Genomic DNA, 57,671 nt, shown 5'->3' on the forward strand with positions numbered 1-57,671 from the left:
TCCCTCCACTTGCCCTCCCGGGTCAACTCCCGCCGGGGGGGGCGCCGCCCCCCCATGCCGCCCCGCGCCCCCCCCCCCACCGGGGGGCGCCGCGGGGGGGCGCCCCCCCCCCCCCCCCGCCGTCGTTGTCGGCCCGAACGAGGACACCACCCAGCCGTGAAACGGTAAGGGCCGCACCTCGATTTACGAGGTGCGGCCCTTACTGCGTTCGTTCCGACTACAGCTTGACGAGCGTCTTCATCGCCCGGTCGACCTCCCAGAATGCCCGAATCGACTGCAGCTTGCCCTCGTCGTTCACCCGGTAGACGAACACGCCCTCGGCATCGATCTGGTTGCCTGCCACGACGGACCGGATGCTGCCGATGTAGACCATCTCGTCACCGCACTGCAGGGTGTCCCTGATGGTGAAGACGAGCGACTCGGTGTTCGCGATGGTCATGTCGTAGAAGCGGGCAATGGCCTCCCGGCCGTGGTGCCCCTTGCCTTCGGGATCGAAACCCGAAGGGCCGACCGGGTCCTCGACCCAACCGTCCTCCGCGAACAGCGCCAGCCACTCCTCCTTGCGCTTGCCGCTCGCGGCGGACTGGGACGCGCGCGACGCGATCCGGACGGGGTGCTCGGTCGCGGTGTCGGTCATGACGCACCTCCCGCGATGTTGTCGGCCGCGAACTTGCGCAACGAGTCCTGTTTCGCCTCGAGCGGGCCGTCGAACGGAACACCGTCGAAGATCCACGGCACCACGATGGCGTCGGTGACGCCTGCGCCGTCGAGTTCGGCGTAGCCGTCCTTGCCGAAGCGGTCGATGCACACGGCCTGAATCTCGAAAGGCTCGTCCGCACGGTCGTATTCGGCGCGCAGGTCATCGAGCTTGCGCTTGGTCTCGACCAGATCCTTGAACTTCATCATCGCCGAGGTCCAGCCGTCGCCCACCCGGGCCGCCCGGCGCAGTGCCACGTCGGTGTGTCCGCCGACGTAGAACGGCACCGGCTTGCTCGGTGCGGGACTGATCTGCAGCCGGTCGAAATCGTAGAACTCCCCGTGGAACTCGACCATGCCTCCGGCGAGGGTCAACTTGATGATCTCGATCATCTCGTCCACGCGCGCGCCGCGCTTCTTGAACGGCACGCCGCACCACTCGAACTCCTCAGGAGCCCAACCGATCCCGACGCCGAAACCGAACCGGTTCCCGGTCAGGTTCGCCACCGACCCGACCTGCCGGGCGAGCAGCAGCGGGTTCCTCGACCCCAGCTTGAGCACGTTCGTGTAGAAGCCGATCGTGGACGTCGCCGCGCCCAGTGCCGCCGCGGCGATCAGTGGATCCACCCACGGCGTCTCGGCGTTCCACATCCGGGAGCCGTCGGGGGTGTACGGGTAGTCGGCCGCCGCCGTCTCCATGTAGAAAAGCGAGTCCGGCAGGGCGATGTTCGCGAACCCGCACTCCTCGGCGGTCTGCGCGAGCGGGATGAGCTGGTCGAGCGGGCTCATCGCGATTCCGACGGTGAACTTCACGGCGTGTCCCTCCTAGTTGGTCGGGCGGTCGGTGCCGACCACCCACATCGCGAAGTACTGCGAGCCGCCGCCGTACGCATGACCGAAGGCCTTGCGCGCGCCGTCGACCTGGTGGTCACCGGCCCGCTCCATCACCTGCATCGCCGACTCGGCGTAGCGGATCATGCCGGACGCGCCGATCGGATTGGACGAGAGCACGCCGCCCGACGCGTTGACCGGCAACTGCCCGCCGATCGCGGTCTCGCCGGCCTCGGTGAACTTCCAGCCCTGGCCCTCCGGCACGAAGCCGAGGTTCTCCAGCCACATCGGCTCGAACCACGAGAACGGCACGTAGATCTCGGCCTCGTCGATCTCGGTGAGCGGGTCGGTGATGCCCGCGGCCTTCCACAGCGCGGCCGAGGCGTCGCGGCCGGCCTGCGGGTTGGCTACGTTGCGGCCGGCGTACGACAGCGGCTCGGTGCGCATCGCGGTGGCGTGGATCCACGCGACCTTGCGGCCGTCGGCCTCGACAGCCTTCGCTGCGTCCTCGTTGCCGATGACGATCGCGCAGGCGCCGTCCGAGGACGGGCACGTCTCGTCGAAACGGATGGGGTCCCACAACATCTGGGAGGACATCACGGATTCGACGGTGATGTCCGGCTGCTTGAGGTGCGCGTACGGGTTCATCGCGCCGTTGCGACGGTCCTTGACGGCCACCATCGCACCGATGTGGTCGGGGGCGCCCGAGCGGCGAATGTACGAGCGCACGTGCGGCGCGAAGAATCCGCCCGCACCCGCGCCGACCGGCATCGTGAACGGCACCGGCGTGGACAGTGCCCACATCGCGTTGGACTCGGACTGCTTCTCCCACGACACCGCGAGCACCCGCTTGTGGACGCCGGACTGCACCAGGCTGGCCGCGACATTGCCCGTCGAGGCGCCGACCGACCCGGCGGTGTGCACGCGCAGCAGCGGCTTGCCGTTGGCGCCCAACGCATCCGACATCGCGAGCTCCGGCATCATCGACCCCTCGAACAGGTCGGGTGCCTTGCCGATCACGATGGCGTCGATGTCGTCCCAGCCGACGTGGGCGTCGGCCATCGCGCGGTCGACCGCCTCGCGGATCATGCCGGCCATCGTGACGTCGTGGCGCTTGGCGACGTAGTAGGTCTGGCCGGTGCCGAGGACGGCTGCCAATTGCTTCGCCATCAGTTGTTGCGTCCTTCCATGACTGCGACCAGGTTCTGCTGCAGCACAGGGCCACTGGTGGCGTGGGCGAGGGTGCGCTGCGCGTCACCGCTCATGATCTTCTGTGCCGCGTAGCCGATGCGCTCGAGGCCACCGGAGAACATCGGATTGCCGGTCAGCGGACCGCCCGACGGGTTGATCGTGGTGGCGTCGGTCAGCCCGATCGCCTCGCGCAGGATGATCTCCTGATGCGTGAACGGGGCGTGCAGCTCGGCGACGTCGATGTTCGAGACGTCACCTCCGGTCGCGGCGCGGGCCGCGGCCGCGGTCGACGGCGACGTCGTCAGGTCGCGCGACCCGATGACGGGGGAGTCGATCCGATGCTCGATCCCGGTGATCCACGCGGGCCGCTCGCACAGCTCACGGGCACGGTCGCCGCGGGCCAGGATGATCGCGGCCGCACCGTCGGTGATCGGCGCGCAGTCGTGCGCACGCAGCGGGTCCGCGACGTACTCGGACGCCAGCAGCGTCTCGACGTCGACGTCGCCGGAGAACTGCGCGTTCGGGTTGTCCTTGGCGGCGGCGCGGCTGCGCTGGGCGATCTGCGCCATGTCCTCGGCCGTCCACTTGCCTGCCTCGAGCCCGAGCCGGGCCTGCAGGCCTGCCATCGAGACGGAGTCCGGCCACAGCGGGGCAACCAGGTACGGGTCGGTCTGCATCGCGAGGATCTGCCGGAGGTTGCCCGCGGACGACTTGCCGAAGCCGTACACGAGCGCGGTGTCGACCTCGCCGGTCATGATCTTGACCCAGGCCTCGTACAGCGCCCAGGCGGCGTCCATCTCGACGTGCGACTCGTTGATCGGCGGCACGGCCCCGATCGAGTCGATCGCGGAGATGAACGAGAACGAGCGGCCGGCCAGGTAGTCGGAGGATCCCGAGCACCAGAAACCGATGTCGGACTTGGTGATTCCCAGCTCCGCGTACAACTGTTGGAAGCAGGGGACGAGCATCTCGACACCGTTGGTGGTGCCGGTGGTCTCGCGCACATGGGGGGCCTGTGCGAAGCCGACGACTGCAATGTCTGTCATGGTCTCGAGGCTCCTAGAGATGGTGCTTGTAGGTGTCGTAGTCCGCGTCCGGCTCGCCGCTGGGACGGAAATGGGAGATGTTCCGGAGTGAGTACACCCACTCCTCCTTCGGCCGCCAGACGGCCTCGACACGCATGCCCATCCGGACCTCGGCGGGGTCGACATCGAGGATCAGATGCAGGAACGGGATGTCCGCACCGTCGAGCAGGACGTAGGCCGCGACGTAGGGCGGCTTGATCTGCTGGCCCAGGAACGGCACGTTGACGATGCAGAACGTGGTGATGGTGCCCTTGTCGGACACCTCGACCTGCTCCTTGGTGGGCATGCCGTCGGTGGGGTTGGCTCCGCGCGGCGGCACGTACACCTTGCCGTTCGCGTCGGTGCGCCCGCCGATGACCTTGCCCTCCATGAGCCCGCGGAGGTAGTAGGTCTCCTCGAACGAGGCGGTGTGCGTGTAGTGCAGGTCGATCGGGGTGACGATGTCGGTGACGGGCTCGCCGCCGGACGGCCCCGGGGTCGACTCGCTCTCGCCGGGTTCGAAGCAGGCGATGTCGCGGATGTGCCCGGTGCGCTCGTCGGCCCAGCGGACCCGCACCCGCATCCCGGTGCTCATCGCGTCCGCCGATCCGGCGTCGACGGCGTGCAGGATCGACGTGTCGGCGCCGTCGAGCTTGACCAGCGCCCACGCGAACGGGTGGGTCAGCGGCTGGCCCTCGATGGGATCGGGCATCCACGTCCAGGTGACGACCGTGCCGGTGTCGGAGACGTCGACGAAGTCGGTCATCGGCTCGTGGGTGGCGGGATCGAACTCCGGCGGCGGCACGTGGACGCGGCCGTCGGAGCCGCGGGCGCCCACGACCTTCCGGTCGCGTAGGCCGGTGACGAATGCGCCGATGGTCGGTCCAACGGACCGCGTGTAGTCGAATTTGAGATTAAGTGGTGCCCTCAGGGGCTGCTCGGCCACTTGGGTCTTTTCAGGGGTCACAAAGTCGAGTAGAACAGGTTCTTATTCCACTGGCAATAGTCACTGTTGAACTGGAGGATTTTCGTGAAGCTTGGGTTGCAACTTGGATACTGGGGCGCGCAGCCGCCGGCCAATGCGCAGGAACTTGTTACAGAGGCCGATCGGGCGGGCTTCGATGCGGTGTTCTCCGCGGAGTCCTGGGGCAACGACGCCTTCACGCCCCTCGCCTGGTGGGGATCGAGCACCGACCGCGTCCGGCTCGGCACCTCGGTCGCACAGTTGTCCGCGCGCACCCCGACCAACGCCGCGATGCATGCGCTCACCCTCGACCACCTGTCGGGTGGCCGGGCGATCCTCGGACTCGGCGTGTCCGGGCCCCAGGTGGTCGAGGGCTGGTACGGCCAGCCCTTCCCGAAGCCGCTCGCCCGCACGCGTGAGTACGTCTCGATCGTGCGGCAGGTGCTCGCGCGGGAGGCCCCCGTGACCAACGACGGTCCGCACTACCCGCTGCCGTACCGCGGCGAGGACGGCATGGGATTGGGCAAGCCGCTCAAGCCGATCACCCACCCGCTGCGCGCCGACCTGCCGATCTGGCTCGGGGCGGAGGGGCCGAAGAACGTCGCCCTCACGGCGGAGATCGCGGACGGCTGGCTGGCGATCTACTACACCCCGCGGCTCGCGCCGATGTACAACGAGTGGCTCGACGAGGGATTCGCCCGGCCGGGTGCCCGTCGGACCAGGGAGAACTTCGAGGTCGCCGCGACCTGCCAGGTCATCGTCACCGACGACCGGGCCGCCGCGATCGAGCGCCTGCGGCCGATCACCGCGCTGTACGTGGGCGGCATGGGCGCGGCCGAGCTGAACTTCCACGCCCAGGTGTACACCCGGATGGGCTACGGCGAGCAGGTCAAGGAGATCCAGAACCTCTTCCTGTCCGGCCGGAAGGACGAGGCGGCCGCGATCGTGCCCGACGAGATGGTCACCGACACGATGATCATCGGCAACCTCCAGGAGGTCCGCGATCAGGTCAAGGTCTGGGAGGACTCCGGCGTCACGATGCTCCTGGTGACCTGCCGCGACGTCGCGCACATGCACCAGCTGTCCGAGGCGATCAACCCCGCCTGACCCGCCTGCGCCTCCCGTCTGGTTCGGTCTGATCGAGTGAACGGAAGCGTTCACTCGATCAGACCGAACGAACGGTACGTTCACTCACCTCGCTACCGGGCGGTCGGTGCCATCCACAGCCCGGAAATCCATCCACATCGACCGTCGCGACGCGCGGCCGCGTCAGCGTCCCGGTTCATCATCGACACCATGCGCAGGGGACAGTGGGCAGAGGATGCGGAGCGGCTGGCGGCGGTCAGCGACGGCGGGATCGTACGGGTGGCGACACTCGAGTCGTTCGGGGTAGCCCGTTCGACGATCGCCGCCCGCTGTCGACCCGGCGGGCCCTGGAGCCGGCTGTTGCCGGGCATCGTGCAGCTCTCGAACGGTCGACCGACCGAACGCCAGCGTGTGGTGGCAGCGCTGATGTACTGCGGCGAGCGGGCGGTCCTCACCGGGCATGCGGCGTTGCGCGAGCACGGATTTGGGCGGCACGACGGCGAAGTCCACGTGCTGTTGCCGGACCGGCGCCGCGTGCAGTCGAGGGCGTTCGTCCGCGTGGAGCGGACCACTCGCCTGCCGGAGCCCGCCGTGCGCAACGGGCTGCCCTGTGCGCCGCTGGTTCGCGCACTGCTCGACGCTGCACGCCTGTGCATCACCCTCGATCGGGCGCGGGCCGTGATCGCCGAGGTCGTCCAACGCGGCGGCGTCACCGCAGGTGAGCTGGCCGAGGAGCTCGCAAGCGGGAGCGTGCGTGGGTCCGCCTTCCCGCGAATTGTCGTCGAGGAGATGGCGGCGAACGTCCAGTCGGTGCCCGAGGCGCTCGCACGCGAACTCTGGTCGAAGAGTGGTCTGCCGGAGATGAAGTTCAATCGCGACATCGTCCGGTCGGACGGCACCTTCCTCGCGCGCCCCGACGGCTGGATCGACTCGGTAGGCCTGGCTTGGGAGATCGACTCACTCGACTGGCACCTGTCGCCAGAGGAATACGGGCGGACGCTGGAACGCCGTACCCGGATGCAGGACGAGGGCGTCGTGGTGTTGGCGAGCCGGCCTCGGACCGTGCGGCACGATCCTGGCGGTGTGATCCGTTCGCTTCGTGCGCATTACGCCCAGGCAGTGGCGCGGCCGCGTCCGAACGTGCGGATGTTGGAGCCGCCCGACGACCCCGCATGACCGGGGTGAGTGAACGGTACGTTCGTTCGATCTGATCGAGTGAACGCTTCCGTTCACTCGGGTGAGGTCAGCGGGTCACGGTAGCTGGGCCATGCCGTAGACGCGGGTGGCGCGGACCCGCAACACCTGTCGCCGTTCGTCGACCATCGCGCGGCGGAACTCTTCCCAGTCGGGATGCTCGCGACCGGAAGCCGCCCGGAACACCTCGACCAGTTCGTCCGCTGCGGCGTCGTGCGGATCGGCCGCGACCGCGCTCAGCTCGGCGTCCCCCTCGAGTACCGCGTACGACCAGAAGTCGGCGGCGCTGACGTGCAGCGAGACTCGGGGGTCGCGGGCGGCGTTGCGGGTCTTCGCGCGATCGGCCGTCACGGACACCCGGGCCGTGCGGGTGTCCGGATCCCAGGCGTAGACGACATTGGAGAGCTGGGGCCGGCCGTCGCGTTTGACGGTGGCCAGGACGCCCCTGCTGTTGGCGGCGAGCAGGTCGAGGAGTGGGTCTTGCGTGTCGGTGCTCATATCGCGGACAACGGAACCTCGGCACTCGTTGTTCCGGGTCGGCGGAACAGGGAACGGCCCGTCTCCCCGGTCGGGGCGACGGGCCGTTGCCGTGGTGCGGGCTACTTGCCCTGGAACTTCGGGGCGCGCTTCTCGGCGAACGAGCGCGGCCCCTCCTTGGCGTCGTCGCTCTTGAACACCTCGGCACCGATCTCGGCCTCGAGCTTGAAGGCCTCCTCCTCGTGCATGCCCTCGGTGACGCGGATGGTCTTGAGGATGGCCTGGACGGCGATCGGGCCGTTGGCGGCGATGGCGTCGGCGATCTCGAGTGCCTTGGTCAGCGCCTCTCCGTCGGGCACGACGTGGCCGATCAGGCCGAGTTCCTTGGCCTCGGGCGCCGGTACGTTGCGGCCGGTGAGCAGGATCTCGGCGGCGACGGTGTAGGGGATCTGGCGGACCAGGCGGACCGCGGAGCCGCCGAGCGGGAACAGCCCCAACCGGGCCTCGGAGACGCCGAACTTGGCGCTCTCGCCGGCCACGCGGATGTCGGTGCCCTGCAGGATCTCGGTCCCGCCGGCGATGGCAGCGCCCTCGACCGCCGCGATCAGCGGCTTGGTCAGGCGCCGGCCCTTGAGCAGCGCCGGCAGCTTGGTCAGATCCATGCCGCCCTTGGAGAACGTGTCGCCGGGGGCGTTCTTGTTCATCGCCTTGAGGTCCATGCCGGCGCAGAAGGTGCCCCCGGCGCCGGTGAGGATCGCGACCCGGATGTCGGGATCGTTGTCGACCTGGTCCCAGGCCTCGGTCATGATCGCCATCATCTCGCCGGACAGGGCGTTGCGTGCATCCGGACGGTTCATGGTGACGACGAGGACGTGGCCACGCTTCTCGACGAGGCAGTGCGGGGACCGCTCCGAGGTGTCGGCGATCTCGGCTGTGGTGGAGGACACTTATTCGCTCCCGATATCGTGTGAGGTGGGTCTCAACCTGACTCTTGCAAGAAACGGTAACACGTTCTACTTTGTTGGGCGTGGCCCTTAATATCGCAGACTTCGTCGAGCACTCCATCGACTTGAATCCCGAGCGCGTGGCGCTGCTCGACAGTGACCGTGAGATGACCTACGCGCAGCTGGAGGAGCGGACCAACCGTCTCGCCCACTACCTGCTCGATCACGGTGTCAAGCCGGGCGACAAGGTCGGTATCTACAGCCGTAACACCATCGAGGCCATCGAGGCCATGGTCGCCGTGTTCAAGGCCCGGGCGGTCATGGTCAACGTGAACTACCGGTACGTCGAGAACGAGTTGCAGTACATCTTCGAGAATTCGGACATGGCTGCGCTGATCGTCGAGCGTCGTTACGCCGACAAGGTCGCCAACGTGCTGCCGAACACGCCACTGGTCAAGGCTGTGGTCGTCGTCGAGGACGGCACCGACCTGGACTACTCGTCCTTCGGCGGCGTCGAGTACGAGCAGGCGCTGTCCGAGGGTTCGCCGGAACGTGACTTCGGCGAGCGCAGCCCCGACGACATCTTCATGCTCTACACCGGCGGCACCACCGGCATGCCGAAGGGCGTCATGTGGCGTCACGAGGACTGGTGGCGCGTGCTCGGCGGCGGCACCAACTTCGTCACCGGCGAGCGCGTCGAAGACGAGTGGGAACTCGCGAAGGTCGGCGCCGCCAACCCCGCGATGGTGCGCTTCCCGATCCCCCCGATGATCCACGGCGGCTCGCAGTCCGCGGTGTTCCACAGCCTCTTCGGCGGCGGCACCCTGGTGATGCACCCCGAGTTCGACGGCCACCAGGTGTGGCAGGTCATCGACCGCCACAAGGTCAACCTCATCTTCATCACCGGTGACGCGATGGCCAGGCCGATGCTCGACGCGCTGAAGGCCGGAAACCCGGAAACCGGTGAGCCGTACGACCTGTCGAGCCTGTACGTGATGGCTTCCAGCGCCGCGCTGTTCTCGCCTGCGCTCAAGGACGAGTTCCTCGACCTGCTGCCGAACCGGTACATCACCGACTCCATCGGCTCCTCCGAGACCGGCTTCGGCGGCCTGGCCGCCGTGACCAAGGGCGCCACCCACACCGGCGGTCCCCGAGTGAAGATCGACGCCGCGACCGTCGTGCTCGACGACGAGGGCAACGTGGTCGAGGCCGGCTCGGGCAAGGTCGGTGTGCTCGCGCGGCACGGTCACATCCCGCTCGGTTACTACAAGGACGAGAAGAAGACCGCCGAGACCTTCAAGGTCTTCAACGGTATTCGCTACTCGATCCCCGGTGACTACGCCACCGTCGAGGAGGACGGCACCGTCACCATGCTGGGCCGCGGCTCGGTCTCGATCAACAGCGGCGGCGAGAAGATCTACCCGGAGGAGGTCGAGGGCGCGATCAAGACGCATCCCGACGTCTTCGACACCCTCGTCGTCGGTGTTCCGGACGAGCGCTTCGGTCAGCGGGTCGCCGCGGTCGTCGCCACCCGCGACGGTGCCCGCCCGAGCATGAACGACATCGTGGCCGCTGCCCGCAAGGAGATTGCCGGCTACAAGGTCCCGCGCAGCGTGTGGTTCGTCGACGAGATCAAGCGTTCGCCGGCAGGCAAGCCCGACTACAAGTGGGCCAAGGCGCAGACCGAAGAGCGCGAGGCCGACGACCACCTCTCAAACGGAAACTCCTGATGCACAACGCTCTCGCCGACAAGTTCGGAATCCAGTACCCGATCTTCGCGTTCACCCCGTCCGAGCACGTGGCGGCGGCGGTGTCGCGGGCGGGTGGACTCGGCGTGCTCGGCTGCGTGCGGTTCAACGACCCCGAGGAGCTCGAGGCCACCCTCGCCTGGATGGACGAGAACACCGACGGCAAGCCGTACGGCGTCGACATCGTCATGCCGGCGAAGGTGCCGACCGAGGGCGCGGCCGTCGACCTCGACAAGCTCATCCCTGCCGAGCACCGTGCCTTCGTCAACCGCACGCTCGACGAGCTCGGCGTGCCGCCGCTGTCCGACGACGTCGAGCACGCCACCGGCGTGCTCGGCTGGCTGCACTCCGTGGCGCGGGCCCAGGTGGACGTGGCGCTTCGGCACCGTCCGGCGTTGATCGCGAACGCACTCGGGTCGCCGCCGAAGGACATCATCGACGAGGCACACGCGCACGGGGTTCCGGTCGCCGCCCTCGCCGGCGCTGTCGGTCACGCGCTGAGTCACGTGGCCAACGGAGTCGACATCGTCATCGCCCAGGGCTACGAGGCCGGTGGCCACACCGGTGAGATCGCCTCGATGGTCCTGGTTCCCGAGATCGTCGACGCGGTGGGCGATTCCGCCACCGTGCTGGCCGCCGGCGGCATCGGCAGCGGTCGGCAGATCGCCGCGGCCATGAGCCTCGGCGCCTCCGGCGTGTGGATGGGTTCGTACTGGCTCACCGCCGAGGAGTACAAGCTGGGCAGTGCGTCGGGCGAGGGTCCGTCGGCGATCCAGCGTGCCCTGCTCGGTGCGACGTCCGCGGACACCGTGCGCTCGCGCATCTACTCGGGCAAGCCGGCGCGGCTGCTCAAGACCAAGTGGACCGACGCGTGGTCGAAGCCGGGTGCCCCGGAGGCGCTGCCGATGCCGCTGCAGAACCTGCTGGTCAGCGAGGCGCATCAGCGGATCGTCGCGTCGGAGGACCCGGAGGTTGTGGCGATGCCGGCGGGCCAGATCGTGGGCCGGATGAACGAGATCCGGCCGGTCGCGGAGTCGATGGCCGAGCTCGTCGCCGAGTTCGAGGCAACCGTGGAGCGGCTGAACAAGCTGGGCGGCTGACCACATCGAAGCGAGGCCACAGCGAAGGGTCGGGCACGTAATCCGTGCCCGACCCTTCGCTGTGTCGGGTGAGTGAACGTACCGTTCGTTCGATCTGATCGAGTGAACGCTTCCGTTCACTCGATGGGGGAGGGGGCCGCCGCGGTCAGCGAGAAAGCTCGGCGTCGAGCTCGGCCTGCAGTTCGGGGGTGACCGGCTCGAACGACGTGGCGCCCGGGGCGCGGTACCACGTCGGATCGGCGGCGTTCCAGCGCTCGGCGCTGAGCGAGCGACCGAGGACCTTGAACGTGGCGGTCTTCGGCAGGTCGGTCGTGACTCGGACGAAGCTGGGCATCTGCTTCGGTCCGAGATCGGGCTGGGCGGTGAGGAACTCGGCGAACTCGTCGATGTCGAAGGTGTCGGTGGGCACCACGGCGACGGCGACCCGGTCGCCGACCTGGGGATCGGGGACGGCGTAGGCGGCGACCTCGCTGACGCGCGTGTGCCTGCCGACGATGTGTTCGATGGGGGCGGTGCCGAGATTCTCCCCGTCGACCCGCATCCAACCGGAACTGCGACCGGCGAAGTAGACGAAACCGTCGCTGTCGCGGTAGCCGAGGTCGCCGCTCCAGTACTGGCCGTTGCGCACCCGTTCGGCCTCGGCCTCGGGGTTCTTGTAGTAGCCGGCGAAACTGCCGGTGCCCGCGGTGTTCACCAGCTCGCCGGTGGCCAGGTCGGCGTTGAGGATGTGCCCGTTCTCGTCGAACTCGGCAGTTGGGCACGGGATTCCGGTCTCGGGGTCGAGCACCTCGATGCCGGCGGGCAGCTGTCCGAGGGCGCCGGTCGGGGTGCCGGGGGTGCGCGAGATCAGCACACCGCCCTCGGTGGAACCGAAGCCGTCCACCACGCGCGCGCCGAACCGACGTCCGAACTCCTCGATGGCGGAGGGTGACCCCTCGTTGCCGTAGAGCACCTTCAGCGGGTTGTCGGCGTCGTCTTGGTGCTCGGGGGTGGACAGGACGTACGACAGCGGCTTGCCGACGTAGTGCGCGTAGGTGGCATGGAAGCGTCTGACGTCCGGAATGAACTGGGAGGCAGAGAACTTACGCCGCATGGCGAAGTTCGCGCCGGCGGCAATCGCCACCGCCCAGCACGCCATGACGGCACCGGAGTGGAACATCGGCATGGCGGCGTACGCGGTGTCGTCGCCGGAGAGGCCGAACCGGTCCGCGAGCATGACGCCCGGACCCGCGACCATTCGTTGCGTGACCCGGACGGCCTTCGGATCGCCGCTGGTGCCGGAGGTGAAGATCAGCATGAACAGGTCGTCGCCTGCGGCCCGGTGCGCCGGTGCGGGACTGTTCCGATGCGTGGCAAGCAGTTCCGACCACTCCGTGCTGTCGACGGCAAGGACTCGGGTCGTGCCGAGGTCGAGTCCGTCGAGCAGCGCGACCTTCGAGGAGTCGGTGACGACCACCTGGCAATCGGCGCGCGCGATGTCGCCCGCGAGCGCCTGGCCGCGCCGGGTGGGGTTGAGGCCGACCAGGACGGAGCCGCCGAGTGCGGTGGCGCCCAGCAGCAGTGAGAACTCCGGCACGTTGTCCAGCAGCACCCCGACGTGTCGGGGTGCTGCTGGGTCGAGCAACGAGTCCAGCGCGGCTGCGATGTCCGTGCTGAGGGTGATGTGCTCCGACCACGGAATCCTGCTGTCTTCGAAGAGGATTCCGTGGTCGTTGTCGTCGCGTAGACCCAGGAGCAGGTCGGCGACGGTGTTTGTGGCGGTCGTCATGGTGCGGAGTGTAGGGATCAGGCCGGGATGTCGGCCAGCGCCTGTCCCAGTCGCCGCAACTGCTCGGTGGCCGAGCCGAGCGCGAACTCGTTGTGCTTGGCCGCCAGGAAGTAGCGGTGCACCGGATGGTCACGGTCGAGTCCGACGCCGCCGTGGACGTGGATCACCGTGTGCGCGACGCGGTGACCGGCGTCGGCGGCCCAGAACTTGGCGGTGCGGACCTCCTCCTCGGCGGGCAGGTTCTCGCCCAGCCGCCAGGCCGCCTGCCACAGCGTCGATCGAACGCCCTTGACGTCGATGAAGGCGTCGGCGAGGCGCTGGGCGACGGCCTGGAAGCTGCCGATCGGGCGGTCGAACTGCACCCGCTCGCGGGCGTACTCGGCCACCAGCTCGAGGGCCCGTTCGAGGGTGCCGAGCTGCAGGGCGCTGAGTCCGACCGCGGCACGCGCGAGGATCGAGTCCAGCACCTCGGCGCCGCGGTCGGTGCCGCCGAGGATCTGGTCGGCGCCGACGACGGCCCCGGACAGCTCCACGAGCGACTCGGCGCTGTAGTCGGTGGTGATCTGGCGCTCGACGCGCACGCCCGGGTTGGACCGCTCCACCTGGAAGACCGCGACGCCCTCCGGGGTGGTCGCCGGGACCAGGATCACGTCGGCGAAGGCGGCGGCGGGCACGGTGATCTTGGTGCCGGTGATCGACCAGCCGTCGGCGGTCCGCTCGGCGCGGGTGACCGGCTGCGCGGGATCGAGGTTGAGTTCCTCGGCGAGTGCGACGGTGAGGACGACCTCGCCCGCGCCGGCCCGGCCCGCGAGGGCGCGCTGGGCGTCGTCGCCGAACTCGGCCAGGGCGGCGGCCGCCAGCGCGATCGAGCTCAGGTAGGGCACGGGGGAGAGCGTCCGGCCGAGTTCCTGCAGCACGCTGCACTGCTCGAGGATGCCGAATCCGCCGCCGCCGGCCGATTCCGGCAGTGCCGCGGCGAGCACGCCCGCGTCGGCGAGCGCCTGCCAGAGCTTGTCGTCGAAGCGGTCCTCGGCGGCGTCCAGCTCGCGCAGGCGGTCGTTGGTGGTCAGCTTCTCGGCGATGCTCCGGGTGAGCTGTTCGAGGTCCTGCTGGGCCTCGGTGTGTGTGAAGTCCATCGGAAGTCCTTGGGTACGTGGAGGGTCGGTCGGCGGCTGCGGTCGACTACCGCTTCGCGGGCGGCTGACCCAGCGCGGTCATGGCGAGGATGTCGCGCTGCACCTCGTTGGTGCCGCCACCGAACGTGAGGATCAGCGAGGAGCGGTGCATCCGCTCGACGCGGCCGCGCAGCACCGCACCGGCGGAGTCCTGGCGGAGGTAGGCCAGCGGTCCGAGGACCTCCATGAGCAGCCGGTACGCCTCGGTCGCGAACTCTGTGCCGAAGACCTTGCAGGCGGACGCGTCGCCCTTGCTGGGGGCGTGCGCGGACGCGACCTCCCAGTTCAGCAGCTTGAGGTACTCGGTCTTGGCGTGCACCCGAGCGAGGTTGATCTGCACCCACTCCTGGTCGATGACCCGGCTGCCGTCCGCCATCTTGGTGTTCTGCGCCCACTCGATCGTCTGGCGCAGCGCGCCCTGGATCGGTGCGGCGGAGACCAGCGCGACGCGCTCGTGGTTGAGCTGGTTGGTCATCAGGGACCAGCCGCCGTTCTCCTCGCCGACGCGGGCGGACGACGGGACGCGGACGTCCTGGTAGTAGGTGGCGCTGGTGTCCGGACCGGCCATCGTGTGGACGGGCGTGTACGAGAAGCCCTCCGTCGCGGTCGGGACGATCAGCATCGTGATGCCCTTGTGCTTCTTGGCCGCCGGGTCGGTCCGGACGGCGAGCCACACGTAGTCGGCGTAGGCGATGAGGCTGGTCCACATCTTCTGGCCGTTGACGATGTAGTCGTCGCCGTCCTTGACCGCGGTGGTGCGCAGGCTCGCCAGGTCGGTGCCGGCGCCGGGCTCGGAGTAGCCGATCGAGAAGTGCAGTTCGCCGGCCGCGATCTTGGGCAGGAAGAACTTCTTCTGCTCCTCGGAGCCGTAGTGCATGATCGTCGGCGCGACCGAGTTGATGGTGAGGAACGGCACCGGAGCACCGGCGATCGCAGCCTCGTCGGTGAAGATCAGCTGGTCGAGAGCCGACCGTTCCTGTCCGCCGTACTCCTTCGGCCAGCCGAGTGCCAGCCATCCGTCCCGGCCCATCTCGCGCACGACGTCGCGGTAGACGGTGCCGGATCCGTACTCCCCGGTCTGGGCCGAGAGCGCCTCGCGTCGCTCGGGTGTGATGAGCTTGGCGAAGTACGCGCGGAGCTCCTCCCGCAGGGCCTGCTGCTCCGCGGTGTAGGTGATTTGCATCGATCCCTCTCCGGTCTCTGACACAGGTTCTAGCCTGTATCCGGTAAGGCGTGTTTGTTGCGGTACGACGCTCGGTCGAGACCCGCTTTGTGCCCGTCAGTGCGGGTTTTTCGCATCATTGCACAGGAGTGAAACGGGTTCTAGTCTAATGGTGGATCTGCCCGCGGATCCAGCCCGTAGACCGCGCGCGCAGGCAACGATTCCAAGTGAGAAAAGGGGTTCATCAATGGAGGTCAAGGTCGATTTTGATCGATGTGAGGCCAACGGCGTGTGTGTCGGTATCGCGCCCGACGTCTTCGATCTCGACGACGACGACAACCTGCTCGTGACGCAGCCCGAGGACACCCCGGCTGCCGTTGCGCTGATGGAGGAGGCCGTCGCGCAGTGCCCGCGCGCTGCGCTGCGCCTGGAGCGCTGACCCCTGCGGCCGTCCTTGCCGCAAACGAGAACACGTTCTAAAGTGACTGGCGTCACGAACGCGGCGGGTGCTCCCCGGAGCGGAGCTGGCGGAGCGACCGCATGCTCCCGGGGCACCCGCCGCAACCGCATCAAGTTCACGAAGGCAGTGGTGATATTGGCTAGTCGCGAGGTAAGTCTGGACGGCAAGGTTGCGATCGTCACCGGTGGCGCGTCCGGCCTCGGTAAGGCGGAGGCGCTCGGCCTCGTCGCTGCCGGTGCGAACGTGGTGATCAACGACCTCGTCGCCGGCGAGCAGGCGGACGCGGTGCTCGACGAGGTCCAGGCTCTCGGCGGCAAGGCCGTGTACGTGGCCGGCGACATCGGCGAGCGCTCCACCGCGGACGCCCTGATGGCGGCCGCCCAGCAGCTCGGCGGCGTCGACATCGTGGTCAACAACGCGGGCATCGTGCGGGACAAGATGCTGTTCAGCATGTCCGACGAGGAGTGGGACCTGGTGCTCAAGGTGCACCTGCGCGGCCACTTCCTGCTCTGCCGCAACGCCGCAGTCCACTGGCGGGCCGAGTCGAAGGCCGCGGGCGCGCCCGTCTACGGCCGTCTCATCAACACTTCCTCCGAGGCCGGGCTGCTCGGCCCCGCGGGTCAGCCGAACTACGGAGCCGCGAAGGCGGGTATCACCGCGCTGACGCTCTCCGCCGCGCGCGGCCTCGAGCGCTATGGTGTCCGCGCCAACGCGATCTGCCCGCGGGCGCGCACCGCCATGACGGAGAACGTCTTCGGTGACGCTCCCGAGGACGGCACCGATCCGCTCTCGCCCGAGCACGTCGTGAACCTGGTGTCCTTCCTGGCCTCGCCCGCCGCGGACGCGATCAACGGTCAGGTCTTCATCGTCTACGGACCGATGGTCGCGCTGATGGCGGCGCCCGTCGTCGAGCAGCGCTTCGACGCCCCGGATGCGGCGTGGAGCCCGGCTGGTCTCGCCGACGCGCTCGGTGGGTACTTCGACGGCCGCGATCCGGCGCAGATGTTTGCCGCGACGGCAGCGGTGAAGTCGCTGGGCTGACCGCAAACTTTGTTGCGGTAAGAAAACCCTGAATTCGGCACGCGGGGCAGATTGGCTGGGCCAAGATGGTGGCCGGAGTGGGCACTACCTGGGGTCATTCCGTAGATACGTGTTCTAGAAATACCCGGCGCAACGGGGCGTGGGGAGCGTGTCCAGTGGGTTGCCGGGCGGGAGCGCGGCCGGTGCGAGAGCGGTTGTCACGACGTTCTCGCACCGGCCGGTTCCCCGCGTCGGTCCGCGTCGCGACGATGCGCACCCCTGTCGTTCAGGGCCGGCGAAAGGTGTAGGCAGGCAACGTGAACAGTCGATCCAAGGTTCGGCGAACCATGTCCAACCTGGCGGCGGTGCTCGGGCTCTCGAGTCTCGAGGACCGGCCCGCCGCGACAGTCACGGAACCGATGAACGCACGCGAACCGGGCAGCGGGACTCTGTCACCAGTTATTGCCTTGACGCGCGCGAATGGCTCGGATGGGAAGCGGCTTTGACACGTGAACACGTTCTAGTTAGTATGACCTGCATCACAGATGCCGGGGGGGATATCGGCCTGCCTTCCCGAGCTGTGCGCGCGAAATTTGACGAGGAGGGACAGTGAACGACCTCCTTGCCGTGCCGTTGCGCGCGGTCGGTGGCTTCTTCTCGATGACGGGGGAGACCTTCCGCGCGATGGTGCGGCCTCCCTTCCAGCACCGGGAATTCGTCGACCAGTCGTGGTTCGTGGCGCGGGTGTCGATTCTGCCGACGATTCTGGTCGCGGTGCCCTTCACCGTGTTGGTGAGCTTCACGCTCAACATCCTGCTGCGCGAGATCGGCGCGGCCGACCTCAGTGGCGCTGGCGCGGCGCTCGGCGCGGTCACCCAGATCGGGCCGATGGTCACCGTGCTGATCGTCGCCGGTGCGGGCGCGACCGCCATCTGCGCCGACCTCTCCGCGCGCACCATTCGCGAGGAGATCGATGCGATGAGGGTGCTCGGCATCGACCCCATCCAACGCCTCGTCGTGCCCCGGGTGCTCGCGTCGACGGTGGTCGCGCTGCTGCTCAACGGTCTGGTGTGCACGATCGGCATCGCCGGCGGGTTCGTGTTCTCGGTGTTCCTGCAGGGCGTCAACCCGGGAGCCTTCGTCAACGGCATCACGCTGCTGACCGGCTTCGGGGAGCTGATGATCTCGCAGCTCAAGGCCGGCCTGTTCGGCATGATCGCGGGCCTGGTGGCCTGCTACCTCGGTCTCAACGTGAAGGGTGGAGCCAAGAGCGTGGGTGACGCCGTCAATCAGACAGTCGTGTTCGCCTTCATGGCACTGTTCGTGGTCAATGTCCTGGTCACCGCCGTCGGCATCAAACTGACGGCGGGGTGACCGGATGGCACTCGCACTGACCGGACGATTCCGTGGCACCCGACGCAGCGTCGGCAAGATCTCCCAGTCCATCGACAAGATCGGTGACCACGCGCTGTTCTACGGGCGCGCCCTCGCGGCGGCGCCCAGGGCCGTCGTCCACTACCGCAAGGAAACGATCCGGCTGATCGCCGAGATCAGCATGGGCACGGGGGCGCTCGCCGTCATCGGCGGTACCGTCGTGATCGTCGGCTTCCTCACGCTGTTCGCCGGCGGCACCATCGCCGTCCAGGGCTACAGCTCGCTCGGCAACATCGGCGTCGAGGCTCTCACCGGCTTCTTCGCCGCGTTCATCAACGTGCGCATCGCCGCCCCGGTCATCGCGGGCATCGGCCTCGCCGCGACGATCGGCGCCGGCTCGACGGCACAGCTCGGCGCGATGCGCGTCTCCGAGGAGATCGACGCCCTCGAGGTGATGGCGATCCCGTCGATCCCGTACCTGGTCAGCACCCGTGTCATGGCCGGCATGATCGCGATCGTCCCGCTGTACTCGCTGGCCGTCGTCGCGTCGTTCGTCGCGAGCCGCTTCGCCACCGTCGTCATCTACGGACAGTCGTCGGGCGTCTACGACCACTACTTCTCGACCTTCCTGATGCCGACCGACATCCTGTGGTCGTTCGGTCAGGCAATCCTGATGGCTCTGGCCGTCATGCTCATCCACACCTACTACGGGTTCAACGCCAGCGGCGGCCCGGTCGGCGTGGGCGTGGCCGTTGGTAACGCGGTGCGCGCCTCGCTGATCGCCGTCGTGACGGTGACCCTGCTCCTCTCACTCGCCATCTACGGCGGGTCCGGCAACTTCAACCTCTCGGGATAGCGCGCATGACCGAATCCACGTGGAAGAAGAAGATCGCGGCGCTGGTGCTCGTGGGAAGCCTGGTTGCCGTTGTGGTTGTCGCGCTGACCATGTTCGCGGGCGGCTTCACCGACACCGAACCGGTCACCGTGACCGCGCAGCGGTCCGGCCTTGTGATGGATCGCGACGCGAAGGTCAAGCTGCGCGGCGTTCAGGTGGGCAAGGTCGCCTCGATCGAGGAGGAAGACGGCCAGGCCCAGCTGAATCTGGCCATGGATCCCTCGATGCTGCACCTGATCCCGTCGAACGCGAAGGTGGAGATCAAGTCCACCACCGTGTTCGGCGCGAAGTACGTCAACTTCGTCGTGCCCGACCAGCCGTCGTCGACGTCGCTCACCCCGGGCTCGAACATCGAGGCGTCCTCGGTGACGGTCGAGTTCAACACCCTGTTCCAGCACCTGTCGACCCTGCTGCAGCAGATCGAGCCGGAGAAGCTCAACGCCACGCTCGGCGCGATCTCGTCGGCCCTGCACGGTCGTGGCGAGGAGCTCGGCCAGCTGCTCGAGGACAGTGACTCGTACCTGAAGACGATGAACCCGACGCTGCCGCAACTGCAGCAGGACCTCGACGCCGCCGCCACGGTGACCAACACCTACGCGGACGTCACGCCGAACCTGATGAAGCTGCTCGACAACGCCACCGCGACCAGCGGTTCCATCGTCGAGGAGCAGGCGAACCTGAACCTGCTACTGATGAACGTGACCGGGCTGGCGAACACCGCCAACGACGTGCTCACGACGAACGAGGCGAACCTGACGAAGTCGCTGTCGCTGCTGAAGCCGACGACGGCGCTGCTCGCCGAGTACTCGCCGAGCATCGCATGTCTGCTCACCGGCCTGGACAAGACGCTCCCGGCGGCGAACGACATCTTCGGTGGTCTGCAGCCCGGTGTCGCCTTGAGTACGAGTTTCGTGCCCGGATCGGCTCCGTACACCTACCCGAAGGACCTGCCGAAGGTGAACGCCTCCGGTGGTCCCAACTGCTGGGGTCTGCCGGACTTCGATCCGAAGCGGGACGGCAACGCCAAGTTCGTCGTCGCCGACACCGGAACGGTCCCGTACGTCCCGTCGACGAAGACCGCAGTGAACGTGCCCAAGATGTTCCAGTGGCTGTACGCGGGCGTCGCGCCGCAGGGAGGACAGAAGTGATGCGCCCGACCACGATCAAGCTGCTCGCCTTCACCACCGTGATGGTGCTGATCTTCGCCGGACTGGCGGTCGTCTTCAGTCAGTTCCGGTTCAGCAGCTCCGACGGCTACCGCGCCGAGTTCACCAGCGCGTCCGGGCTCAAGGCAGGCGAGAAGGTCCGCATCGCGGGCGTCCCCGTCGGTTCGGTCAAGAGCGTCACGGTCGGCGCCGACAATCTCGCGGAGGTCGACTTCACCGTCGACACCAAGTACCCACTGCTGCAGAGCACGAAGGCGACGGTCCGCTACGAGAACCTGGTCGGCGACCGCTACCTCGAGCTGCTCGAGGGCGCCGGTTCCGCGGAGTCCCTCGGCGACGGTGGCACCATTCCGCAGTCGCAGACCTCGCCGGCGCTGGATCTGGACCTGCTGCTCGGCGGGTTCAAGCCGCTGCTGCGCGGTCTCGACCCCAAGCAGGTCAACGACCTCACCGGCGCGCTGGTGCAGGTGTTCCAGGGTCAGGGCGGGACGCTCGTCTCGCTGCTGGGCAGCACCAGCTCGTTCACCTCGACCCTCGCCGACCGCGACAAGCTGATCGGCGACGTGATCACCAACCTCAACACGACGCTCAAGACGATCAACGACAAGGGCGACCAGTTCTCGACCACCATCGATCAGCTCCAGCAACTGGTGAGCGGGCTGGCAAAGGACAGCGACCCGATCGGCAACGCGATCCCCAAGATCGCCACCGCCACCGGTGATCTGGCGCAGCTGCTCGAGGGTGCCCGGCCCGACCTGCAGTCCACGATCGCCGAGGCCGGCCGCGTCGCGAACCAGCTCGACGAGGGTCAGGACACCATCAACTGGGTGCTCGAACGGCTGCCGAAGACCTACAAGCAGCTGATCCGCGTCGGCACCTACGGCAGCGTCTTCCAGTTCTACACATGCTCCGTCACGATGAAGTTCTCCGGGCCGGACGGCAAGGACCTCAAGGTGGCTCTGCCCACGACCCCGACCCAGACCACCGGGAGGTGTGCACCGCTGCCATGAGCCATCGCGAGGCAAGAAATCCAGTACAGATCGGCATCATCGGGATCGTCGTCGCGGCCTCCCTGGTCCTTGCCGGCCTGCAGTACGACAAGCTGCCGTTCCTCTCGGGCGGAGCGCGGTACCAGGCCTACTTCGAGGACGCCGGTGGGCTGCTCACCGGCGACTACGTCACCGTCGCCGGCGTCAACGTCGGCAAGGTGGACAAGGTCGACCTCGACGACCAGAAGGTGCTCGTCACGTTCTCCATGAACGAGGGCATCGGCCTCGGCGACAGCACGCGGGCGGACATCAAGACCAATACGATCCTCGGCCGCAAGTCGCTGCAGGTCACCCCGGAGGGTTCCGGTGCGATGCGGGCCGGTGGCGTGATCCCGTTGGACCGCACCAACTCTCCGTACTCGCTCAACGATGCCCTCGGTGACCTGACGAATACCGTCTCCGAGCTGAACACGAAGCAGTTGAACGATTCGCTCAACGCGATGTCCGGGGCGTTGGCGAACACCCCGCCGGAGCTCCGGTCCGCGCTGGACGGCATCAGCCGGCTCTCGCAGAGCATCAACAACCGCGACCAGAGCGTGCGGGACCTGCTCTCGCGGGCCGAGAGCGTGACGAAGATCCTCGCGGACCGCAGCGGACAGATCAACTCGCTGATCGTCGACGGCAATCAGCTGCTCGGCGAACTCGACCGCCGGCGGGCTGCCATCAGTCAGCTCATCACCAACATCTCGTACGTGTCGCGGCAGCTGACCGGCCTCGTCCAGGACAACGAGCAGCAGATGAAACCCACCCTGGACAAGCTCAACTCGGTGGTCGGCATCCTGCAGAAGAACAAGGACAACATCGGCAAGGCGCTCGACGGCCTCGGGCCGTACGCGACCGCGCTCGGTGAAACCGTCGGTAGCGGACCGTTCTTCATGGCGTACGTGGCGAACTTCAGCGTCGGTCAGCTGACCCAGACGTTCACCGACTCGTTGACCTGGCCCGAGCACGTGCCGAAGGACCTGGCTAACTTCCCGCCCCTGAAGACCGAGCTGGTGGACCCGAACCGATGAGTGCCCAGATGACGAACCGAAACACATGGCTGCTGCGCGGCGGCATTGCCGCCGTGCTCGTCGCGGCACTGGTCGCGGGGGCTTTCTTCCTGTTCCCCGGGCTCGGCAAGACCACGGTCACCGCATACTTCCCGTCCACGACGGGACTGTATGCGGGTGACGACGTGCGGGTGCTCGGCGTGAAGGTCGGCAAGATCGAGAGCATCGACCCGTCCGGCGACAACGCCAAGGTGGTCATGAATGTCGACCGCTCCGTGGAGATTCCGGCCGATGCGAAGGCGATCATCGTGGCGCCGAGCCTCGTCGCGGCTCGCTTCATTCAGCTGACCCCGGTGTATTCCGGTGGCGAGGCGATGAGTGACGGTGCCTCGATCCCGGTGGAGCGCACCGCGGTTCCGGTGGAGTGGGACGAGATCAAGACCGAACTGACCAAGCTCTCCGATGCGCTGGGCCCGCAGGGCGCGGCCGACCAGGGTTCGCTCGGCACCTTCATCGACACCGCTGCGGCCAACCTCGACGGCAACGGTGACGCGCTGCGCGCGACCCTGCGTGAGCTCTCCGACACGATGAAGACGCTCTCGGACGGGCGCACCGACCTGTTCGGGACGATTCGGAACCTGCAGACGTTCGTGACCGCGTTGTCCGCGAGCAACCAGCAGATCGTGCAGTTCGGCGGGCGTCTGGCGTCGGTGTCGTCGCTGCTGGCGGAGAACTCGGACGAGCTGGGCAAGGCCCTGGGCGATCTGGACCTGGCGATGGGTGACGTGCAGCGGTTCGTCAGCGAGAACCGGGACGCGCTGACGGAGCAGGTCGGCCGGCTCGCCGACGCGACCGAAGTGCTGGCGCGCAAGCGCCCGGAGCTCGAGCAGGTCCTGCACATTGCGCCGAACGCGCTCGCGAACTTCAACAACATCTACCGGCCGGCCTCGGGTTCGGTGGCGGGTGCCATCGCGCTGAACAACACGGGCAATCCGATCAACGCCATCTGCGGCATGATCCAAGGCCTCGAGACCAACGATTCCGGCCGGTCGGCGGACCTGTGCAAGGAGTACCTCGGTCCGGTGCTGAACTCGGTGGCCGTGAACTACCCGGGCTTCATGACCAATCCGGCCGTCGGCGTGGACGCGTTGCCCGGCCAGATCGCGTACAGCCCGCCGAGCCTGGCGAACCAGGCGCCGGCCGCCGCGTCGAAGTCGTACTCGGGACCGCTCGCGGCGATGCCCACCGTCACCGTGCCCAAGGACCTCGGGGCACTGCTCAAGCCGGGAGGCGGTCGATGACCCCCAGATCCAGGAACACCAGGTCGATTCGCCGCCGCGGTGCGGTCGTGGCCGTTGCCGTCGGCCTCACTCTCACCCTGACGGGATGCGAGTGGAACGGGCTCAACTCGATTCCTTTGCCCGGTACCCAGGGAAACCAGGACGGCTCGTACACGGTCGAGATCGAGATGCCCAATGTGACGACCCTGTCGCAGAACTCGCCGGTGCGCGTCAACGACGTGACGGTCGGGACCGTGTCCGGCATCGAGGTGCAGGACTGGCACGCGCTGGTGACGGTGTCGCTGAACCCGGACGTCAAGTTGCCCGCGAACGCCACCGCGAAGATCGGTCAGACCAGCCTGCTCGGCTCGCAGCACCTCGAACTCGCGCCGCCGATCGGGATCGCGCCCCAGGGCACGCTGAAGGACGGGGACGTCATTCCGCTCGAGCGTGCCGGGGCCTACCCGACCACCGAGCAGACGCTGTCCTCGCTGTCGGTGGTGCTCAACGGCGGCGGGCTCGCCCAACTCAACGACATCACCACCGAACTGAACTCGGCCCTCGACGGCCGCGCCGAGTCGGTGCGCGACCTGCTGCCGCAGCTCGACAACCTGGTCGGCAGCCTCGACCGCCAGCGTGGCGAGATCGTCTCCGCAATGGAGGGCATCGATCGGCTGGCGGGCACCGTGAACCAGCAGAGCGCCACCCTGACCGCGGCTCTCGAGGGCATCCCGCCCGCCTTGGAGGTGCTCACGGGACAGCGGCAGAACATCACCAATGCCCTTGTCGCACTAGGCAATTTCAGTGACACGGCGACGCGGGTGATCAACCAGAGCGGCGACGATCTCAAGGCGAACCTGAAGTCGTTGACACCGCTGCTGAACCAGCTGGCGGGCACCGGCAGCGCGCTCACCAACTCGCTGACGATCATGCTCACCTACCCGTTCCCGATGAAGAATCTGGACCAGGTGGTACGCGGTGACTACGCGAACCTGATGATGACCGTCGACCTGACCAACAAGCGGCTGGACACGAACTTCCTGACCGGAACCGGACTCGGCGGCACACTCGGCGGCGTCGAGGGCGCGCTGGGCAGGACGGCGGGCATCGCCGGACAGGCCTCGAACCCACTGCAGAGTCCTGCCCCGAAGCCCACTGCCGAGCCGAAACCGGCCGCCGCACCGGTGATTCCGGGTCTACCGCAGCTCCCGCAGATTCCGGGACTGCCGCAGCTAGGAGCGCCCAAGCCATGATGCTCACGAAGTTCGTCCGCGCTCAGTTGATCATCTTCTCGATCCTGACCGTGATCGGTCTGGTGGTGATGGCCACCCAGTACGTCCGGTTGCCCGCGCTGTTCGGGATCGGCCGCTACGACGTCACGGTGCAGTTGCCGTCGACCGGTGGGCTGTATCCGCACGCGAACGTGGCGTACCGCGGCACCAATATCGGCACCGTCGACGAGGTCGTACTCACCGACACCGGCGTGGACGCCAAACTGTCCATCGACAGCAGCTACGACATCCCGGCCGACGTGGACGCGACGGTCAAGAGCGTCTCGGCCATCGGTGAGCAGTACGTGGACCTGATCCCGCGTACCGACGCCGAGCCGTATCTGTCGGACGGCGACGTGATTCCGCTCGACAGGTCGGCGGTTCCGACCGATGTCGGCTCCATGCTGGACCAGGCCGACACGCTGGTGAAGAGCATCTCGAACACCCAGTTGCGTCTCGTGGTGGACGAGGCGTTCAAGGCGTTCAACGGCGCCGGACCCGATCTGCAGCGGCTGATCGACTCGGCGCGCCTGTTCATCCAGGAGGCCAACAAGAACGTCGACGCGACCAAGACGCTGATCGACCAGGCCGGCCCACTGCTCGACACCCAGGTGGTGAGCAGCGACGCGATCCGATCCTGGACCCGGGACCTGGTTACCTTCTCGAATCAGCTGCGCGCCAGCGACCCTCAGATCAGGAACCTGCTCGAGAAGGGTCCCGACGCGGCGCAGGAGGCGAACGAACTCTTCCAGGGGCTGCAGCCGACGCTGCCGTTGCTACTGACCAATCTGGTCAGCGTCGGCGAGGTCGGCGTGATCTACAACAAGAGCATCGAGCAGGTGCTGGTGCTGTACCCGCCGATCACCGCGGCGCTGATGACGATGGCACTGAAGGGGCCCCGCGACGAGGGGGGCATGGTGAACTTCGCCGCAGAGGTGAACGATCCGCCGCCGTGCACCACCGGCTTCCTTCCCGCGGATCAGTGGCGTCCGGGCAGCGCCGTGGACACGCCGGATACGCCTGCCGGCATGTTCTGCAGGGTTGCGCAGAACGATCCGACGACCGTGCGCGGTGCGCGCAACTCGCCGTGCATGGAGTTCCCCGGCAAGCGCGCGGCGACGGTCCAGGAATGCAAGAGTCCGGAAGGCTACGTACCGCTGGGCAACAACCCGCCCAACGGCGGCGTCAAGGATCCGTCTGTACCCTCGTACACGACCGTTCCCAGCTCCTACCAGGGAACGTCCGCCGTGCCAGCCACGGCACGACCGTACGACCCGACCACGGGCAAATACACGGGGACCGACGGTCGCCTGTACTCCCAGCCCGCGCTGGCTACGGGGGGTAAGCCGAGAGAGGATTCGACGTGGCAGACGATGATGACACGTCAGCAGGGCTGACGCCCGCGAAGAAAGAGGCAGCCACGCGCAGGCGCGCGAGTCGAAGCGCCGGACCGGCCAAGGACGGTCCGGCGGTGGAGACAGTCGAGAAGGCGGTCGTGGCCGCGGCGACGACGGCCGACGCGGTTGTCGCGGAGCCGAAAGCGGCAGCCCCGGAAGCGGGTGCCTCGGCTGACGCGACGCCGAAGGTCGACCTCGCCAAGGGTGAGCCGGATGCGGCTACCGAGATTCCGGACGCCGACGAGGACACGAGCGACTCGGAACCCGCTGCCGAGACGTCCCAGCCGAAGGCGGCACGCAACTGGCGCCGACTCGCCGCGATCGGTGGCTTCGCAGTGCTGGTGGTGGCACTCGTGGTCGCGGGGATCGTGCTGCTGATCGATCGGAACTCCGCCAACGAGCGCGACGCCAAGCGTGGCCAGTTCGACCAGGTCGCCCGGCAGACGGTGCTCAACCTGACCACCATCAAGCCGGACACCGCCAAGGAAGACGTCGACCGCATCCTCGCGGGCGCGAGCGGCGAGTTCAAGTCCGAGTTCGACGGCCGCCAGGACCCCTTCGTCAGCGTCGTCAAGGAGGCCGGGGTCACCACCGTCGGCAAGATCATCGAATCGGGGATCCAGAGCGAAGACGGAAATACCGCAAAGGTTCTCGTCGCGGCGCGCGCCGACGTCAGTACCCCCGACAACACGCAGAACGGCCCGCGCGACTTCCGGATGCGGGTGACGGTCACGGACGACGGCGGGATCATGACGGCGTCGAGGGTGGAGTTTGTGCCATGAGCGAAGACGAGAAGTCGGGGAAGCCGACCGAGCCCACTGACGTGGATCCCGTTGCGGCCGAGGAGAACGCGGTAGAGGAGGCGGTCGTCGAGGGCGGTGCCGTCGAGGACGCCGCGGCACCGTCGAGCGGTCGGCGTGATCCGCTGCGCATCGCGCTGGCGGCGATCGCGGGCGTGCTCGTCCTGGCGCTGGCCGGCGGCGTCGGCTGGCTGTACTGGGGCCACCGGCAGGACGTCGCGACCGAGCAGGCTCGGGTCGATGCGGTGCAGGCCGCGGGAGACCAGGCGAAGGCGATGCTGTCGTACGACTACAACAAGGTCGACGAGCAGCTCGCCGCAGCCGCAGACGGTCTCACCGGTTCGTTCAAGGACGACTACACCAAGCTGGTGCAGGAGACGATCGCCCCGGGTGCCAAGGAGAAGAAGCTCACCGTCCAGGTGACCGTGCAGGCGGGCGCGCCCGTCTCCGCGACTCCGGACGACGCGGTGGTGCTGCTGTACCTGAACCAAATCACCACGAGTTCGGATGCGCCGGAGGCCGCGACGACCGGTAGTCGCGTGCGGATGGAGATGCACAAGGACGGCGATCGCTGGCTCACCGCGCGGCTGACGCCGGTGTAGCAGGCAGACGAAGCAGAAGAAGGGGCGCGGCCCCGGGGAGAACCCGGTAGGCCGCGCCCCTCGTCGTTTCGGCTCAGGCCTTGATTTCGTCGCCGAGCAGGGCTGCCCCGGCGACGGAGTCGCGGGCGAGCGCGGCGAGGAACGACTTGGCCCAGCGGTCCACGTCGTGCGCGAGGACCTGCCGGCGCAGCGCGCGCATCCGTCGCCGGCCCTGTTCGCGATCCTGCTCGAGTGCCTCGACCATGCTGTCCTTGACGCCGTCCAGGTCGTGCGGGTTGGTCAGGTAGGCCTGACGCAGTTCCGCTGCGGCACCGGTGAACTCGGACAGCAACAGTGCCCCTCCGAGGTCGCTGCGGCAGGCCACGTACTCCTTGGCGACCAGGTTCATGCCGTCGCGCAGCGGGGTCACCAGCATGACGTCGGCGGCGACGAAGAACGCGACCAGTTCCTCCCGCGCGATCGGCCGGTGCAGGTAGTGGACCACCGGCCGTCCGACCTGACCGAACTCGCCGTTGATCCGGCCGACCTGCTGTTCGATGTCGCCGCGCATCTGGATGTAGCTTTCGACCCGCTCGCGGCTCGGGGTGGCGAGCTGGACCATCACGTTGTCGGCCGGGTCGAGCCGGCCCTCCTCGAGCAGCTCGCGAATGGCGTTGAGCCGCACGTCGATGCCCTTGGTGTAGTCCAGCCGGTCCACCCCGAGCATGATCTTGCGCGGGTTGCCGAGCTCCTTGCGGATCTGCTTGGCGCGGTCGCGGACGGCCTTGGTGCGCGAGAGCTCGTCGAGCTTGCCGGAGTCGATCGAGATCGGGAAGGCGCCCACCCGGACGTTGCGGAAGCCGACCTGGACCACGCCCAGCTTGGATCGGACACCGACATTGCCGCGCGAGGTCGGCTGGCCGGCCAGTCGCCGCGCCAGGTACAGGAAGTTCTGCGCGCCGCCGGGCAGGTGGAATCCGATCAGGTCCGCACCGAGCAGGCCCTCGACGATCTCGGTCCGCCACGGCATCTGCATGAACAGCTCGACCGGTGGGAACGGGATGTGCAGGAAGAATCCGATCGTCAGGTCGGGCCGCAGCATGCGCAGCATCTTCGGTACCAGCTGCAGCTGGTAGTCCTGGATCCAGACGGTGGCGCCCTCGGCGGCGGCCTCCGAGGCAGCCTCGGCGAAGCGCCGGTTCACCTCGACGTAGGCGTTCCACCAGCTGCGGTCGTAGACCGGTTTGACGATGACGTCGTGGTAGAGGGGCCACAGGGTGGCGTTGGAGAAGCCCTCGTAGTAGTCCGCGACTTCCTGCGCGCTGAGCCGGACGGGATGCAGCTCGATGCCGTCCTCGACGATGGGGCCGAGGTCGGTGTCCGGCACCCCGGGCCAACCGACCCAGGCGCCGCTCTTGCCGCGAAGGATGGGTTCGAGCGCGGTGACCAGGCCGCCCGGACTGCGCTTCCATCGGGTGCTGCCGTCGGGGAGTTTCTCCAGGTCGACGGGCAGCCGATTGGCGACGACGACAAACTCCGAGGCGGCAGAGCCCACTGTCTTCCTTCAGGTCGGGGGCCGCGGGATCCGTCAGCCCAGAGCCTGCGGAGCTGACGGAAGCGGCGAGCTAGTCGATCTTGGCCGAGGGGCCGATGCCCAGCATAGACAGCAGCATCCGGCATTCGTCGGCGTCTTCCGCATACGCGGCGACGACGCGCTGAGCCTGACGTGCGGTCTCGTCGGCGACCGGTTCGAGCTCCTCGTCGGCGATGTCGTTCTCGGTGGTGGTGTCGGTGGCCATGGTGCTGGTTCCTCCCAGGCGAGCTGCGGAATGTGCAGCTTGTCGTTCGTCTGAGCGACTCTAGGAGAACCGGGCTGTTCTGCGCCAGTTCCCCGTCGGTTAGGGTTCGCTAACTTAACGAGACGAGGGGGGTCGGATGGGGCGCACACCCACCCGCATCGACGGCGGCGCAATCCTGCGTCGCACGCTCGGCAGGCACCGCCGCAGGCTGGCCGTGGGCACGGTACTGATGGTCGTGCACCAGCTCGCCGAGACCGCGGTGCCGATCGCGATCGGCGTGATCGTCGGTCGGGCGGTCACCACCGGGGCGACGGGGGCCCTGCTGTGGTCGGTGGCGGGCCTGGGCGCACTGTTTCTGGTGCTCACCGCCGCGTGGCGCACCGGCGCCCGGCTGATCGTCGCCGCCATGCAGAGCGAGGCGCACCTGCTGCGGGTGGAGGTGGCCGGTCGGATCCTGCATCCGCGCGGCGTCCGCACCGATCTGCGCTCGGGTGAACTGCTCACCGTCGCTACCTCCGACGCGGAGCGCGAGGCGTGGATCCTCGACGTGCTGCCGCGGATCGTCGCTGCACTGACCGGCGTGGTCGCGTCGGCGGTCACGTTGCTGCTCATCGACGTCCCGCTCGGCCTGGCGGTCCTGCTGGGTACCCCGGTGATCCTGGGGCTGATGCAGCTGGTGGCCCCGCTGATCACCCGGCGTGCCACCGCGCAGCAGGAGGCGACCGCCCGCGCGTCGGGCATGGCGACCGACCTGGTCGCCGGGCTGCGGCCGTTGCGGGGGATCGGGGCCGAGGCCGAGGCGACGCGGCGCTACCGCGAGGTCAGCGGGCGGGCCCTCGACGCCACCCTGCGGGCCGCCCGGACCTCCGGAGCCTTCCTCGGCGTGTCGGTGACGGTCAGCGCGCTGCTGGCGGTCGGCGTGGCGGGATTCGCCGGCGCCCTTGCGCTGGAGGGCCGAATCACCGTGGGCGAGCTGATCACCGTGGTCGGGCTCTCGCAGTTCGTCATCGAGCCGCTCGGGATGCTCGCGCGGGTGCCCGGGTACGTCGCGAACGCCCGCGCGTCGGCGGACCGCCTCGCCCTGGTGCTCGACGCGGAGCCGCTGGTGCCCGCCGGCTCGCATCCGCTGCCCGCCACCACCGACCTCGAGCTCGCCGACGTGCACTATCGCTCGCTACGCGGGCTGTCCATGCGCGCGGAGCCGGGGGAGCTGCTCGGGGTGCTCGCGCACGGCCCGCAGGACGCGGAGGCGCTCGCGCAGTTGCTGTCCGGGCACGTCCCGCCCGAGGACTACCGCGGTCAGGTCACCGTCGGCGGCGCGGGCCTGGCCGAACTCGACCTCGCGCAGGCCCGCCGGGCGCTGCTGGTCGAGCCGCATCACGCAGACCTGTTCGCCGGCACCGTCGGCTCGAACGTGGCGGCCGGGAGGCCCGACGCGGACCCGGCGGCCGTGCGCCTGGCACTGGAGGCCTCCGCCGCCGCGGACGTCGTCGGCTCCCACCCGCACGGACTGGACCTCGCCGTGACCGACCGCGGCTCGAGCCTGTCCGGCGGGCAACGGCAGCGGGTCGCGCTGGCTCGGGCTCTGCTCGCGCAGGCGCCGGTGCTCGTGCTGCACGATCCCACCACCGCCGTCGACGCGGTGACCGAACAGGCCATCGCGGAAGGCATCTCGCGACTGCGTCACGCGCCGGACGGGCCGCGGGTGCACACCACCGTGCTGATCACCAGCAGCCCGGCGCTGCTGTCGGTCGCGGACCGGGTGGTCGTGCTCGACGACGGTCGCGTCGCGGGCGAGGGCACGCACGGCGAACTCGCCGCGGCCGACGAGAACTACCGGAAGGTCGTGCTGCGATGAGTGCGCCGGCGAATGCTGTCGTCCGCCTGCCGATCGCGTCGGCGCGGGAGAGCTGGGCCTGGCTGCGCGCCGAGTTCGGCCGAGCCCGAGGGCTGACCGCGGCGACGGTCGCCGTCGGCCTGGTCGGTGCCGCGGTGTCCCTGGTGCCGATCTACGTGTTCGGCGTTCTGGTCGACCAGGTCCGCGCCCACGAGCCCGTGTCCGCGATCGTCGGCGTGGTCGTGGTGATCACCGTCGCCGCGATCGTGGGCGGCGTGTTCGCGGGCTGGGGTTCGGTGCTGATCAGCAGGCTCGGCGAGAGCCTGCTCGCCCGGCTGCGCGAGCGGACGGTCGAGCGGGCCCTGACCCTGCCCGTCGCCACCGTCGAGCGAGTCGGCAAGGGCGACTTGCTCTCCCGGGTCGGCGACGACGTGTCCGTGATCGGCAAGGCGGTGTCCGAGGTGGTGCCGAACCTGGTCTCGGCGGTGCTGTTGGTCGGGCTCAGCATGGTCGCGATGCTCGGCATCGACTGGCGCCTCGGTCTGGCCGGGGCGGTCGCCCTGCCGATGTACGCGCTGGCCCTGCACTGGTACCTGCCGCGGTCCGGACCGATGTTCGCGGCGGAGCGGGTCGCCATGGGGGATCGGTCCCAGTCGCTGATCGCCAGCATGACCGGCGCCCGCACGGTCCGCGCCTACGGGCTCGAGGAGCCGCACCTGGCCGAGATCGACCAGGCCTCCGGGCGTGCCCGTGACATCGCGACCGGGGTGTTCACCCTGTTCACCCGGTTCGCGGGCCGAGGCAACCGGGCGGAGTTCGTCGGGCTGTCGGCGATCCTGGTGGTCGGGTTCGTGTTGGTGAAGGGAGAGTTGGCGACGGTCGGCGAGACGACCGCCGCGGCGCTGCTGTTCCACCGTCTCTTCAACCCGATCGGCATGCTGATGTACACCTTCAACGAGATCCAGTCCGCCGGTGCGAGTCTGGCCCGACTGGTCGGCGTGGTGAACATCCCGGCGCCGTGTACCGAGGCGTCCGGCGCGGTGCCCGCGACCGCGGAGCTGCGACTGTCCGGAATCCGGCACAGCTACGACGGTGACCGGGAGGTGTTGCGCGGCATCGACCTTCGCGTCGCACCCGGCGAGCGGGTGGCGCTGGTCGGGTCGACCGGCGCCGGCAAGACCACCGTCGCGGCCGTCGCGGCGGGTTCGATCGTCCCGACCGCCGGCGCCGTCACGATCGGCGGTGTGCCGCTCGCGGACCTGGGCGACGGCCTGCGCGGGCAGGTGGTGATCGTCAGCCAGGAGGTGCACGTGTTCGCCGGTCCGCTGATCGAGGACCTGCGCCTGGCCCGGCCGTCGGCGAGTGTGCCGGACGCCGACGCGGCCCTGGCGACGGTCGGCGCCCTGGAGTGGGTGCGCGCGCTCGACGACGGGCTCGACACCGTGGTGGGGGAGGGCGGCCACCCACTCACGGCCGCACAGGCCCAGCAGTTGGCGCTCGCGCGGCTGGTGCTGGCCGACCCGCCGGTGGTCGTGCTCGACGAGGCGACGGCGGAGGCGGGCAGTGCCGGTGCCCGCGACCTGGAGGTCGCCGCGGCCGCCGCGACCCGTGGGCGCACCGCGTTGGTGGTCGCGCACCGGCTGACCCAGGCCGCGACCGCCGACCGGGTGCTCGTGCTCGAGCACGGCGAGGTGGTCGAGAGCGGCACCCATGCGGACCTCGTCGCGGCGCAGGGGCGATATGCACAGTTGTGGGCGGCGTGGGAGGGCCGCTGACCGGAGACGTTCGAGCGGGTCGTGGCACAGGGATGGCGCGCGGTCGGCAAACGTGCGATGGTGGCCGGGCGAGCAGGTCTCCCGAGCATGCGCAGGTGATCGACGATGCCCATCGACAACGACGTGTACGACCGCGTCGGCGCGAGCTGGTGGGACGAGGACAATCCGCTCAACATGCTGCACGGGAGCCTGACCCCGGGGCGGTTCGCCTACTTCCGGGAGGTGCTCGCGCGCCGGCTGGGACGCGACTACGCGGGCCTGCGTGCGCTCGACATCGGCTCGGGCGGCGGCTTCCTCGCGGAGGAGTTCGCCCGTATCGGCTTCCGGGTCGTCGGCGTGGACCCGTCGGTGGTGTCGGTCGACGCGGCCCGAAGGCACGCCGCGACAGGCGATCTCGACATCGACTATCGGATCGGGGCCGGTGAGCGGTTGCCGGTGCCGGACGCAACCTACGACGTCGCCTACTGCTGCGACGTCCTCGAGCACGTGACCGACCTCGACGCGGTCATCGGTGAGACCGCTCGCGCGTTGAAGCCCGGTGGGCTCTACCTGTTCGACACCATCAACCGGACGCTGGTCAGCAGGATCGTGGCCATCAAGATCATGCAGGAGTGGCGGCTGACGCGCCTGTTCGACACGGCCGTGCACGACTGGTCCATGTGCATCCGGCCCGACGAGCTGGTCGCGGCGCTCGACCGGCGGGGGTTGCGGACCGGTGAGGTCGTCGGGCTGGGCCCGCGGTCGAAGAATCCGCTGCGGGTGCTGGACATGGCACGGGCCGCGCGCGGGCGCCTGTCCTGGGGAGAGGCGAGCCGGCGACTCGACTTCGGCCGGACCCGGACCACCGCCATCTCCTACATGGGCTACGCGGTCAAGGCCTGACCGCAGCCGCTAGGTCAGGAGTTTGGCGCGCAGGGCGTCGATGGTGGCCCGGTCGAGTCCGAGGCCGTCGCGCACGTACTTGTCGAAGCTGCCGTAGATCCGGTTCATCTGGTCGAAAGCCGCGTCGAGCCAGGACAGGTCGACCGCGTCGGTGCGACCGAGGTAGGTGTTCGACGCCATGAAGTCGGCGTTGACCATGTCGCGGGGGACCCCGAGCAGTGTGAGCAGCACCGCGGTGCTCCAGCCGGTGCGGTCCTTGCCCGCGGTGCAGTGGTACATCGTGGCGCCACTGTCGTTGTGCGCGATGGCCTTCAGCAGGTCGCCGAACGCGATGTCCGATCCGTGGTAGCTGACCATGAAGGGGTACCCGACGGACTGTCCGATGTTCGATGAGCCGCTGACCGCCGCGTCGATCAACGCGCGCCCGAGCGTGAGCGGCACGAACTCGTGGAACCAGACGCCGTTGTCCAGGCCGACGACGTCGGCCACCTGGTATCGCACGCCCGGCGGAAGCCGGTCCGGCGCCTCGGCGCGTTCGGACGCGTTGCGCAGGTCCACGTCGAGGGTGACGTTCGCGGCGGTCAGCTTCGCCAGGTCCGAGTCGGTCAGCGAGTCGAGCCTGTTGGAGCGGTAGACGAGTCCGGTGCGAACCTTCCGGCCGTCGGTCGTCGTGTACCCGCCGACGTCGCGGAAGTTCTTCGCGGAGTCGAGTCGAACCGCGTTCGGTGCGGGGGCGGGCAGTTCCGGGAGCGGCGCCGACGGTCCGGACGAACCGAACTGGCTCGAACCGGAATTCAGGTCGCTCGAGTCGGCAACGGCCAGGGCGGGGGTCACGAGTGCCGGCGCCAGCGCGATCACGCCGGCGAGGACGAGTCCCGCCGGACGGGAGTACCTGTGTGCTGACATCGTCGTCCCCTCGAAATCCGCGGTCGGGGGAGCCTCGCCCCCGGCAAACTCGTGCGAGGCTACTAGGCCGACCCGCCGGGCGTGGGCCTTTCCGGACGCGTGAACGGAAAGGCCCGACCGGCTACGTGCCCAGGTAGCCGCCGCCGTGCGGGAAGAACTCCTTGCCGGTCATCTCCGTGCCGTCGTCGAGGCGGACCCGCTCGATGGACAGGCCCTTGTTGCGGCCGCTCCAGGCGTCCGGGCCCGCGACGATGACCATGCCGTCGCCCTCGTGGATGAACACCCGGCCGGGGGTGCCGCCGTAGCACCCCCGCGACACCGACGACTCGAGGACGCGGACGCGCTGACCCTTGAACGTGGTGAACGCGTTGGGGTACGGGTCGGACTGGGCGCGCACCAGGCGTTCGATGACCTCGGCGGGCCAGGTCCAGTCGATGCGGCTGTCCTCGGGTGCGCGCTTGTGGAAGAAGGTGGCCTGCGAGCGGTCCTGCGGGGTCCAGTCGGTGCGACCGGACTCGATCAGGTCGAGGGCGTCGACGGCGATGGGGCCGATCATGTCCACGGTGCGGTGGAACAGGTCGGTCACGGTGTCCTTCGGTCCGACCGGGGTGGACCGCTGCAGCACGATCGCGCCGGCGTCGAGTTCCTCGTCCATCAGGTGCGCGGTGAGGCCGACCTCGGACTCGCCGTTGACGAGCGCCCAGATCAGCGGCGAGAAGCCGGTGTACTTCGGCAGCAGCGAGTCGTGGATGTTGAGGGTGCCGTAGCGGGGGCGGTCGAAGACGTCCTTGGGCAGCCAGGTCCGCCAGTTGTTGGCGACGATGATGTCCGGGTCCGCCTCGGCGAGGGCCACCTTGAACGCGTCGTCGGGCTTGTTCGCGATGTGCACCGGGACTGAGTGTTCGGCCGCGAGGTCGGCGACCGAGTCGGCCCACATCCGCTCGTAGGCGTGATCACTGCGCGGATGGGTGACGGCGAGTACCACCTCGTGCTTGGAGCCGAGGAGGGCCTGCAGGGTACGGTGACCCCAGGTCTGGTATCCGAGCGTGGCGACTCTCAAGGGTTCTCCTCCTGGGGCGAGTGCGTCTGTGTGCCGTCGAGGGGATCGACGCGGGCTAGCTTAGGCTAACCATATGTTTCGGGTAGCGGGCCGTCCCCGGTTCCTCGCCAGAAAGGTTCGTCGATGCCGCTCGCCACGATCAATGGGATTCAGCTGAATTACCAGGTCAAGGGCTCAGGTGACCTGGTCGTGCTGATCATGGGGACGGGTAGCCCCGGGCGGGTGTGGGAGCTGCACCAGGTGCCCGCGCTGCTCGACGCCGGCTACCGCGTGTGCACCTTCGACAATCGTGGCATCGCGCCGACCGACGAGTGCGCGGGCGGCATCAAGATCGAGGAGATGGTCGCGGACACCGCGGCGCTGATCGAGCACCTCGGCGGCGGTCCCGCCTACGTCGTCGGCACCTCGCTCGGTGCCCGCATCGCGCAGGAACTGGCGCTCACTCGCCCCGAGCTCGTGCGGAAGGCGGTGTTCCTCGCGGCGCACGGCAGGCGCGACGCGCTGCAGAAGGCGCTGTCGGAGGGCGAGCGCGAACTCGACCGCAAGGGCATCACGTTGCCGAGCGGCTACCGGGCGGCGATCACCGCGGTGCTCAACCTGTCGCCGGCCTCGATGGTCGACCAGATGGCCGCGCAGGACTGGCTCGACATCTTCGCGTTCTCGAAGTCCGAGACGTCGCCGGGTATTCGGGCGCAGCAGAATCTCGACGACTTCGGCGACCGGCTGTCGGCTTACGGCAAGATCACCGTGCCGTGCCTGGCTGTCGGCTTCGCCGACGACCGGCTGGTGCCCGCGCATCTCGCGGCCGAGGTGGCCAAGGCGATCCCCGGCGCCCAGTACGTCGAGCTGCCCGACTGCGGTCACTACGGGTACCTCGAGCGGCCGGACGCGGTGAACTCCGCGGTGCTCGGCTTCCTCGCGGGGGAGTAGATCCCCGGGCTAGTTTGCCTACCCTAATGCGGGATAGCCTATCCTAATCTCCGAACCTGGCGCCGAAGGTTGGCGTCGCACCACGAGGATCGGACGTGCATGGCTTCCCCCAACGACTTGACGGCAACCTCGAACGTGACCGGCAGCTGGCTGCCGGTCACGGCCGCTCAGTCGGAGGTCTGGGTCGCCCAGCGGCTCGCCCCGCAGAGTCCCGCATACAACATCGCCCTGACGGTCGAGGTGAACGGTCCGCTCGACATCGCCCGGTCGGTCAAGTCCGTGTACCTGACCATCCGCCGCGCGGAGGCGTTGCACGTGCGGTTCGCGGTCGGACCGGACGAGGTGCTCCGGCAGCAACGACTCGACCCGGAAGCGTGGACGCTGCAGGTCGTCGACCTGCGGAACCATCCGGATCCCGCGGCCGCGGCGCGCGCCTGGATCGAGCGTGACATGCAGACCGTCGCCGAGCTCGACAGCGACGAGCACCTGTTCACCCAGGCGATCCTGCGGATCGACGACGAACTGACATGGTGGCACCAGCGATACCACCACAGCATCGTCGACGGGTACGGGATCGTGCTGCTGGTCGAGGAGGTCGTCGGCAGGCAGGAGCACCCGGACCTGCTGTTCGACGAGCGGGACTGGTCGCTGCAGACCGCGATCGACGCGGACGTCGAGTACCGCTCCTCGGGCCGGTTCGAGGCGGACCGCGCGCACTGGCTGGCGTGGCTGGCCGACGCCCCCGAGCCCCCGGCGCTGTTGCCGCCGTCCCCGGACCCCCTCGCCCCGCCGATCAAGGCAAGCGTCGAACTCGACGCCGAGACCGTCGCGGGGCTGTACCGGTTCGCCGACGCCCAGGGCATCCGGCGCTCCCGGATCCCGTTCGCGATGATCGCCGCCTACCTGCACCGGGTCAGCGGGCGGTCCGACCTCATGCTGTCGGTGCCGCTGACCGGCCGAACCGGCAGGGCGTTGCGGAACCTGCCGTCGATGGCCTCGACCATCCTGCCGATGCGCCTGCAGGTCGACGGTGACGGCACGCTCGCCGCGCTGACGGCGGACATCGACCGACGGCTGATCGGCCTGCTCCGGCACGGCCGGTACCGGGGCGAGGACCTCGCCCGGGAGGTACGTGCGCTCGACCCGTCCAGGCGGGTGTTCGGCCCAGGCGTCAACATCGTGTTGTTCGACCACTCGATGACCTTCGGGGGTAGCCCCGCGTGCATCCGGGACATGGTCACCGGCGCGACCGGCGAACTCGACTTCACCGTCCAGCGCGGCGAGGAGGGCGAGTCGATCCGGATCGACCTGCGGGTGGGTGCGGGGCTCGAGGACGACCTCGAACGGCACCGCGTGCAGCTCGCTCACTTCCTCGAACAGCTCGCCGCCGACCCGGGCGCACCGTTCTCGCGCTTCGACGTGATGTCCGACGAGCAGCGCCGCCGCGTGCTGGTGGACTTCAACGACACCGCCCGGCCGCAGCCCTCCCGGACCGTGCCGGACCTGTTCTCGGCGCAGGCCGCCGCGACGCCGGACGCCGAGGCTCTGGTCGCCGGCGAGACCCGGCTGACGTACCGGCAGCTGGGCCTGCGGGTCAATCAGCTGGCGCGGCACCTGTCCGAGCGCGGACTGCGGCCGGAAGAGGTTGTCGCGGTGGGCTTGCCGCGATCGGCGGAGATGGTCGTCGGACTGCTCGCGGTGATGACCGCCGGCGGCGCCTTCGTGCCGCTGGACCCGGCCTGGCCGACCGACCGACGCGAGCAGGTGCTCGCCGACGCCGGTGCCCGACTGGTGCTCACCGGCCGGGGAGGTGTCGAGGTCGACGCCGAGTCCGCGGTCGCCGTGGATCTGGGCGACTGGGCGCACGGTGGGCGCTCCGGCGAGCCGGTCGACCCGCGGCTGGACGGCGGATCGCTCGCCTACGTCATCTTCACCTCCGGCTCCACCGGCAGGCCCAAGGGCGCGATGATCCGGCACGAGGCGATCTGCGCGCGGCTGCTCTGGCAGGTCGAGGAGGTGCTGCACTTCGGCGCGGACGACGCGTCGCTGTTCAAGGCGCCGTTGTCCTTCGACATCTCCGTGAACGAGATTCTGCTGCCGCTGGTTTCGGGCGGTCGGCTGGTGGTCGCCGAGGCGGGCGGCGAGCGCGACCCGCACTATCTGCTCGACCTGATCGAACGCGAGCGGGTCACCTTCGTGTACCTGGTGTCCTCGATGCTCGCCGTCCTGCTCGACCTCGCCGAGAACACGGCCTCGCTGGACGGGCTGCGGCACGTCTGGTGCGGCGGCGAGGTGCTCACCCCGGAACTGTTCGACCGGTTCCGGGGACAGCTCGGCACCACGCTCTACCACGGGTACGGGCCCGCGGAGGCGACCATCGGTGTCTCCCACGTCATCTACCGTGAGCACGCGGAGCGCATCGCGACCTCGATCGGCAAGCCGAACCCGAACACCCAGCTGTACGTGCTCGATTCCCTGTTGCGGCCGGTGCCGCCCGGGGTCGCCGGGGAGCTGTACGCCGGCGGCTACCTGCTCGGTCGCGGCTACGTCGCGGCGCCGGCACTCACCGCGTCCCGCTTCGTCGCGAACCCCTTCGCCGACAACGGTTCCCGCCTCTACCGGACCGGTGACCTGGCGCGCTGGTCGGAGGACGGCACCCTCGACTTCGTCGGCCGCGCCGACAACCAGGTGAAGATTCGCGGCATGCGGCTCGAGCTCGAGGACGTCGAGGCCGCGGTCACCGCCCACCCCGGGGTCCGCCAGTGCGCGGTGCTGGTGCGCGAGAACGGCGGTGCCAAGTACCTCGCCGCGTACGTGCTGTCCGGCGGCGACGGCCTGGACCCGGCCGCGGTCCGGGACTGGGCCGCGACCAAGCTGCCCGACTACATGGTGCCGACCGCGGTGGTCGTCCTCGACGAGTTCCCGCTCACCGCGAACGGCAAGCTGGACCGGCGCGCGCTGCCGGAACCCGATCTGCGCGCGGGTCTTTCGGGGCTGGCGCCGCGGACCGAGCTGGAGCGGACACTGGCGGCCGTCGTCGCGGGCGTGCTCGGACTGGACGAGGTCGGCGTCACCGACGACTTCTTCGCCCTCGGCGGCGACAGCATCGTGGCCATCCAGGTGGTCAACCACGCGCGGTCCGCCGGCCTGCGGCTGAGCGCCCGCGACGTGTTCGCGCTGCGCACGGTAGCCGCGCTCGCCAGCGAGCTCGAGAGCCGGGGCGACGACGGGGTGATCGGCACCGAGCCGGACACCGAGGACGAGCCGCTCGGCGAGATCCCCGCGACCCCGATCGTCGCGCGCGCCCAGGAGACGGGCGAGGCGGTCGCCCGCTTCCATCAGTCGGTGCTGGTGCGCACCCCGGCCGGACTCGCCGAGTCGGCGATCCGCGACGCGCTGGCGGCCCTGCTCGACCGGCACCCGTCCCTGCGGGCCCGCCTGGTGCGGGGCGAGCACTGGACGCTCGAGGTGACGGAGCCGGGCGTGCCCGACGCCGGGGAACTGTTGCGCGCCATCGCACTTCCGGACGGATCCGACCTTGCCGTCGAGGTTTCACGCGAAACATCCTCGGCGGCTGCACGGCTGGAACCGGACGCCGGTGTGATGCTGCAGGCGGTCTGGTTCGACGGCGGCGAGTCCGGCCCCGGTCGGCTGCTGCTGGTGGTCAACCACCTGGTCGTCGACGGGGTGTCCTGGCGAGTGCTGCTCGAGGACCTGGCCCGGGCGGGTTCGGCGTCGACGGCCGGGGCGCCGATCGACCTGCCGCCCACCGGCACCTCCCTGCGACGCTGGTCGCAACTGCTCGTCGAGCGCGCGCGAGGGGGCGCCTTCGACGACGAGCTCGACTACTGGCGGTCGGTGGCGCGGCCCGACGTCGCGCAGTTGGGCACGCGGGCACTCGACCCCGTCCTCGACGTGTGCGGGGCCGCGGAGTCGCTGACGGTGGACCTGGCGCCCGAACTGACCGGGCCACTGCTCTCCTCGGTACCCGCGGCCTTCGGCGGCCACGTCAACGACGTGCTCCTGACGGCACTCTCGGCCGCGCTCGCCTCCTGGGACGGCAACACCTCGGTGGTCGTCGACCTCGAGGGGCACGGCCGTGAGGAGGAGGCGGCCGGGCGACCGGTGGACCTCGGCCGGACCGTCGGCTGGTTCACCAGCCTCTATCCCGTCCGTCTCGACGTCGGGCGCCGCGACCCCCGCGACCCCGCCGCGCTCGCGTCCGCGCTCAAGGCCGTCAAGGAACAGCTGCGCGCGGTGCCGGGCAACGGGATCGGCTACGGCGCACTGCGATACCTCACGCACACCGGCGCCGACCTCGCTCTGGCCGCCGATCCGCAGGTGCTGTTCAACTACCTCGGGCGGGTCACCGCGGGGGCCGGTGCCGACTGGCTGCCCGAGACGATGACCGGTGCCGCGGACCCCGACGCCCCGATGCGGCACGCGGTCGAGATCGACGCGGTCGCCGAGGACGGGCCGGCCGGGCCGACGCTGCGCACCACCCTGACGTGGGCGCCCGGCGTCCTGAGCCGCGACCGCGTCGAGGCGCTGGCGCGGGAGTGGACCGCGGCGCTGACCGGGCTCGCCGGCACCGCACCCCTCGGCGGGGCCACCCCGTCCGACTTCCCCTCCGCACGACTGACGCAGTCCGACGTGCACCAGCTCGAGGCCGCGGTGCCGGACCTCGCGGACGTGCTCGCGATGACGCCGCTGCAGGAGGGCATCTACTTCCACAGCGCTTTCGAGGACCAGCGGCCCGATCCGTATGTGGTGCAGCAGATCATCGAGCTGACCGGACCCGTCGAGCCTGCCGTGCTGGCCACCGCGCTGCAGGCGCTGGTCGACCGTCACGCGGCGCTGCGCACCGGACTGCACGCGCTCGCCGACGGCAGGGTCGTGCAGGCGGTCGCCACCTCGGTGCCCGTGCCGATGGGCCACGTCGACCTGACCGGACTCGATCCGGACGAGGCGCAGAGCAGGATCCGGCGGATCCTCGACGAGGAACGGGCCCGCGGATTCGACCTCGAACGGGCACCGCTGGTGCGGTACGTCCTGGTGACGTTGGGACAGGCGAGCGAAGCGACGGGGGATGTGCCGGTCGAGCACCGGCTGCTGCAGTCGATCCACCACATCGTGGCCGACGGCTGGTCGGTGCCGGTGATGCTGCGCGAGCTGATGGCGCTGTACGCCCCCGACGGTGCGGCGCCCAGCCTGCCGATGGCGGAGCCGTACCGGAACTACCTCGGCTGGTTGGGTTCCCGCGACCGTGAGGCCTCGCTCGAGGTGTGGCGGGCCGCGCTCGCCGGGGTGGCGGAGCCGACCGGCGTGAGCAGCGGCGAGCCGACCGGTGTCGGCGCCGTTGCCGACGTCACCGTCACCCTGCCCGCCGACCGGACCGCGGCCCTGGCCGCGTTCGGCCGGTCGCACGGCCTGACGCTGAGCACGATCGTGCACGGCACCTGGGGCCTGCTGCTGGGGCGTCTCACCCGTCGCAGCGACGTGCTCTTCGGTTCGACCGTGTCCGGGCGCGGCGGCGACCTGCGCGGTATCGAGTCGATGGTCGGTCTGTTCATCAACACGGTCCCGGCGCGGCTGCGGTTCCGGCCGGAGGAGTCGGCGGTGTCCGCGCTCGCGCGCTGGCAGGACGAGCAGTCGACGCTGCTGGACCACCAGTACCTCGGGCTGAGCGAGCTGCGCCGTCTGACCGGGCTGCAGGAACTCTTCGACACCCTCGTCGTGTTCGAGAACTACCCGATCGGCGAGGGCGCGGTCGCGGACCCGACCGGCCGGCTCGAGATCACCGGGATCACCTTCCAGGAGAACCCGCCGTACCCCGTGACGCTGATCGTCGCGCCGGGCGACGAGCTGCGGCTCGAGGTGAAGTACCAGACGTCCGTGGTCGATTCGGCGACCGCGACGTCCCTCGCGCACGGCATGGTCGCCTTCCTCGGCGAGCTGCTGCGCGGCGGCGAGCAGCCGATCTCCGGTCTCGCTCTGGTCTCCGACCGCGAACGCGAGGAACTCGAGGCGGGCTGGGCGGCGTCCGCGAGCCCGGTCGAATCGCGCACCCTCACCGACCTGCTCGACGAGCAGGCCGCCCGCACGCCCGACGCCGTCGCGGTGGAGTTCGGCGACGACTCGCTGACCTACCGGCAGTTGCACGAGCAGGCGAACCGGATGGCGCGCACCCTCGTCGAACGGGGCGTCGGCCCCGAGTCGGTGGTGGCGATCGCGCTCGGGCGATCGATCGAGCTGATGGTCGCATTGCTGGCGGTCGGCAAGGCGGGCGGTGCCTACCTGCCGCTGGACCTGGACTACCCTGCCGAGCGGTTGGCGTACATGCTCGCCGACGCGTCGCCCGTGTGCGTGCTCACCGACGGGACCGTCGTGGACACCGACGTTCCCCGGCTGGTGGTGGATCTGTCTGTACTGCAGGGTGATTCGGAGGCCATGCCGGTGGCCGTCGGTGCGGCCGCGGCAAACCCCGTCTACGTCATCTACACCTCCGGCTCGACCGGACGGCCGAAGGGCGTGCTGGTGCCGCACCGCGGCGTGGTGAACCGCCTGCTGTGGATGCAGTCCGCGAACCCCCTCGAGGTGGGGGACCGGGTGTTGCAGAAGACGCCGTCGAGCTTCGACGTTTCCGTGCCCGAGTTCTTCGGTCCGCTCATCGCGGGCGCGACGGTGGTGCTGGCGGAGCCGGGCGGTCACCGGGACCCGGCCTACCTGGCGGGTCTGATCGCGGACCGCGGCATCAGCCGGGCGCACTTCGTCCCGTCGATGCTCGAGCTCTTCCTCGCCGAACCCGCTGCGGCCCAGTGCGGCTCGCTCGAGCTGGTCGCCTGCTCGGGGGAGGCGCTGCCGGTGACCTCCGCGCGCCGGTTCGCCGAGGTGCTCCCTGGCGTGCGGCTCGACAACCTGTACGGACCGACGGAGGCCGCGGTCGAGGTGAGCTACTTCTTCGACGCGCAGGCGCTGCCGTCGGACGCGACGACGGTGCCGATCGGGTCGCCGGTCGCGTCCACCCGGCTGTACGTGCTCGACCAGTACCTGAACCTCGTGCCCTCCGGTTCCGAGGGTGAGCTGTATCTGTCGGGGCCGCAGTTGGCCCGCGGCTACCTCGGCCGGGCCGGCCTCACCGCGGACCGCTTCGTCGCCGACCCGTTCGTCGCGGGCGAGCGGATGTACCGGACCGGTGACCTGGTGCGGTGGGCAGAGTGGGCGGACGACGCGACGGGGACCACGACACGCGAACTGGAGTACGTCGGCCGCGCCGACGATCAGGTGAAGCTGCACGGCTTCCGGATCGAGCTCGGCGAGATCGAGGCCGCGCTGCTGGCCGTCCCGAGCGTCGCGCGCGCCGCCGTCATGGTGCGTGAGGACGTGCCCGGCCGCCAGCAACTCGTCGCCTACGTGGTGCGCTCCGCGCAGTGGAGTGGAAACGGAGTCCAGGACCTCCACGACCGCACCACTGCGGCGTTGCCGCAGCACATGGTGCCCAGCGCCTTCGTCGAACTCGACACGCTGCCGCTCACCCCGAGCGGCAAGCTGGACCGGAAGGCACTGCCCGCGCCCGACTTCTCGGCGGCGGTGTCCCGGCGGGCGGCCGGTACCGGTGCCGAGGGACGGCTCGCGGCGCAGTTCGCGGAGGTGCTCGGCCTCGACGGGGTGGGTGCCGACGACGACTTCTTCGCCCTCGGCGGCGACAGCATCCTCGCGATCCGGCTGGTGAACCTGGCCCGACGCGACGGCATCACGCTGACCCCGCGGCAGATCTTCGAGCTGCGCACCCCCGCGGCCATCGCCCGACTGGTCGACGAGACCGTCGCGATCGCGGGGGCACCCGTCGCCGACGCGACGCCCACCGCCGACGGCGTCGGTGAGGTCGTGCCGCTGCCGGTCGTGCACCGGCTGTCCGAATGGCCCGGCGGCACCGACCGTTTCAACCAGGCGATGCTGCTGCACACCCCCGCGGGCGCCGATGCGGCAAGCGTGACGGCGGCTCTCGGCGCCGTCCTCGACCACCACGACGGACTGCGAGCCCGACTGACCCGGCACGCGCCGGGAGTGTGGACCACCGAGACCACCGCCGCGGGCTCGACCGACGTGGACGCGGCGCTGACCGTCGTCCCGGTCCAGGACTCGGAGTCGCTGCGCCGCATCGTCACCGAGCAGTCCGAGGCCGCCACCGCACGACTGGACCCGGCCGCGGGCGTGATGGTCCAGGCCGTCTGGTTCGACCTGGGACCCGACGTGGCGGGCCGGCTGCTGATCGTCGCGCACCACCTCGTCGTCGACGGGGTGTCCTGGCGGATCCTGCTCGAGGACCTCGCGATGGCGTACGTCGCCGCGTCCACCGGCCAGCAACCCGCCCTCGACCCGGTGGGAACCTCCCTGCGCGGGTACTCCGCGCTCGTCGCCACGGACGCCCAGCGCCGGGATCGGATCGCCGAACTCGACCACTGGACCGAGACCACGCGGCCGGGCGCCGCGCTCGTGCCGGAGGCGACCGGCCCGGCCACCGTCGGAACCGGTTCCCAGCACCGGATCTCGCTGTCGGTGGACGACACCGTCGCCGTACTGACCGCCGTTCCCGCGATGGCGCACGCCGACGTGACCGACGTGCTGTTGACCGCGCTGCGGATCGCCGTCACCCGTTGGCACCACGACACCGGTCGCGCCGAGTCGGACCTGCTCGTCGACCTGGAACGGCACGGCCGCGAGGAGCTGGCACCGGGCGTCGACCTGTCCCGCACGGTCGGCTGGTTCACCAGCATCAGCCCGGTCCGGCTCCGCGCGGGCCTGGACCCGATCGCCGAACTCAAGGACGTCAAGGAACGGCTGCGCGGCGCCCAGGACGGTGGCATCGGCTTCGGTCTCCTGCGGTACAGCAACGCGCGGACCGCAGGCGTGCTCGCCGGCCGCGAGCAGTCGCAGATCCTGTTCAACTACCTCGGCAGGATGCCCTCGGCCGAACTCGGCGGCGGGGCGGCGTGGACGCCTGCGCCCGAGTCCGATGCGCTGTCAACCGATCCCGACGCCGACATGGGCGGGCCCTACCGTCTGATCGTCAACGCGATCTGCGAGGACACCTCCGAGGGTCCGGTCCTGACCGCGGTGTTCGGCCGCTCCGAATTGGGGCTGACGGACTCCGACGGCGAGGCACTGAGCCACGGCTGGGCGCAGGCCGTGCGCGACCTGGTGGAGGCCGCGGCTCGCCATGACGGTCCGGGCGCGCTGACGCCCTCGGACGTGCCGCTGCTGGCGCTCACCCAGTCCGAACTGGACCGGATCGCCGCGCTGTCCCCGGCAGGCGTCGACGCGGTGTGGCCGCTGTCGCCACTGCAGGAGGGCCTGTACTTCCAGGCGACCTTCGACGCGGGCGCCGACATCTACACCGCCCAGTTCTCGCTGGACTTCGAGCACCACCTCGACGTCGACCGGCTCGATCGCGCCCTGCGCACCCTGCAGCGTCGAAACCCCACGCTGCGAGCGGGTTTCGTCAGCGAGGGTCTCGGAGCCCCGGTGCAGTTCGTCACCGCCGACCTCGCCGTCCCGATCACCGAGTACGACCTGCGTGAGCTCGATCCGGCCGATCGGGAGGCCCACGCCGCCGAGCTGTCGGCCACCGACCGGCTCACCCCCTTCGACCTTTCCGCGCCACCGCTGTGGCGCGCGATGGTGATCCGACTCGACGACGATCGCGATCGACTCGTGGTCAACCGGCAGTTCCTGCTGTGGGACGGCTGGTCCAACGGGATCGTGGTCAGTCAGCTGCTCGCGCTGTACGACTCGGCCGGCGACGACAGCGCGTTCCCGACCGTCACGGGCGGATTCGAGGACTACCTGGACTGGCTGTCGGACCGCGACGCGGACGAGGGACGTGCCCGGTGGCGCGAGGCGCTGGCCGGACTCGACGAACCCACCCTCGTCGGGTCCACGGTGCCCGGCGAATCGGCGGCGCCGCAGCGCCGCGACGCGGTGCTGCCGCCGGATCTCGGCGAGCGGCTGCGTACCCGGGCGGCCGGCACGGGGGTCACGCTCAACGCCCTGTTGAGCGGTGCGCTGGCGCTGGTGCTCGGCACCCAGACCGGACGGTCCGACGTGGTCTTCGGTACCACCGTGGCCGGCCGGCCGCCGGAGGTCGAGGGTCTCGACACAGTCGCCGGACTGTTCCTCAACACCGTCCCGGTCCGGGCCACCCTCCGGCCTGCCGAGACGGTCGCGGACATGCTGCGCCGCAACCAGTCCGAGCGGCTCGCGCTGATGCCGCACGACTACCTGGGCCTGGCCACCATCCAGCGCGAGTCCGAGCACCGCCAGCTCTTCGACGTGCTGTACGTGCTGCAGAACTTCGTCGACGAGAACCAGGTGTCGGCGCTGAACGACGCCCACGACATCAGCGGCGGCGACAGCATCGACCACACCCACTACCCGCTCACGGTCGTGGTGACCCCCGGCACCCGGATGCGGGTCAAGTTCGAGTTCCGGCCCGAGCGGATCGAGGCCGCGACGGTCGAGGCGATGCTCGCCCGATTCGTCGCGCTGCTCGAGGGGTTCGCCGCCGACGTCAGCGCCCCGGTCGGCTCCCTCGACCTGTCGCTGGCGGCGGAGCGGGCCGCCCTGACCGCCCGTTCCACCGAGCACGAGCTGCCCGAGACGACCATCGCCGACCTGTTCGCGCAGGCCGCCGAGCGCACGCCCGACGAGGTCGCGCTGGTCTTCGGTGCGCGTCGGGTCACCTACCGCGAGCTCGACGGTCGGATCAACGCCGCGGCCCGACTGCTGCTGGCCCACGGCGCCGGCCCGGAACGCATTGTCGCGCTGGGTCTGCCGCGATCGGTGGACATGGTGGTCGCGCTCTTCGCGGTGCTGCGCACCGGATCGGCGTACCTGCCGCTCGAGTTGGACCATCCGGCCGAGCGGCTTGTCGGGATGCTCGACGACGCGCGGCCCGTGGTGCTGGTCACCACGCCGGAGATCCGCGACACCCTCAGCGGGTTCGACGGCGCCACAGTCCTTCTGGACGAATCGGCCGCCGGAGGTGCCACCGGCCCGTTGACCGACGACGAACTCGGGCCGTTCGCGCCCGGAACCCCCGGACGACTCGACCACCCGGCGTACGTCATCTACACCTCCGGTTCGACCGGCAGGCCGAAGGGCGTGGTCACCGGATACCGCGGGTTGACCAACATGCAGTTCAACCACCGCGCCGAGATCTTCGACCCGACGATCTCGATGACCGGCGGTCGCAGGCTGCGGATCGCGCACACCGTCTCGTTCGCCTTCGACATGTCCTGGGAGGAACTGCTCTGGCTCGTGGAGGGCCACGAGGTGCACATCTGCGACGAGCACCTGCGCCGCGACGCGGAGGCGCTGGTGGCGTACTGCAACACGCACCGCATCGACGTCGTCAACGTGACACCGACCTACGCGCAGCACTTGTTCGAGGAAGGACTGCTCGACGACGGACCGGGTCGGCACCGGCCCCCGCTGGTCCTGCTCGGCGGCGAGGCGGTGTCGGACTCGGTGTGGAATCGTCTGCGCGACACCGACGGAACGTTCGGCTACAACCTGTACGGTCCCACCGAGTACACCATCAACACCCTCGGCGCGGGTACCGGCGACTCGGCCACCCCGACCGTCGGCGCTCCCATCTGGAACACCCGGGCGTACATCCTCGACGGCTGGCTGCGACCGGTGCCGGACGGGGTTCCGGGTGAGCTGTACATCGCCGGCATCGGTCTGGCCCGCGGCTACCTGGACCGTTTCGGTCTGACCGCGGAGCGATTCGTGGCGGACCCGTTCGAGCTCGTGGCGAGCGAAGCGACGGGGAATGTCATCGGCGGTCGCATGTACCGCACCGGCGACCTGGTGCGTCGCCGCGTCGACGGGCAGATCGACTACCTCGGCCGCACCGACGACCAGGTCAAGATCCGCGGACACCGCATCGAACTCGGCGAGGTCGAGTCCGTGCTGGCCGCGCTCGACGGGGTTCGCCAGTGTGCGGTGATCGCGGCACCCGGACCCGGCGGCGTCAAGCGCCTGGTCGCCTACGTCGTGCCCTCCGGGCAGTGGAGCGGCAACGGAGTGCCGGCACTCCGTAAGTACTCCACTGCGCTGCGCGCATCGCTGCCGGACTACATGGTGCCGAGCGCCTTCGTCGCGACCGAGTCCCTGCCGATGACCGTCAACGGCAAGCTCGACGTGCGCGCGCTGCCCGCGGTCCCGGAGGCGGTGGGCGGCGGTTCCCGCGGCCCGGCCGATCGCGTCGAGGAGGTGCTGTGCGCGCTGTTCGGCGAGGTGCTCGACGTGACCGACATCGGTGTCGAGGACAGCTTCTTCGACCTCGGTGGGCACTCGCTGCTGGCGACCCGTCTGATCAGTCGCGCCCGTTCGGCACTGGCCACCGAGCTGTCCATGCGCGACCTGTTCGAGGCGCCGACCGTGGCGGAACTGGCGCAGCGCGTCCGGGCCCGCGACGGCGCGGTCCGGCCGACACTGACGGTTGCGGCGCGACCTGAGGTCCTGCCGCTGTCGGCAGCCCAGCGACGTCTCTGGCTGATCCAGCAGATCGAGGGACAGTCGGCCGCCTACAACTTCCCGATCGTGCTGCGGCTGCGCGGTGACCTCGACACGGAGGTGTTCGCCGCCGCGCTCGCCGACGTCGTCGCCAGGCACGAGTCCCTGCGCACGGTGTTCAGCGAGACCGACGGCGTTCCGGCGCAGCGGATCCTCGACGCGGCGACGCCCGAGCTGTCGGTGGTCGACGGAACCGAGGACGCCATCGCGGACCTGGTCCGCGGCGCCGTGCTGCGACCCTTCGACCTGACCCGTGAGATCCCGGTGCGCGGCACCGTGATCCGGCTGGACACGAACGATCACATCCTCGCGCTGGTGCTGCACCACATCGCCACCGACGAGTGGTCGGACCGGCCCTTCCTGCGGGACCTGATGCTCGCCTACGCCTCGAGGGCGCACGGGCAGGCACCGCAGTGGGAGCCGCTCGCCGTGCAGTACGCGGACTACACGCTCTGGCAGCGCGAGCTGCTCGGCGACAACACGGACCCGGATTCGGTACTGAGCGAGCAGCTCTCGTACTGGGAGCGGACGCTGTCCGGTGCGTCGGAGGAGCTGACGCTGCCCACCGACCGTGCCCGGCCGGCGCGGCCGAGCTTCGCGGGCGGAGCGGTCGAACTGGACCTGGATCCGCGTACCACCGCGGCGCTACGGGCGCTGGCGGCCGACAGCGGCGCGAGCATGTTCATGGTGCTGCACGCCGCCGCCGCGGCGCTGTTGCACCGCATCGGCGCGGGCGATGACCTGCCGCTCGGTGCGCCCATCGCGGGTCGCACCGAGCAGGGCCTCGACGAGTTGGTCGGATTCTTCGTCAACACGCTGGTGCTGCGCACCGACGTGAGCGGCAACCCGACGTTCGGCGAGCTGCTGGCCCGGGTCCGCGAGCTGGACCTCGCGGCGTTCAGCCACGCCGACGTTCCGTTCGAATCCGTTGTCGAGCGCCTGAACCCGGCCCGCACGCTGGCCAGGAACCCGCTGTTCCAGGTGATGGTCGGCTACCACAGCCGGACGGCCGACATCACGGAGCTGGGCGGGCTGACCCTCGAACCGGTGCCGCTGCAGGAGCGGACCGCCAAGTTCGACCTGGTGTTCAACTTCACCGAGTATCTGGACGAGGATCGGATCGGGCTGCGTCTCGAGTTCGGCGCGGACCTGTTCGACCGGTCCACCGCCGACGCGATCGCGCACCGTCAGCTGGCGCTGCTCGATGCCGTCGCACAGGAGCCGTCGACGCCGATCGGCGCGGTCGACGTGTTCCTGCCGGGCGAGCGTGACCTGGTGCTGGTGGAGTTCAACGACACCGGCCGGGAGGTGCCGGAGGAGACCCTCGACGCCTCGTTCGCGCGCTGGGTCGCGGCCACGCCGGACGCGGTGGCCGCGCTCGACGAGCACGGCAGCGCCACGTACGCCGAGCTCGACGAGCGGTCCGACCGGATCGCCGCGGTGCTCGCCGATCGCGGTGTCGTCGCGGAATCGGTGGTGGGCCTTGCCGTTCCGCGTTCGGTGGACATGGTCGCGTCGGTGCTGGCCGTCCTCAAGCTGGGTGCGGCCTACCTGCCGCTCGACCTGAGCCACCCCGCGGACCGGATCTCGTACATGCTGGTCGACTCGAACGCGGGGGTGCTGCTGAGCACGGCCGCGGAATCCGCGCGGATCGAGGAGGTGCCGGGCCTGCGTCGGGTGCTGCTGGACGAGCCGGATGTCGTCGCGGAGCTCGCCTCGGCGGGGAGGCCGCTGACCGCGGTGCCAGCGGGCATCGACCACGCCGCCTACGTCATCTACACCTCCGGTTCCACGGGCCGCCCGAAGGGCGTGGTGGTCTCGCACGAGGGCATCTCCAGCCTCGTCGCCACCGCGGAGGACCGGATGCAACTGGTGCCGGGTTCGACTGTGCTGCAGTTCGCCTCGGTCGGGTTCGACGTCGCGGTGTTCGAACTGTCGATGGCCCTGTGCACCGGGTCGCGTCTGGTGATCGTGCCGGACCGCTCGCGGGTCGCGGGCCCGGAGCTGACCGACTTCATGCATGAGCACGAGGTCACGCACGCGATCATCCCGCCGTCGCTGATGGCCGCGCTGCCGCCGGGTGCCCTGGTGCCCGCGGGCTGCACGGTCCTGGTCGGCACCGAGACCGTGCCGCCGGACCTGATCGGGCGGTGGGCGGAGCGGCTGAATCTGCTGGCCGCCTACGGCCTCACCGAGGCGACGGTGAACAACACCCTGTGGCAGGCGCAGCCGGGTTGGAACCAGGCGGTCCCGATCGGTATCCCGGACCCCAACGAGCAGGCGTTCGTGCTCGACGCGCGACTGCGGCCGGTTCCGGTCGGCGTCGCGGGTGAGCTGTACATCGCAGGCCGCGGGCTCGCCCGCGGCTACCTCGGCAAGCCGGCGTTGACGGCGGGGCGTTTCGTCGCCAACCCGTTCGGGTCCGGACGGATGTACCGCACCGGTGACCTGGCGCGCTGGCGCGGTGATGGGAACATCGACTTCCTCGGTCGGGTAGACGACCAGGTGAAGATCCGGGGTTTCCGGATCGAGCTCGGCGAGATCATCGCGGCGCTAGCGGACAGCGAGGGCGTCAACCAGTCCGCGGTAGTCACCGACCGGGACGGGTCGATCGCCCGGCTGATCGGGTACGTGGTGCCGTTCGAGGGTGCGGTGGTCGATCCGGCCGCGGTGCGCGCCCACGTGGCGTCGTCGCTGCCGGACTACATGGTGCCCAGCGTGGTCATCGTGCTCGACGGGCCGCTGCCGCTGACGCCGAACGGCAAGCTCGACCGGAAGGCGCTGCCCGCGCCGGACTGGTCGGAGCTGACCGGCGACGTCGCGCCGCGGACCCCGAGGGAGCGGGTGATCGCGGACCTGTTCGCGGAGATCCTGCACCTGCCCGCGGTCGGTGTGCACGACAACTTCTTCGACCTCGGCGGTCACTCGATGGCCTCGATGCAACTGGTCGGCCGGGTGCGCACCGAACTCGGTGCCCAGCTGAGCATTCGGGAGGTCTTCGATGCACCGACCGTCGCGGAGCTCGCCGAGCTGACCGAGGTGGACAACGGTGATGACAGGCCCGCCCTGCTCGCGGGCGTGCCCCGCGACGGCGCCGCGCCGCTGTCGCCGCCGCAGCGCAGGCAGTGGCGGATGTACCGGGAGTCACCGACCGCCAGCCACGCTCTCTCGCTCTATCCGGAGCGTCGACTCGACGCCGAGTCGCTGGCGTCGGCGCTCGACGACGTGGTCTCGCGGCACGAGCCCCTGCGCACGGTGTTCTTCGAGCGCGACGGTGAGGTGTTCGGCCGGGAGGCGGTGCGCCCGCGGGTCGGACTGGTCGATGTCGGCGACGGCGATCTGCACGCGCGGGTCTTCGAGCTGGCCCAGCAGCCGATGGATCTCACCGAGCAGGCGCCGCTACGGGTGCAGCTCGTGGAGAACTCGTCGGGCCGCCAGGCCTTGCTGCTGGTGATGCACTACCTGGCCGTCGACGAGTGGTCCGTGGTGCCGCTGCTCGGGGAACTGCTCGCCGGCTACCTGGCGCGGCAGGAGGGACGCGCGCCCGAGCTGCCGGAGCTGCCGGTGGGCTACGCCGACTACGTGGCGTGGTCGGAGCGGGTGCTGGGTGATCGAACGGACGAGTCGAGCAGGCACGCAACCCAACTCGGCTACTGGCGGGACCGGCTGTCCGGGCTGCCGGAGCGTCTCGTTCTGCCGGGCGTGCGTCCCGGTGGTGCGCCGCGTGGCGACGTGGTCGGGCTGCCGATCGACGAGCGGCTCCACGAGGACATCGACGCCCTCGCGCGCCGGACCGGGACTTCGATGTTCATGGTGTTGCAGTCCGCGTTGGCGGCGGTGCTGACGGAATCGGGTGTGGGCGAGGATCTCCCGATCGGAGCCCTGGTCGCGGGCAGACCTGAGGAGGCGTTGTCGGGGTTGATCGGGTGCTTCTTCGACACGGTCGTGCTGCGCACCGACACCTCCGGTGATCCGACCTTCGCGGACCTGCTGGCGCGGGTCCGGGAGAGCAACCTCGCGGCGCTCGATCACCAGGACATCGGATTCGACGACGTGGCAAGCGATCTCGGTGGCGACGTGTGGCGTCCCCAGGTGACGATCTTGCACCACGAACAGGCCCGCCTCGACGTGGTGGACGGCGTGTTCGGCGCACTGCTGCCGGTCCCGGTCGGTGCGCCCGTGTCGGACCTGACCCTGAGCTTCTACGAACCCGTCGGGCCGGGGCCGGTGCACGCGGTGCTGGGCTACCGGGCCGACGCTCTGGAACCCGATCGGGTGCGCGCGCTGGCCGACCGACTGCACGCGGTACTCGTCACCGTGTGCGCGGACGAGGGGCTTCGGGTCGGGGAGGTGGGACGGTGAGGACGAGCGTCTTCTTAATTAGGATAGGCTGCGCTACTATTCGGCGCGGGCCGAGTGTCGGTCCCAGAGCACTGTCAGCAACGAGCATCGCGGCCGCCGGTCGATCCGGCGAGGATGGATAACTGTCATGGAATCGACACGCACGGACGAGGTGTTGGACATCGTCGGCGTGGGCTTCGGCCCGTCGAACCTCGCGTTGGCCATCGCCATCGAGGAGCACAACGCCGCGTGTGCGCCCGCCGACCGGATCACCGCGCGCTTCGTCGAACGCCAGGACCGGTTCGTCTGGCATCCGGGCATGCTGCTCGACGGGGCGACCATGCAGATCGCGTTCCCCAAGGACCTGGTGACATTCCGGAACCCCGCGAGCACGTTCAGCTTCTTCTCGTACCTGTTCGACCGCGGTCGGCTGGTGGACTTCGTCAACCACCAGACCTTCTTCCCCACTCGGCACGAGTTCAACGACTACCTGCAGTGGGCCGCGGGCCGGGTGCGTGCCGACGTCCGCTACGGCGCTGCGGTCACCGGGGTGACCGGCGTGCGCGGGCCGGGTGGCATCGTCGACGAGTTCGAGGTCACCACGGCGGACGGGCAGATCGCCCGGGCCCGCAACGTCGCGGTCGGGGCAGGCCTGCGCGAACGCATCCCGGAATGGGCGACGCCGTCGCCGCGGTGCTTCCACAACCACCAGTTCCTCTTCCGCATCGAGGAACTGCCCGAGGTGCGGCACCAGCGCTTCGTGGTCCTCGGCGCCGGCCAGAGCGCGGCGGAGGTGGTCCAGTACCTGCACCGCCACTACCCGCAGGCCGAGGTGCACAGCGTCTTCGCGCGCTACGGATACAGTCCCGCCGACGACAGCCCGTACGCGAACCGGATCTTCGACCCCTCCACCGTCGACGAACTGCACGGCGCCGCGCGCGAGGAGCGCGAACGCCTGCTGTCGCTGCACCGCAGCACCAACTACTCGGTCGTGGACATCGAGCTGATCAACGAGCTGTACACGACCGAGTACCAGGAGATGGTGCGGGGCACGCGCCGGCTCTTCATGCGCCGGGCCTCCGAGATCTCGTCCGTCGTGGACGGCCCGGACGGCATCGAGGTCAGCGTCCGCAGCAACCTCGACGGGCTCACCGACACCCTGATGTGCGACGCGGTGATCCTCGCCACCGGTTTCACCCCGACCCCGCTCAGCACCCTGATCGGCGACCTCGCGCCCACGGGCGGCGACGTGACCGAGGTGCGGCGCGACTACCGGCTGGTGACCTCTCCGGACGTTCGGGGCGGTATCTACCTGCAGGGGGGCACCGAGAAGACGCACGGGCTCACCGCCTCGCTGCTGTCCAATGTCGCGGTTCGGGCGGGTGAGATTCTCACTTCAGTGCTGGTTAACCGATCCGGCTCGACCGTTGTTGATATTGTCGAGGCTTCCACAGGGGTGGATAGTTCGAAGAACGAGTTTGCGACAAGCGAGGCCAGATGAGCACCAATCCCTTTGACGACGAAGACGGTCGCTTCTACGTTCTCGTCAACGACGAGGACCAGCACTCGCTGTGGCCGACCTTCTCCGAGGTGCCGCAGGGTTGGCGTGTGGTCTTCGGCGAGGACAGCCGACAGGCGTGCGTCGAGTACGTAGAGAAGAACTGGACCGACATGCGTCCGAAGAGCCTGCGAGAGGCCATGGAGAAGGACAAGGCCGCCGGCAACGGCTAGGACCTTCCCTTTCGATCGACCCGCTCCGGGTCCGTCCTGCGGTGACGCAGGATCGGACGCCGGAGCGCGTCTGTTTTGCGGAGCATGCGCGGTCGTCTCAGGGTGCGCGCCGCCCACTCGCCGAGCGTGACGCCCGCCGCGAGTGCCACGCCGATGCCGAACGCGGACAGCAGCGAGCCCAGCCCGTCCAGCAGCTGGTCGTTGAGCAGCGCGTACAGGCTGCGGTACAGGGCCAGGCCGGGGAGCAGCGGCGTGATGCCGGCGACGGCGATGACCTGCGGCGGGGTCAACGCGCGGCGGGCCATCAGCCCGCCGACGAATCCGACCACCGTCGCGGCGACGGCCGAACTGATCACCGGCCCGACGCCCAGCCCCAGGACCAGGTAGTACACCAGAATCCCGGCCGCACCACCCAGCCCGGCCGCGGTCAGCGCGCGCTTCTCGGCGTAACAGGCGACGGCGAAGAACAGCGACGTGAACGCGCCGGCGATCACCTGCACGTGGATCTGCGTCAGGGCGGGCGAGAGCGCGGGCGGCACCGTCACCGGAAGGGTCGAGCCCGCCGCCGCCGCGATGCGCAGCGTGATCGCGACACCCGCGATGATCCCGCCAGTCATCATGAGGACCTCGAAGAACCGGGCCACGGCGGTCACCGGCGCACCGGTGATCGCGTCCTGGACCGACCCGACCAGGGCCAGTCCGGACAGCAGGACGATGACGCCCGCGGCGATGACCAGGGACGGCTGGATGCCGGATCCGATGTGGTCGCGGAAGGCGTAGAGCACGCCGGCGGGCGCCGCCGCGATCATGCCGCCGGTGACCTGCTGGAAGAAGAAGGGCAGACCGATCCGGTTGAGCCTGCGGTTCACACGGTCGATCACCATGGTGGTCAGGAAGCTGATGATCGCGACGAGCCAGTTGCCGCCCAGCAGCACCGACGCGGACCCCGCCATCGCGGCCCAGGCGAAGGTCGCGGTCCAGCGGTTGTACGGATGCGCGGCCGCGGTGATCGCCTCGAGTGCGGCGAGCGCTTCGTCGGGCTCGACCGCCTCGGTGCGCAGCCGACGGGTGAGCCTGTCCACGGCGGCGAGCCGGGTGAAGTCCAGCGACCGGTAGTGCACAACCCGCATGCTGGTGGCGGGCGGCATGGTGGGGCCGCGCTGTGCGCTGACGCGGATCGCGTTGTAGGTGACGTCGACGTCGCACCGGGCGAGGCCGTAGGTCGCGGCGACGAACAGCACCTGGTTGGTGGTGTCGATGGCGGAGGTGCCGGACGCGAGGAGTACCTCGCCCGACCGCACCGCGAGGTCGAGCACCTCGGCGACTCGCGCGTCGTCGGTGAGGTCGATCGGTCGCAGCGGCGTCGGCGCGGCGGTCGGGGCGTCGACCACCGCGCGCTCCTCGCCGATGAGCTTGTTCAGCGAGGTGACTGCGCCGCGCCACCTCGACACGTCAGGAGACCGCGTCCTTCTCGCTGAGATCGGTTGCTGCGAAGGCGGATTCGAGGGAGTCGTGCCGGAAGACGGAGGTGACCTGGTCGTCCACCACGCGGAAGGCCGTCGCGGTTGTCGAGGTCTGACCGTCGAGCGTGGTCTGCTCCTCGACCACCACCACCCCGTGGTGAACGAACATCCGGCCCGGCGTCATGGTCAGCCCGGAGGTGGAGGCCCACTCGCGCAGGGTGGTCAGGCCCTGGCCAGCCCCGGTGTGGTCGCCGATCTCGACGTCGTCGCTGGACAGTGCCAGGAGAGTGTCGATGTCGGAGTCGTTGAGGGCGTCGTGCCACGCGAGGACTGTGGCGATCTCGGAGGTACTCATGACGCCCACGCTAATCGGTTTCGGGCCACCCGGTGGGGCACGAAACGGGATCATCCTGCTTGGGCGTCGACGTGCGGACGTCGGCGCGTGCACGATCCGGAACGGGGCAGCCCGATGGTCGCGAATCGTCGAAGGCCGATCACCGTCGTCGCGTCGCTGGTCGCGACGATGGTGCTGATTCTGGCCGGATGCAGTTCGGGTGGGTCACGCACCAGCACCACACCGGGCGTCAACGCGGGTGCCCACGGTGCCCTGGCCGCGTACCGGGAGCCGGTCAAGCTGTCGAGCAGGTTCGGCGTGCTCGAGGTGCGACTGTCGGCTCACC

At 69.5% G+C, this 57,671-nt stretch carries 39 protein-coding genes and 1 pseudogene (1 of these 40 running past the window's edge); 24 read left to right on the plus strand and 16 right to left on the minus strand.

Features of this window, described 5'->3' with window-relative positions; all coding sequences use genetic code 11:
• Positions 1-217: 217 nt before the first annotated feature.
• From ACFVH2_RS10450 to ACFVH2_RS10470, 5 genes are read right to left on the minus strand one after another with little or no spacing between them, the layout of a single operon-like run.
• On the minus strand, positions 218-637 hold the full coding sequence (locus tag ACFVH2_RS10450; protein ID WP_378428615.1) for a nuclear transport factor 2 family protein: 420 nt from the start codon (positions 635-637) through the stop codon (positions 218-220).
• Positions 634-1,509 carry a TIGR03619 family F420-dependent LLM class oxidoreductase gene (locus ACFVH2_RS10455; RefSeq protein ID WP_378428617.1) on the minus strand — a complete coding sequence of 292 codons (876 nt, stop codon included), beginning with the start codon at positions 1,507-1,509 and terminating at the stop codon, positions 634-636. Before ACFVH2_RS10455 ends, ACFVH2_RS10450 begins: the two co-directional genes overlap by 4 nt.
• A gap of 12 nt (positions 1,510-1,521) precedes the next feature.
• Positions 1,522-2,697 carry a thiolase domain-containing protein gene (locus tag ACFVH2_RS10460; protein ID WP_378428618.1) on the minus strand — a complete coding sequence of 392 codons (1,176 nt, stop codon included), beginning with the start codon at positions 2,695-2,697 and terminating at the stop codon, positions 1,522-1,524.
• On the minus strand, positions 2,697-3,764 hold the full coding sequence (locus tag ACFVH2_RS10465; RefSeq protein WP_378428620.1) for a thiolase domain-containing protein: 1,068 nt from the start codon (positions 3,762-3,764) through the stop codon (positions 2,697-2,699). The genes ACFVH2_RS10460 and ACFVH2_RS10465 overlap by 1 nt, the downstream gene beginning before the upstream one ends.
• 13 nt (positions 3,765-3,777) lie before the next feature.
• Positions 3,778-4,728: a Zn-ribbon domain-containing OB-fold protein gene (locus tag ACFVH2_RS10470; RefSeq protein WP_378428621.1), complete on the minus strand. Its 951-nt coding sequence runs from the start codon at positions 4,726-4,728 to the stop codon at positions 3,778-3,780.
• 84 nt (positions 4,729-4,812) lie between these two features.
• Here ACFVH2_RS10470 and ACFVH2_RS10475 point away from each other — a divergent pair, with 84 nt between their 5' ends.
• Both ACFVH2_RS10475 and ACFVH2_RS10480 read left to right on the plus strand, forming a co-directional pair.
• A complete protein-coding gene (locus tag ACFVH2_RS10475; RefSeq protein WP_378428623.1) occupies positions 4,813-5,853 on the plus strand; it encodes an LLM class F420-dependent oxidoreductase in 1,041 nt (346 codons plus the stop codon).
• Positions 5,854-6,042: 189 nt separating this feature from the next.
• Positions 6,043-7,008 (plus strand): hypothetical protein, encoded by a 966-nt coding sequence (locus tag ACFVH2_RS10480; RefSeq protein ID WP_378428625.1) that lies wholly within the window; start codon positions 6,043-6,045, stop codon positions 7,006-7,008.
• Between the two features lie 75 nt (positions 7,009-7,083).
• Here the strand turns inward: ACFVH2_RS10480 and ACFVH2_RS10485 are convergent, their stop codons facing one another.
• Entirely contained in the window at positions 7,084-7,524 is a 441-nt protein-coding gene (locus ACFVH2_RS10485; RefSeq protein ID WP_378428626.1) for a PPOX class F420-dependent oxidoreductase, read from the minus strand.
• A gap of 101 nt (positions 7,525-7,625) precedes the next feature.
• A complete protein-coding gene (locus ACFVH2_RS10490; protein WP_378428628.1) occupies positions 7,626-8,450 on the minus strand; it encodes a crotonase/enoyl-CoA hydratase family protein in 825 nt (274 codons plus the stop codon).
• Positions 8,451-8,530: 80 nt separating this feature from the next.
• On the opposite strand from ACFVH2_RS10490, the gene ACFVH2_RS10495 reads away from it, so the two are divergent.
• Positions 8,531-10,177: an acyl-CoA synthetase gene (locus ACFVH2_RS10495; RefSeq protein WP_378428630.1), complete on the plus strand. Its 1,647-nt coding sequence runs from the start codon at positions 8,531-8,533 to the stop codon at positions 10,175-10,177.
• Positions 10,177-11,295, plus strand: coding sequence for an NAD(P)H-dependent flavin oxidoreductase (locus ACFVH2_RS10500; RefSeq protein ID WP_378428632.1), 1,119 nt, complete (start codon positions 10,177-10,179; stop codon positions 11,293-11,295). Before ACFVH2_RS10495 ends, ACFVH2_RS10500 begins: the two co-directional genes overlap by 1 nt.
• Positions 11,296-11,440: 145 nt before the next feature.
• Here the strand turns inward: ACFVH2_RS10500 and ACFVH2_RS10505 are convergent, their stop codons facing one another.
• Genes ACFVH2_RS10505 through ACFVH2_RS10515 form a run of 3 tightly spaced genes read right to left on the minus strand, consistent with a single transcriptional unit; the run spans position 11,441 to position 15,421 of the window.
• Positions 11,441-13,063: a long-chain-fatty-acid--CoA ligase gene (locus ACFVH2_RS10505; protein WP_378425710.1), complete on the minus strand. Its 1,623-nt coding sequence runs from the start codon at positions 13,061-13,063 to the stop codon at positions 11,441-11,443.
• A 17-nt stretch (positions 13,064-13,080) separates the two neighbouring features.
• Positions 13,081-14,199, minus strand: a complete 1,119-nt coding sequence (locus ACFVH2_RS10510; protein ID WP_378425708.1) for an acyl-CoA dehydrogenase family protein — start codon at positions 14,197-14,199, stop codon at positions 13,081-13,083.
• Between the two features lie 46 nt (positions 14,200-14,245).
• Complete coding sequence (locus ACFVH2_RS10515; RefSeq protein ID WP_378425726.1) at positions 14,246-15,421, minus strand: acyl-CoA dehydrogenase family protein; 1,176 nt, start codon at positions 15,419-15,421, stop codon at positions 14,246-14,248.
• A gap of 226 nt (positions 15,422-15,647) precedes the next feature.
• Between ACFVH2_RS10515 and ACFVH2_RS10520 the strand changes: the two genes are divergently transcribed.
• The 12 genes from ACFVH2_RS10520 (at position 15,648) to ACFVH2_RS10575 (ending at position 27,706) form a co-directional block, all read left to right on the plus strand.
• Complete coding sequence (locus tag ACFVH2_RS10520; RefSeq protein ID WP_378425706.1) at positions 15,648-15,839, plus strand: ferredoxin; 192 nt, start codon at positions 15,648-15,650, stop codon at positions 15,837-15,839.
• Positions 15,840-15,995: 156 nt separating this feature from the next.
• Positions 15,996-16,901 carry a 3-oxoacyl-ACP reductase gene (locus ACFVH2_RS10525; RefSeq protein ID WP_378425704.1) on the plus strand — a complete coding sequence of 302 codons (906 nt, stop codon included), beginning with the start codon at positions 15,996-15,998 and terminating at the stop codon, positions 16,899-16,901.
• 588 nt (positions 16,902-17,489) lie between these two features.
• Positions 17,490-18,254 carry an MlaE family ABC transporter permease gene (locus tag ACFVH2_RS10530; protein ID WP_378425702.1) on the plus strand — a complete coding sequence of 255 codons (765 nt, stop codon included), beginning with the start codon at positions 17,490-17,492 and terminating at the stop codon, positions 18,252-18,254.
• Between the two features lie 4 nt (positions 18,255-18,258).
• Positions 18,259-19,110, plus strand: coding sequence for an MlaE family ABC transporter permease (locus tag ACFVH2_RS10535; protein ID WP_378425700.1), 852 nt, complete (start codon positions 18,259-18,261; stop codon positions 19,108-19,110).
• Between the two features lie 5 nt (positions 19,111-19,115).
• Positions 19,116-20,297: an MCE family protein gene (locus ACFVH2_RS10540; RefSeq protein ID WP_378425698.1), complete on the plus strand. Its 1,182-nt coding sequence runs from the start codon at positions 19,116-19,118 to the stop codon at positions 20,295-20,297.
• Positions 20,297-21,325, plus strand: coding sequence for an MCE family protein (locus ACFVH2_RS10545; protein ID WP_378425696.1), 1,029 nt, complete (start codon positions 20,297-20,299; stop codon positions 21,323-21,325). The genes ACFVH2_RS10540 and ACFVH2_RS10545 overlap by 1 nt, the downstream gene beginning before the upstream one ends.
• Entirely contained in the window at positions 21,322-22,377 is a 1,056-nt protein-coding gene (locus ACFVH2_RS10550) for an MCE family protein (RefSeq protein ID WP_378425695.1), read from the plus strand. The genes ACFVH2_RS10545 and ACFVH2_RS10550 overlap by 4 nt, the downstream gene beginning before the upstream one ends.
• Positions 22,378-22,385: 8 nt before the next feature.
• On the plus strand, positions 22,386-23,657 hold the full coding sequence (locus ACFVH2_RS10555; RefSeq protein WP_378425693.1) for an MCE family protein: 1,272 nt from the start codon (positions 22,386-22,388) through the stop codon (positions 23,655-23,657).
• Positions 23,654-24,889 (plus strand): MCE family protein, encoded by a 1,236-nt coding sequence (locus ACFVH2_RS10560; protein ID WP_378425691.1) that lies wholly within the window; start codon positions 23,654-23,656, stop codon positions 24,887-24,889. The genes ACFVH2_RS10555 and ACFVH2_RS10560 overlap by 4 nt, the downstream gene beginning before the upstream one ends.
• On the plus strand, positions 24,886-26,304 hold the full coding sequence (locus tag ACFVH2_RS10565) for an MCE family protein (RefSeq protein ID WP_378425689.1): 1,419 nt from the start codon (positions 24,886-24,888) through the stop codon (positions 26,302-26,304). Before ACFVH2_RS10560 ends, ACFVH2_RS10565 begins: the two co-directional genes overlap by 4 nt.
• A gap of 74 nt (positions 26,305-26,378) precedes the next feature.
• Positions 26,379-27,086, plus strand: coding sequence for a hypothetical protein (locus tag ACFVH2_RS10570; protein WP_378425687.1), 708 nt, complete (start codon positions 26,379-26,381; stop codon positions 27,084-27,086).
• Positions 27,083-27,706, plus strand: coding sequence for a h domain protein (locus tag ACFVH2_RS10575; protein WP_378425685.1), 624 nt, complete (start codon positions 27,083-27,085; stop codon positions 27,704-27,706). Before ACFVH2_RS10570 ends, ACFVH2_RS10575 begins: the two co-directional genes overlap by 4 nt.
• A gap of 73 nt (positions 27,707-27,779) precedes the next feature.
• Here ACFVH2_RS10575 and ACFVH2_RS10580 read toward each other — a convergent pair whose 3' ends face one another.
• Together ACFVH2_RS10580 and ACFVH2_RS10585 are read right to left on the minus strand one after the other, a co-directional pair.
• Entirely contained in the window at positions 27,780-29,240 is a 1,461-nt protein-coding gene (locus tag ACFVH2_RS10580) for a trehalose-6-phosphate synthase (RefSeq protein WP_378425683.1), read from the minus strand.
• Positions 29,241-29,310: 70 nt separating this feature from the next.
• The gene (locus ACFVH2_RS10585) at positions 29,311-29,484 is read right to left on the minus strand and encodes a hypothetical protein (protein WP_181762798.1); all 174 of its coding nucleotides are present in this window, start codon (positions 29,482-29,484) and stop codon (positions 29,311-29,313) included.
• A gap of 136 nt (positions 29,485-29,620) precedes the next feature.
• On the opposite strand from ACFVH2_RS10585, the gene ACFVH2_RS10590 reads away from it, so the two are divergent.
• The 3 genes from ACFVH2_RS10590 (at position 29,621) to ubiG (ending at position 33,978) form a co-directional block, all read left to right on the plus strand.
• On the plus strand, positions 29,621-31,342 hold the full coding sequence (locus ACFVH2_RS10590) for an ABC transporter ATP-binding protein (RefSeq protein WP_378425680.1): 1,722 nt from the start codon (positions 29,621-29,623) through the stop codon (positions 31,340-31,342).
• On the plus strand, positions 31,339-33,096 hold the full coding sequence (locus ACFVH2_RS10595) for an ABC transporter ATP-binding protein (protein WP_378425678.1): 1,758 nt from the start codon (positions 31,339-31,341) through the stop codon (positions 33,094-33,096). Before ACFVH2_RS10590 ends, ACFVH2_RS10595 begins: the two co-directional genes overlap by 4 nt.
• A gap of 105 nt (positions 33,097-33,201) precedes the next feature.
• Positions 33,202-33,978, plus strand: a complete 777-nt coding sequence (gene ubiG, locus ACFVH2_RS10600) for a bifunctional 2-polyprenyl-6-hydroxyphenol methylase/3-demethylubiquinol 3-O-methyltransferase UbiG (RefSeq protein WP_378425675.1) — start codon at positions 33,202-33,204, stop codon at positions 33,976-33,978.
• Positions 33,979-33,987: 9 nt separating this feature from the next.
• Here the strand turns inward: ubiG and ACFVH2_RS10605 are convergent, their stop codons facing one another.
• On the minus strand, positions 33,988-34,884 hold the full coding sequence (locus ACFVH2_RS10605; RefSeq protein ID WP_378425673.1) for a tyrosine-protein phosphatase: 897 nt from the start codon (positions 34,882-34,884) through the stop codon (positions 33,988-33,990).
• A 121-nt stretch (positions 34,885-35,005) separates the two neighbouring features.
• Positions 35,006-35,944 (minus strand): methionyl-tRNA formyltransferase, encoded by a 939-nt coding sequence (locus ACFVH2_RS10610; protein ID WP_378425671.1) that lies wholly within the window; start codon positions 35,942-35,944, stop codon positions 35,006-35,008.
• Between the two features lie 123 nt (positions 35,945-36,067).
• On the opposite strand from ACFVH2_RS10610, the gene ACFVH2_RS10615 reads away from it, so the two are divergent.
• The 4 genes from ACFVH2_RS10615 (at position 36,068) to ACFVH2_RS10630 (ending at position 55,528) form a co-directional block, all read left to right on the plus strand.
• The gene (locus ACFVH2_RS10615) at positions 36,068-36,874 is read left to right on the plus strand and encodes an alpha/beta fold hydrolase (RefSeq protein ID WP_378425669.1); all 807 of its coding nucleotides are present in this window, start codon (positions 36,068-36,070) and stop codon (positions 36,872-36,874) included.
• Positions 36,875-36,973: 99 nt separating this feature from the next.
• A complete protein-coding gene (locus ACFVH2_RS10620) occupies positions 36,974-53,818 on the plus strand; it encodes an amino acid adenylation domain-containing protein (RefSeq protein ID WP_378425667.1) in 16,845 nt (5,614 codons plus the stop codon).
• Between the two features lie 127 nt (positions 53,819-53,945).
• Positions 53,946-55,298, plus strand: a complete 1,353-nt coding sequence (locus ACFVH2_RS10625; protein ID WP_378425665.1) for a lysine N(6)-hydroxylase/L-ornithine N(5)-oxygenase family protein — start codon at positions 53,946-53,948, stop codon at positions 55,296-55,298.
• On the plus strand, positions 55,295-55,528 hold the full coding sequence (locus ACFVH2_RS10630) for an MbtH family protein (RefSeq protein ID WP_007532125.1): 234 nt from the start codon (positions 55,295-55,297) through the stop codon (positions 55,526-55,528). Before ACFVH2_RS10625 ends, ACFVH2_RS10630 begins: the two co-directional genes overlap by 4 nt.
• Here ACFVH2_RS10630 and ACFVH2_RS10635 read toward each other — a convergent pair.
• Both ACFVH2_RS10635 and ACFVH2_RS10640 read right to left on the minus strand, forming a co-directional pair.
• Positions 55,525-56,979 carry a threonine/serine exporter ThrE family protein gene (locus tag ACFVH2_RS10635; RefSeq protein WP_378425663.1) on the minus strand — a complete coding sequence of 485 codons (1,455 nt, stop codon included), beginning with the start codon at positions 56,977-56,979 and terminating at the stop codon, positions 55,525-55,527. The two genes, ACFVH2_RS10630 and ACFVH2_RS10635, sit on opposite strands and share 4 nt — an antisense overlap.
• A 1-nt stretch (position 56,980) precedes the next feature.
• Positions 56,981-57,346, minus strand: a complete 366-nt coding sequence (locus ACFVH2_RS10640) for a nuclear transport factor 2 family protein (RefSeq protein WP_378425661.1) — start codon at positions 57,344-57,346, stop codon at positions 56,981-56,983.
• 114 nt (positions 57,347-57,460) lie between these two features.
• Between ACFVH2_RS10640 and ACFVH2_RS10645 the strand changes: the two are divergent.
• A pseudogene (locus tag ACFVH2_RS10645) lies at positions 57,461-57,671 on the plus strand (multicopper oxidase domain-containing protein); it runs 2,722 nt beyond the window's last position.

Origin of the sequence: Rhodococcus sp. NPDC127527 (assembly GCF_042672245.1) — a bacterium.
Taxonomy (GTDB): domain Bacteria; phylum Actinomycetota; class Actinomycetes; order Mycobacteriales; family Mycobacteriaceae; genus Rhodococcus_G.

What these genes read in the sequence shown, in the direction of transcription:
- ACFVH2_RS10450 (WP_378428615.1), bottom strand. Translation starts at nt 637, where the DNA reads ATGACCGACACCGCGACCGAGCACCCCGTCCGGATCGCGTCGCGCGCG.
- ACFVH2_RS10460 (WP_378428618.1), bottom strand. Translation starts at nt 2,697, where the DNA reads ATGGCGAAGCAATTGGCAGCCGTCCTCGGCACCGGCCAGACCTACTAC.
- ACFVH2_RS10465 (WP_378428620.1), bottom strand. Translation starts at nt 3,764, where the DNA reads ATGACAGACATTGCAGTCGTCGGCTTCGCACAGGCCCCCCATGTGCGC.
- ACFVH2_RS10480 (WP_378428625.1), top strand. Translation starts at nt 6,043, where the DNA reads ATGCGCAGGGGACAGTGGGCAGAGGATGCGGAGCGGCTGGCGGCGGTC.
- ACFVH2_RS10485 (WP_378428626.1), bottom strand. Translation starts at nt 7,524, where the DNA reads ATGAGCACCGACACGCAAGACCCACTCCTCGACCTGCTCGCCGCCAAC.
- ACFVH2_RS10500 (WP_378428632.1), top strand. Translation starts at nt 10,177, where the DNA reads ATGCACAACGCTCTCGCCGACAAGTTCGGAATCCAGTACCCGATCTTC.
- ACFVH2_RS10505 (WP_378425710.1), bottom strand. Translation starts at nt 13,063, where the DNA reads ATGACGACCGCCACAAACACCGTCGCCGACCTGCTCCTGGGTCTACGC.
- ACFVH2_RS10510 (WP_378425708.1), bottom strand. Translation starts at nt 14,199, where the DNA reads ATGGACTTCACACACACCGAGGCCCAGCAGGACCTCGAACAGCTCACC.
- ACFVH2_RS10515 (WP_378425726.1), bottom strand. Translation starts at nt 15,421, where the DNA reads ATGCAAATCACCTACACCGCGGAGCAGCAGGCCCTGCGGGAGGAGCTC.
- ACFVH2_RS10520 (WP_378425706.1), top strand. Translation starts at nt 15,648, where the DNA reads ATGGAGGTCAAGGTCGATTTTGATCGATGTGAGGCCAACGGCGTGTGT.
- ACFVH2_RS10535 (WP_378425700.1), top strand. Translation starts at nt 18,259, where the DNA reads ATGGCACTCGCACTGACCGGACGATTCCGTGGCACCCGACGCAGCGTC.
- ACFVH2_RS10540 (WP_378425698.1), top strand. Translation starts at nt 19,116, where the DNA reads ATGACCGAATCCACGTGGAAGAAGAAGATCGCGGCGCTGGTGCTCGTG.
- ACFVH2_RS10545 (WP_378425696.1), top strand. Translation starts at nt 20,297, where the DNA reads ATGCGCCCGACCACGATCAAGCTGCTCGCCTTCACCACCGTGATGGTG.
- ACFVH2_RS10550 (WP_378425695.1), top strand. Translation starts at nt 21,322, where the DNA reads ATGAGCCATCGCGAGGCAAGAAATCCAGTACAGATCGGCATCATCGGG.
- ACFVH2_RS10555 (WP_378425693.1), top strand. Translation starts at nt 22,386, where the DNA reads ATGACGAACCGAAACACATGGCTGCTGCGCGGCGGCATTGCCGCCGTG.
- ACFVH2_RS10560 (WP_378425691.1), top strand. Translation starts at nt 23,654, where the DNA reads ATGACCCCCAGATCCAGGAACACCAGGTCGATTCGCCGCCGCGGTGCG.
- ACFVH2_RS10565 (WP_378425689.1), top strand. Translation starts at nt 24,886, where the DNA reads ATGATGCTCACGAAGTTCGTCCGCGCTCAGTTGATCATCTTCTCGATC.
- ACFVH2_RS10575 (WP_378425685.1), top strand. Translation starts at nt 27,083, where the DNA reads ATGAGCGAAGACGAGAAGTCGGGGAAGCCGACCGAGCCCACTGACGTG.
- ACFVH2_RS10585 (WP_181762798.1), bottom strand. Translation starts at nt 29,484, where the DNA reads ATGGCCACCGACACCACCACCGAGAACGACATCGCCGACGAGGAGCTC.
- ACFVH2_RS10590 (WP_378425680.1), top strand. Translation starts at nt 29,621, where the DNA reads ATGGGGCGCACACCCACCCGCATCGACGGCGGCGCAATCCTGCGTCGC.
- ACFVH2_RS10595 (WP_378425678.1), top strand. Translation starts at nt 31,339, where the DNA reads ATGAGTGCGCCGGCGAATGCTGTCGTCCGCCTGCCGATCGCGTCGGCG.
- ubiG (WP_378425675.1), top strand. Translation starts at nt 33,202, where the DNA reads ATGCCCATCGACAACGACGTGTACGACCGCGTCGGCGCGAGCTGGTGG.
- ACFVH2_RS10605 (WP_378425673.1), bottom strand. Translation starts at nt 34,884, where the DNA reads ATGTCAGCACACAGGTACTCCCGTCCGGCGGGACTCGTCCTCGCCGGC.
- ACFVH2_RS10615 (WP_378425669.1), top strand. Translation starts at nt 36,068, where the DNA reads ATGCCGCTCGCCACGATCAATGGGATTCAGCTGAATTACCAGGTCAAG.
- ACFVH2_RS10620 (WP_378425667.1), top strand. Translation starts at nt 36,974, where the DNA reads ATGGCTTCCCCCAACGACTTGACGGCAACCTCGAACGTGACCGGCAGC.
- ACFVH2_RS10625 (WP_378425665.1), top strand. Translation starts at nt 53,946, where the DNA reads ATGGAATCGACACGCACGGACGAGGTGTTGGACATCGTCGGCGTGGGC.
- ACFVH2_RS10630 (WP_007532125.1), top strand. Translation starts at nt 55,295, where the DNA reads ATGAGCACCAATCCCTTTGACGACGAAGACGGTCGCTTCTACGTTCTC.
- ACFVH2_RS10640 (WP_378425661.1), bottom strand. Translation starts at nt 57,346, where the DNA reads ATGAGTACCTCCGAGATCGCCACAGTCCTCGCGTGGCACGACGCCCTC.